Source organism: Staphylococcus sp. GDY8P198P, from assembly GCF_017891615.1.
GTDB lineage: Bacteria > Bacillota > Bacilli > Staphylococcales > Staphylococcaceae > Staphylococcus > Staphylococcus cohnii.
On the sequence record NZ_JAESJQ010000016.1, the window covers coordinates 115,343 to 173,013 of the forward strand.

The 57,671-nt window shown below is 31.0% G+C and carries 56 protein-coding genes, 8 tRNA genes and 2 riboswitches (1 of these 66 cut by a window edge); of the genes, 20 read left to right on the forward strand and 44 right to left on the reverse strand.

Annotated elements, in window-relative coordinates; genetic code table 11:
- Both KA824_RS10840 and KA824_RS10845 read right to left on the reverse strand, forming a co-directional pair.
- Positions 1-382 carry the 5' portion of a pseudouridine synthase gene (locus KA824_RS10840; RefSeq protein ID WP_181187719.1) on the reverse strand. Its footprint begins 317 nt before the window's first position, so only the first 382 of its 699 coding nucleotides appear in the window; its start codon is at positions 380-382; the stop codon falls past the left edge of the window.
- Complete coding sequence (locus tag KA824_RS10845; protein WP_181187718.1) at positions 379-2,016, reverse strand: putative polysaccharide biosynthesis protein; 1,638 nt, start codon at positions 2,014-2,016, stop codon at positions 379-381. Before KA824_RS10845 ends, KA824_RS10840 begins: the two co-directional genes overlap by 4 nt.
- Before the next feature lie 129 nt (positions 2,017-2,145).
- Here KA824_RS10845 and KA824_RS10850 point away from each other — a divergent pair, with 129 nt between their 5' ends.
- Together KA824_RS10850 and KA824_RS10855 are read left to right on the forward strand one after the other, a co-directional pair.
- Positions 2,146-3,405, forward strand: a complete 1,260-nt coding sequence (locus tag KA824_RS10850) for a BaiN/RdsA family NAD(P)/FAD-dependent oxidoreductase (RefSeq protein WP_181187717.1) — start codon at positions 2,146-2,148, stop codon at positions 3,403-3,405.
- A gap of 175 nt (positions 3,406-3,580) precedes the next feature.
- Positions 3,581-3,676, forward strand: a complete 96-nt coding sequence (locus tag KA824_RS10855; RefSeq protein ID WP_107385129.1) for a type I toxin-antitoxin system Fst family toxin — start codon at positions 3,581-3,583, stop codon at positions 3,674-3,676.
- Between the two features lie 156 nt (positions 3,677-3,832).
- On the opposite strand, the gene KA824_RS10860 is transcribed toward KA824_RS10855, so the two are convergent.
- From KA824_RS10860 to KA824_RS10870, 3 genes are all read right to left on the reverse strand, one after another.
- Positions 3,833-4,144 carry a rhodanese-like domain-containing protein gene (locus KA824_RS10860; protein WP_019467829.1) on the reverse strand — a complete coding sequence of 104 codons (312 nt, stop codon included), beginning with the start codon at positions 4,142-4,144 and terminating at the stop codon, positions 3,833-3,835.
- A 21-nt stretch (positions 4,145-4,165) separates the two neighbouring features.
- Complete coding sequence (gene leuS / locus KA824_RS10865) at positions 4,166-6,580, reverse strand: leucine--tRNA ligase (protein WP_181187716.1); 2,415 nt, start codon at positions 6,578-6,580, stop codon at positions 4,166-4,168.
- Positions 6,581-7,042: 462 nt separating this feature from the next.
- Positions 7,043-8,212, reverse strand: coding sequence for an MDR family MFS transporter (locus tag KA824_RS10870; protein WP_107505196.1), 1,170 nt, complete (start codon positions 8,210-8,212; stop codon positions 7,043-7,045).
- 109 nt (positions 8,213-8,321) lie between these two features.
- On the opposite strand from KA824_RS10870, the gene mnmL reads away from it, so the two are divergent.
- Positions 8,322-9,275 (forward strand): tRNA modification radical SAM protein MnmL/YtqA, encoded by a 954-nt coding sequence (gene mnmL, locus KA824_RS10875; protein WP_181187715.1) that lies wholly within the window; start codon positions 8,322-8,324, stop codon positions 9,273-9,275.
- Complete coding sequence (gene mnmM / locus KA824_RS10880; protein WP_181187714.1) at positions 9,272-9,832, forward strand: tRNA 5-(aminomethyl)-2-thiouridylate-methyltransferase MnmM; 561 nt, start codon at positions 9,272-9,274, stop codon at positions 9,830-9,832. Before mnmL ends, mnmM begins: the two co-directional genes overlap by 4 nt.
- A 118-nt stretch (positions 9,833-9,950) precedes the next feature.
- Here mnmM and KA824_RS10885 read toward each other — a convergent pair whose 3' ends face one another.
- The 3 genes from KA824_RS10885 to KA824_RS10895 form a co-directional block, all read right to left on the reverse strand.
- Complete coding sequence (locus tag KA824_RS10885) at positions 9,951-10,352, reverse strand: transcriptional regulator, SarA/Rot family (RefSeq protein WP_019467834.1); 402 nt, start codon at positions 10,350-10,352, stop codon at positions 9,951-9,953.
- A gap of 148 nt (positions 10,353-10,500) precedes the next feature.
- Positions 10,501-11,457 (reverse strand): L-lactate dehydrogenase, encoded by a 957-nt coding sequence (locus tag KA824_RS10890; RefSeq protein ID WP_107384743.1) that lies wholly within the window; start codon positions 11,455-11,457, stop codon positions 10,501-10,503.
- A gap of 276 nt (positions 11,458-11,733) precedes the next feature.
- A complete protein-coding gene (locus KA824_RS10895; protein ID WP_181187713.1) occupies positions 11,734-12,558 on the reverse strand; it encodes an alpha/beta fold hydrolase in 825 nt (274 codons plus the stop codon).
- Between the two features lie 267 nt (positions 12,559-12,825).
- On the opposite strand from KA824_RS10895, the gene KA824_RS10900 reads away from it, so the two are divergent.
- Positions 12,826-13,827, forward strand: a complete 1,002-nt coding sequence (locus KA824_RS10900; protein WP_181187712.1) for a proline dehydrogenase family protein — start codon at positions 12,826-12,828, stop codon at positions 13,825-13,827.
- Positions 13,828-14,103: 276 nt separating this feature from the next.
- Here the strand turns inward: KA824_RS10900 and ribH are convergent, their stop codons facing one another.
- From ribH to KA824_RS10925, 5 genes are all read right to left on the reverse strand, one after another.
- Entirely contained in the window at positions 14,104-14,562 is a 459-nt protein-coding gene (gene ribH / locus KA824_RS10905; protein WP_107384746.1) for a 6,7-dimethyl-8-ribityllumazine synthase, read from the reverse strand.
- A gap of 11 nt (positions 14,563-14,573) precedes the next feature.
- Positions 14,574-15,752, reverse strand: coding sequence for a 3,4-dihydroxy-2-butanone-4-phosphate synthase (gene ribB, locus KA824_RS10910; RefSeq protein ID WP_181187711.1), 1,179 nt, complete (start codon positions 15,750-15,752; stop codon positions 14,574-14,576).
- 10 nt (positions 15,753-15,762) lie between these two features.
- A complete protein-coding gene (ribE, locus tag KA824_RS10915) occupies positions 15,763-16,395 on the reverse strand; it encodes a riboflavin synthase (protein WP_107384748.1) in 633 nt (210 codons plus the stop codon).
- Between the two features lie 6 nt (positions 16,396-16,401).
- Entirely contained in the window at positions 16,402-17,445 is a 1,044-nt protein-coding gene (gene ribD, locus KA824_RS10920) for a bifunctional diaminohydroxyphosphoribosylaminopyrimidine deaminase/5-amino-6-(5-phosphoribosylamino)uracil reductase RibD (RefSeq protein WP_107505256.1), read from the reverse strand.
- A 158-nt stretch (positions 17,446-17,603) separates the two neighbouring features.
- Positions 17,604-17,738, reverse strand: a riboswitch (FMN riboswitch).
- Positions 17,739-18,136: 398 nt separating this feature from the next.
- Complete coding sequence (locus KA824_RS10925; RefSeq protein ID WP_107384750.1) at positions 18,137-19,612, reverse strand: FAD/NAD(P)-binding protein; 1,476 nt, start codon at positions 19,610-19,612, stop codon at positions 18,137-18,139.
- Between the two features lie 161 nt (positions 19,613-19,773).
- Here KA824_RS10925 and KA824_RS10930 point away from each other — a divergent pair, with 161 nt between their 5' ends.
- Positions 19,774-20,703 (forward strand): osmoprotectant ABC transporter substrate-binding protein, encoded by a 930-nt coding sequence (locus KA824_RS10930; protein ID WP_181187710.1) that lies wholly within the window; start codon positions 19,774-19,776, stop codon positions 20,701-20,703.
- A 346-nt stretch (positions 20,704-21,049) separates the two neighbouring features.
- Here KA824_RS10930 and sagB read toward each other — a convergent pair whose 3' ends face one another.
- Both sagB and KA824_RS10940 read right to left on the reverse strand, forming a co-directional pair.
- Positions 21,050-21,904 carry a peptidoglycan release complex glucosaminidase SagB gene (gene sagB, locus KA824_RS10935; RefSeq protein ID WP_181187709.1) on the reverse strand — a complete coding sequence of 285 codons (855 nt, stop codon included), beginning with the start codon at positions 21,902-21,904 and terminating at the stop codon, positions 21,050-21,052.
- A 164-nt stretch (positions 21,905-22,068) separates the two neighbouring features.
- Positions 22,069-22,293, reverse strand: a complete 225-nt coding sequence (locus tag KA824_RS10940; protein WP_019468074.1) for a hypothetical protein — start codon at positions 22,291-22,293, stop codon at positions 22,069-22,071.
- A 221-nt stretch (positions 22,294-22,514) separates the two neighbouring features.
- Between KA824_RS10940 and KA824_RS10945 the strand changes: the two genes are divergently transcribed.
- Entirely contained in the window at positions 22,515-22,994 is a 480-nt protein-coding gene (locus KA824_RS10945; protein ID WP_107521422.1) for a sigma-70 RNA polymerase sigma factor region 4 domain-containing protein, read from the forward strand.
- 10 nt (positions 22,995-23,004) lie between these two features.
- Positions 23,005-23,427 (forward strand): competence protein ComK, encoded by a 423-nt coding sequence (locus KA824_RS10950; protein ID WP_107505405.1) that lies wholly within the window; start codon positions 23,005-23,007, stop codon positions 23,425-23,427.
- 4 nt (positions 23,428-23,431) lie between these two features.
- On the opposite strand, the gene KA824_RS10955 is transcribed toward KA824_RS10950, so the two are convergent.
- Entirely contained in the window at positions 23,432-23,881 is a 450-nt protein-coding gene (locus KA824_RS10955) for a hypothetical protein (RefSeq protein WP_107384754.1), read from the reverse strand.
- Positions 23,882-24,263: 382 nt separating this feature from the next.
- Positions 24,264-24,977 carry a transaldolase gene (locus tag KA824_RS10960; protein ID WP_107384755.1) on the reverse strand — a complete coding sequence of 238 codons (714 nt, stop codon included), beginning with the start codon at positions 24,975-24,977 and terminating at the stop codon, positions 24,264-24,266.
- 285 nt (positions 24,978-25,262) lie between these two features.
- On the opposite strand from KA824_RS10960, the gene KA824_RS10965 reads away from it, so the two are divergent.
- Genes KA824_RS10965 through KA824_RS10975 form a run of 3 tightly spaced genes read left to right on the forward strand, consistent with a single transcriptional unit; the run spans position 25,263 to position 26,347 of the window.
- The gene (locus KA824_RS10965) at positions 25,263-25,568 is read left to right on the forward strand and encodes a hypothetical protein (RefSeq protein WP_107521381.1); all 306 of its coding nucleotides are present in this window, start codon (positions 25,263-25,265) and stop codon (positions 25,566-25,568) included.
- 60 nt (positions 25,569-25,628) lie between these two features.
- Positions 25,629-25,994, forward strand: coding sequence for a fluoride efflux transporter CrcB (gene crcB / locus KA824_RS10970; protein WP_181187708.1), 366 nt, complete (start codon positions 25,629-25,631; stop codon positions 25,992-25,994).
- The gene (locus KA824_RS10975; RefSeq protein ID WP_107385360.1) at positions 25,991-26,347 is read left to right on the forward strand and encodes a fluoride efflux transporter FluC; all 357 of its coding nucleotides are present in this window, start codon (positions 25,991-25,993) and stop codon (positions 26,345-26,347) included. Before crcB ends, KA824_RS10975 begins: the two co-directional genes overlap by 4 nt.
- Positions 26,348-26,431: 84 nt before the next feature.
- Here KA824_RS10975 and KA824_RS10980 read toward each other — a convergent pair whose 3' ends face one another.
- The 3 genes from KA824_RS10980 to metK all read right to left on the reverse strand — a co-directional run bounded on the left by KA824_RS10980 (position 26,432) and on the right by metK (position 29,924).
- Positions 26,432-27,268, reverse strand: coding sequence for an aldo/keto reductase (locus tag KA824_RS10980; RefSeq protein ID WP_107385361.1), 837 nt, complete (start codon positions 27,266-27,268; stop codon positions 26,432-26,434).
- A 457-nt stretch (positions 27,269-27,725) separates the two neighbouring features.
- On the reverse strand, positions 27,726-28,634 hold the full coding sequence (locus KA824_RS10985; protein WP_019468065.1) for a nuclease-related domain-containing protein: 909 nt from the start codon (positions 28,632-28,634) through the stop codon (positions 27,726-27,728).
- Between the two features lie 93 nt (positions 28,635-28,727).
- Positions 28,728-29,924, reverse strand: coding sequence for a methionine adenosyltransferase (metK, locus tag KA824_RS10990; protein WP_119535898.1), 1,197 nt, complete (start codon positions 29,922-29,924; stop codon positions 28,728-28,730).
- A 111-nt stretch (positions 29,925-30,035) separates the two neighbouring features.
- Positions 30,036-30,148: riboswitch (SAM riboswitch) on the reverse strand.
- Positions 30,149-30,304: 156 nt separating this feature from the next.
- Between metK and pckA the strand changes: the two genes are divergently transcribed.
- Positions 30,305-31,891, forward strand: a complete 1,587-nt coding sequence (pckA, locus tag KA824_RS10995; RefSeq protein WP_181187707.1) for a phosphoenolpyruvate carboxykinase (ATP) — start codon at positions 30,305-30,307, stop codon at positions 31,889-31,891.
- Positions 31,892-31,922: 31 nt separating this feature from the next.
- Here pckA and KA824_RS11000 read toward each other — a convergent pair whose 3' ends face one another.
- Complete coding sequence (locus tag KA824_RS11000) at positions 31,923-32,726, reverse strand: alpha/beta hydrolase family protein (RefSeq protein WP_181187706.1); 804 nt, start codon at positions 32,724-32,726, stop codon at positions 31,923-31,925.
- Complete coding sequence (gene ytkD, locus KA824_RS11005; RefSeq protein WP_107384996.1) at positions 32,710-33,192, reverse strand: RNA deprotection pyrophosphohydrolase; 483 nt, start codon at positions 33,190-33,192, stop codon at positions 32,710-32,712. Before ytkD ends, KA824_RS11000 begins: the two co-directional genes overlap by 17 nt.
- Before the next feature lie 61 nt (positions 33,193-33,253).
- Between ytkD and yidD the strand changes: the two genes are divergently transcribed.
- Positions 33,254-33,490: a membrane protein insertion efficiency factor YidD gene (gene yidD, locus KA824_RS11010; RefSeq protein WP_206748476.1), complete on the forward strand. Its 237-nt coding sequence runs from the start codon at positions 33,254-33,256 to the stop codon at positions 33,488-33,490.
- Here yidD and menC read toward each other — a convergent pair.
- Both menC and menE read right to left on the reverse strand, forming a co-directional pair.
- A complete protein-coding gene (menC, locus tag KA824_RS11015) occupies positions 33,487-34,491 on the reverse strand; it encodes an o-succinylbenzoate synthase (protein ID WP_107384994.1) in 1,005 nt (334 codons plus the stop codon). The two genes, yidD and menC, sit on opposite strands and share 4 nt — an antisense overlap.
- Positions 34,492-34,503: 12 nt before the next feature.
- On the reverse strand, positions 34,504-35,892 hold the full coding sequence (menE, locus tag KA824_RS11020) for an o-succinylbenzoate--CoA ligase (RefSeq protein ID WP_107384993.1): 1,389 nt from the start codon (positions 35,890-35,892) through the stop codon (positions 34,504-34,506).
- Positions 35,893-36,494: 602 nt separating this feature from the next.
- Between menE and KA824_RS11025 the strand changes: the two genes are divergently transcribed.
- Positions 36,495-36,665, forward strand: a complete 171-nt coding sequence (locus KA824_RS11025; RefSeq protein WP_181187705.1) for a hypothetical protein — start codon at positions 36,495-36,497, stop codon at positions 36,663-36,665.
- 300 nt (positions 36,666-36,965) lie between these two features.
- Here KA824_RS11025 and KA824_RS11030 read toward each other — a convergent pair.
- From KA824_RS11030 to hemE, 12 genes are all read right to left on the reverse strand, one after another.
- Positions 36,966-37,054, reverse strand: a tRNA-Ser gene (locus KA824_RS11030).
- Between the two features lie 46 nt (positions 37,055-37,100).
- Positions 37,101-37,172 (reverse strand) — tRNA-Glu (locus KA824_RS11035).
- 1 nt (position 37,173) lies between these two features.
- Positions 37,174-37,248 (reverse strand) — tRNA-Asn (locus tag KA824_RS11040).
- A 10-nt stretch (positions 37,249-37,258) separates the two neighbouring features.
- Positions 37,259-37,332, reverse strand: a tRNA-Gly gene (locus KA824_RS11045).
- A 13-nt stretch (positions 37,333-37,345) separates the two neighbouring features.
- Positions 37,346-37,421 (reverse strand) — tRNA-His (locus KA824_RS11050).
- Positions 37,422-37,432: 11 nt separating this feature from the next.
- Positions 37,433-37,505 (reverse strand) — tRNA-Phe (locus tag KA824_RS11055).
- 18 nt (positions 37,506-37,523) lie between these two features.
- Positions 37,524-37,599 (reverse strand) — tRNA-Asp (locus KA824_RS11060).
- Positions 37,600-37,610: 11 nt separating this feature from the next.
- Positions 37,611-37,684, reverse strand: a tRNA-Met gene (locus KA824_RS11065).
- A gap of 393 nt (positions 37,685-38,077) precedes the next feature.
- Positions 38,078-38,635 carry an alpha/beta hydrolase gene (locus tag KA824_RS11070; protein ID WP_210133268.1) on the reverse strand — a complete coding sequence of 186 codons (558 nt, stop codon included), beginning with the start codon at positions 38,633-38,635 and terminating at the stop codon, positions 38,078-38,080.
- A 141-nt stretch (positions 38,636-38,776) separates the two neighbouring features.
- Positions 38,777-40,171 (reverse strand): protoporphyrinogen oxidase, encoded by a 1,395-nt coding sequence (gene hemY / locus KA824_RS11075; RefSeq protein WP_107385219.1) that lies wholly within the window; start codon positions 40,169-40,171, stop codon positions 38,777-38,779.
- 17 nt (positions 40,172-40,188) lie between these two features.
- Positions 40,189-41,112, reverse strand: a complete 924-nt coding sequence (hemH, locus tag KA824_RS11080) for a ferrochelatase (RefSeq protein ID WP_181187703.1) — start codon at positions 41,110-41,112, stop codon at positions 40,189-40,191.
- Between the two features lie 83 nt (positions 41,113-41,195).
- Positions 41,196-42,230, reverse strand: coding sequence for a uroporphyrinogen decarboxylase (gene hemE / locus KA824_RS11085; protein WP_181187702.1), 1,035 nt, complete (start codon positions 42,228-42,230; stop codon positions 41,196-41,198).
- Between the two features lie 259 nt (positions 42,231-42,489).
- Here hemE and KA824_RS11090 point away from each other — a divergent pair, with 259 nt between their 5' ends.
- Positions 42,490-42,993, forward strand: coding sequence for a signal transduction protein TRAP (locus KA824_RS11090; protein ID WP_107385222.1), 504 nt, complete (start codon positions 42,490-42,492; stop codon positions 42,991-42,993).
- A gap of 53 nt (positions 42,994-43,046) precedes the next feature.
- Here KA824_RS11090 and ecsB read toward each other — a convergent pair whose 3' ends face one another.
- Both ecsB and ecsA read right to left on the reverse strand, forming a co-directional pair.
- Positions 43,047-44,270: an ABC transporter permease EcsB gene (gene ecsB, locus KA824_RS11095; RefSeq protein WP_181187701.1), complete on the reverse strand. Its 1,224-nt coding sequence runs from the start codon at positions 44,268-44,270 to the stop codon at positions 43,047-43,049.
- Entirely contained in the window at positions 44,267-45,004 is a 738-nt protein-coding gene (ecsA, locus tag KA824_RS11100) for an ABC transporter ATP-binding protein EcsA (RefSeq protein ID WP_107505312.1), read from the reverse strand. The genes ecsB and ecsA overlap by 4 nt, the downstream gene beginning before the upstream one ends.
- A 127-nt stretch (positions 45,005-45,131) precedes the next feature.
- Here ecsA and KA824_RS11105 point away from each other — a divergent pair, with 127 nt between their 5' ends.
- From KA824_RS11105 to prsA, 4 genes are all read left to right on the forward strand, one after another.
- Complete coding sequence (locus tag KA824_RS11105) at positions 45,132-45,557, forward strand: HIT family protein (protein WP_107385242.1); 426 nt, start codon at positions 45,132-45,134, stop codon at positions 45,555-45,557.
- Between the two features lie 77 nt (positions 45,558-45,634).
- On the forward strand, positions 45,635-46,006 hold the full coding sequence (locus KA824_RS11110) for a YtxH domain-containing protein (protein ID WP_107505310.1): 372 nt from the start codon (positions 45,635-45,637) through the stop codon (positions 46,004-46,006).
- A gap of 280 nt (positions 46,007-46,286) precedes the next feature.
- Positions 46,287-46,853: a DUF3267 domain-containing protein gene (locus KA824_RS11115; protein WP_107385244.1), complete on the forward strand. Its 567-nt coding sequence runs from the start codon at positions 46,287-46,289 to the stop codon at positions 46,851-46,853.
- A gap of 183 nt (positions 46,854-47,036) precedes the next feature.
- Positions 47,037-48,029, forward strand: a complete 993-nt coding sequence (gene prsA / locus KA824_RS11120) for a peptidylprolyl isomerase PrsA (protein ID WP_019468046.1) — start codon at positions 47,037-47,039, stop codon at positions 48,027-48,029.
- A gap of 366 nt (positions 48,030-48,395) precedes the next feature.
- Here the strand turns inward: prsA and yhaM are convergent, their stop codons facing one another.
- From yhaM to xdrA, 6 genes are all read right to left on the reverse strand, one after another.
- Positions 48,396-49,337 (reverse strand): 3'-5' exoribonuclease YhaM, encoded by a 942-nt coding sequence (yhaM, locus tag KA824_RS11125; RefSeq protein WP_107385246.1) that lies wholly within the window; start codon positions 49,335-49,337, stop codon positions 48,396-48,398.
- Positions 49,337-52,270: an ATP-binding protein gene (locus tag KA824_RS11130; RefSeq protein WP_181187700.1), complete on the reverse strand. Its 2,934-nt coding sequence runs from the start codon at positions 52,268-52,270 to the stop codon at positions 49,337-49,339. The genes yhaM and KA824_RS11130 overlap by 1 nt, the downstream gene beginning before the upstream one ends.
- Before the next feature lies 1 nt (position 52,271).
- Positions 52,272-53,456 (reverse strand): metallophosphoesterase family protein, encoded by a 1,185-nt coding sequence (locus tag KA824_RS11135; RefSeq protein WP_107385247.1) that lies wholly within the window; start codon positions 53,454-53,456, stop codon positions 52,272-52,274.
- Positions 53,457-53,921: 465 nt separating this feature from the next.
- On the reverse strand, positions 53,922-54,266 hold the full coding sequence (locus KA824_RS11140; protein ID WP_019468127.1) for a YlbF/YmcA family competence regulator: 345 nt from the start codon (positions 54,264-54,266) through the stop codon (positions 53,922-53,924).
- Between the two features lie 69 nt (positions 54,267-54,335).
- Positions 54,336-55,466 (reverse strand): DUF445 domain-containing protein, encoded by a 1,131-nt coding sequence (locus KA824_RS11145; protein WP_181187699.1) that lies wholly within the window; start codon positions 55,464-55,466, stop codon positions 54,336-54,338.
- Between the two features lie 412 nt (positions 55,467-55,878).
- A complete protein-coding gene (xdrA, locus tag KA824_RS11150; RefSeq protein ID WP_019468125.1) occupies positions 55,879-56,343 on the reverse strand; it encodes an XRE family transcriptional regulator XdrA in 465 nt (154 codons plus the stop codon).
- Positions 56,344-56,756: 413 nt separating this feature from the next.
- Here xdrA and purU point away from each other — a divergent pair, with 413 nt between their 5' ends.
- Complete coding sequence (gene purU, locus KA824_RS11155; protein ID WP_119536081.1) at positions 56,757-57,608, forward strand: formyltetrahydrofolate deformylase; 852 nt, start codon at positions 56,757-56,759, stop codon at positions 57,606-57,608.
- Positions 57,609-57,671 lie beyond the last annotated feature (63 nt).

Below are 57,671 nucleotides of genomic sequence, written 5' to 3' on the forward strand. Positions count from 1 at the left end.
CATGCTTAGCAGGGCTCATTAGTTCATGATTAAAAGTTCCATCATTCGTAATTAATAACAAACCCTCAGTGTCTTTATCTAATCGCCCCACTGGAAAAACTTCTAAAAACTGATATGGTTCAACCAAGTATACAACTGTTTGATGTTGGTCATCCTCTGTTGCAGATACATAGCCTTTAGGCTTATTTAACATTAGATAGACTTTATCTATATAATGAATCGTTTCATTGTTTTTTTGAACTACATCATTTTCTGGGTCTATTTGCTTTTTAGGAGATTTTTCTATTTTATTATTAACTGTAATCGTACCTTTTTTCAATAACTGTTTAACTTCTGTACGCGTTCCGACACCCATATTAGCTAAAAATTTATCTAATCTCATTTTATAAGACCTAATTTACGTCTAAGTTTATTTGGAATATCTCCTAAAAATTGATCGGCCAGTTTTGTCTTCATCGTAATTCCACCGTAAACAATCATACCTATAATGACACTAATAATTAAAATTGCTAAAGCGCCAAATTTAGTTTGTGGTGAAATAACCATTTGTAATAAAAATGATGATAATTCAACTACGACCATCATTAAGAAACCGTATAAGAAAATTTTACCAAAATGTAGCCATGTTTCTGAGAAATCAAAATTAGCATATTTTTTAAGTATATAAAAATTACAGATAACAGCAAATAGCAATGCTATTGCCGTACTTAAAATTGCTCCGGCAGTATGGAAAGCCATAATCAATGGCGTGTTTAGTATTACTTTTAATACTACTGCCGCTAAAATTACAAACACTGTTAATTTTTGTTTATCAATGCCTTGTAGCATAGATGCTGTCACACTCAATAATCCTATTAAAATTGCCACAGGTGCATAATAAAATAACAATTGACTACCATCGACATTGTAACTATAAAAGACAGTATATAATGGTAAAGCTAAGGCCATAATACCCAGACTTGCTGGGACTGTAATATACATTAGAACCCCTAAAGATGTTCTGATTTGTCTGTGCATTTCTTTTAATTCACCCGATTCATACGTCTTAGTGATAAATGGGATTAAACTCACTGCAAAACCAGCAGATAAAGACGTTGGAATCATCACTATTTTATTTGTCGTCATGTTTAAAATGGTAAAGAAATAGTCATGTAAACGGCTTGGTACACCAGCCAAACCTAAGGCACCGTTATGTGTAAACTGATCTACTAGATTAAACAGTGGGAAATTCAAACTAACAATTACAAATGGGATACTATAAGAAATAATTTCTTTATACATTTTTCCATAGGAAACTGTGATATCTGAAGTATCCGTTGCTACCATTTTTTCAATGTTAGGTTTTCTCTTTCTCCAGTAATACCATAATGTAAATATCCCTGCTATCGCACCTATTGCAGCAGCAAATGTTGCTATACCGTTGGCTTGTAGCACACTTCCACCAAAGACATTAAGTACTAAATAACTTCCTACTAAAATAAATAATATACGTGCGATTTGTTCTATGACTTCTGAGACCGCAGTTGGCCCCATTGATTTATAACCTTGGAACACACCACGCCACGTAGCAAGTAATGGTATGAATATGACCACCATACTGATTATTCTAATAATCCATGTAATATCAGCTACTGACCAACCACCTTTAGTACCAGATTCATGTGCTAAAGTAATTGTGGCGATACTTGGTGCTAATAAATATAAAATGAAAAATCCAATAAATCCTGTTATAGTCATAACTATAAAGCTAGATTTATATAACTTTTCACTTACTTTATAAGCGCCTAAAGCATTATATTTAGACACATATTTAGACGCCGCTAATGGCACACCAGCAGTTGCGACTGCAATGGCAATATTATACGGCGTATATGCATAGTTAAAAGGTGCCAATTTTTCTTCTCCACCAATAATGGAGTAAAAAGGAATAATATATATAACACCCAAGACTTTAGTAATCAATATACTAAGGGTGATTAAAAAGGTACCCCTAACTAATTCTTTACTTTCACTCATTCAGATCTTCCTATCTCAAATTAAATTTTTACAATCATAACTTTAATCATAACGTTATAAACACTTTTTTTCAAAACTATATTACTATAAACTATAAAATAACACTATTTAGTAAAGTGAGGCAATCAAATGTACCAAACAATTATTATTGGCGGTGGCCCTAGCGGTTTAATGGCGGCTGCTGCCGCAAGTCAACATAGCGATAAAGTCCTTCTCATAGAAAAGAAAAAAGGACTCGGTCGCAAATTAAAAATCTCTGGTGGCGGACGTTGCAACGTCACAAACCGTTTACCATATGAAGAGATAATTAAAAATATACCAGGAAATGGAAAATTTTTATATAGTCCTTTTTCCGTATTTGATAATGAATCTATTATTCGCTTTTTTGAATCACGTGGTGTTGCACTTAAAGAAGAAGACCATGGACGTATGTTTCCTGTTTCTAATAAAGCACAGGATGTTGTAGATGCATTAATTCGTACAATTGATAAGAATAATGTAACTGTAAAACAAGAAACTTCAGTGCATGCTATTGAACATACACCACAACAGACTTTCAAAGTATTTTTAGATAATCAACAAACTGTTGAAGGTCATAGTTTGATTATCGCTACAGGTGGTACGAGTGTGCCAAAGACTGGATCAACTGGTGATGGTTACAAATTTGCTGAACACTTGGGACATACAATTACAGAACTTTTCCCGACTGAAGTACCAATTACGTCATCCGAACCTTTTATAAATAATAAAAGGTTAAAAGGATTGAGCTTAAAAAATGTTGCACTATCTGTATTAAAGAAAAATGGTAAAAAACGTGTTACACATCAAATGGATATGATATTCACTCATTTCGGAATCAGTGGCCCTGCCGCTTTAAGATGTAGCCAATTTGTATATAAGGAACAAAAAAATCAAAAACGCCAAGATATTGATATGCAATTAGACGCTTTTCCAGAACTAAGCTTTGCACAATTAGAAGATAAAGTAAGTGAATTATTAAAGAATACACCAGATAAATATGTAAAAAATAGCTTACATGCTTTAATCGAAGAACGTTATTTATTATATATGTTAGAATTAGCAAATATTTCAGAAACATTAACAGCACATCATATGTCTAATGAACAATTTAATAAATTGATTACTTTATTTAAAGGCTTTACGTTTACAGTTAATGGAACTTTATCAATTGAAAAAGCTTTCGTAACTGGAGGAGGCGTTTCTCTTAAAGAAATCGAACCCAAAACGATGATGTCAAAATTAACTCCGGGATTATTTATGTGTGGCGAACTGCTAGATATCCATGGTTATACTGGTGGCTATAATATTACCAGTGCTTTAGTTACAGGTCATATATCAGGAACAAATGCAAGTAAATTTCAACATTAAACATATCAATTTATATAATTTGTCACCTATTAGATCCACTACTTACGTTTAAAACAAATTCACTATTTATCAATTTTAATGATTGATACTTTCTATGCGAGTGACACACGTAATGTTATAATATTTAAGTCGCCTACTCTCAGGCGTCAATAGACGTAGGGAGGAGGTGTATTTTGTGATTGATATCTTTGTTCATATTATGACTACTGTCATCAGTGGTTGTATCGTTACGTTATTTGCGTACTGGCTGCGCAATCGTAATGACAAGTAAAATAGGCGACACTTAGCTAACACCAAAAAACCCCCTCACTACTCGCAATAGTGAGGGGGTTTGGTGTATCTGTATTGATATCTTTGTTAAACGTATTATAACACTATATTTGCATAAAATGCAAAATCATCGGCTTATTTTCACTCTGTCTAAAGATTAAATACTTTTAATTTCTAAACCTTCATCTCCCCATGCATCCATGCCACCTTCAACATTGACTGCATGAACGCCATTACGTTCTAAATACTGAACGACTTGTGCACTTCTGCCACCAACTTTACAAATAATATAATACGTATCTTCTGAGTTGAAGTGATTTAAATTATCAGGAATTTTATCCATAGGTATCGTTTCCGCTTCTGGTATCACGCCCATTGCTGTTTCTTCATCGGTTCTCACATCTACGATATGAATAGGATTAGAATTTAAAATTTTTGATTTCAATTCATCTATAGTAATAGTTTCCATAATATAAACGCCCCTTTTGTGTTATTTGGCAACGATATTAACAAGTTTTTGAGGTACCGCAATCACTTTTTTAATATCTTTGCCTTCTATTTCAGCTTTAATATTTTCATTACCTAATGCTGCTGTTTCCATTTCTTCTTTTGAAATATCTTTAGAAACATTGATTTTGGCACGCACTTTGCCATTTACTTGAACGACAATTTCCACTTCATCATCGACTAATAATGTTTCATCATATGATGGCCAAGGTTGATAAGTAATTGTCTCTTCATGTCCTAAGCGCGCCCATAATTCTTCACCTAAATGTGGTGCAATTGGCGCTAACATTTTAATAAACCCTTCAATATATGGTTTATAAATCTCATCAACTTTATAACAATCATTAATGAAGACCATCAATTGACTAATTGCCGTATTGAAGTTTAATGTTTCAAAGTCTTCCGAAACTTTTTTCACAGTTTGGTGGTAACTTTTATCTAAAGCTTTATTATTAGTATTGACTACTTTATCTGTGATTAAACCGTCTTCTGTAATTAAAAGTCTCCAAATTCTATCTAAGAAACGTCTTGAACCATCTAATCCTTTATCACTCCAAGCAATTGCAGCATCTAGAGGACCCATGAACATTTCATATAGTCTTAAAGTGTCAGCACCATGCGATTTGATAATATCATCTGGATTGATAACATTACCTTTAGATTTACTCATTTTTTCATTACCTTCACCTAAAATCATACCTTGGTTAAATAATTTTTGGAATGGTTCTTTGGTAGGTACTACACCTAAATCATACAAGACTTTGTGCCAAAATCTAGCGTATAACAAGTGTAACACTGCATGTTCAACGCCACCAATATATAAATCTACAGGCAACCAATGTTTTAACTTTTCTGGGTCAGCTAACATCTGTTCATTATCTGGATCAATAAAGCGTAAATAATACCAACAACTGCCTGCCCATTGTGGCATTGTATTTGTTTCACGACGACCTTTCATTCCAGTTTCTTTATCCACGACATTAACAAATGCATCTATATTAGCTAATGGTGATTCACCTGTACCTGAAGGCTTAATTTCGTCAGTTTCCGGTAGGAGTAATGGTAATTCATCTTCGGGAACAGTCGTCATAGTCCCATCTTCCCAATGAATTACAGGAATAGGTTCACCCCAATAACGTTGACGACTAAATAACCAATCTCTCAGTTTATAATTAACTTTTCTAGTTCCAGCATTGTTTTGTTCTAATAATGTAATTGCTTTTTCAATCGCTTCATTATTATATAGACCATTTAACTCTCCTGAATTAATATGAGGTCCATCGCCGTCATAAGCTGCTTCAGATATGTCTCCACCTTCAATGATTTCTATAATTGGTAAATCAAAAGTTTTTGCAAATTCATAGTCTCTTTGGTCTCCACTAGGGACAGCCATAACTGCTCCTGTACCATAAGAAGATAAGACATAATCTGCTATCCAAATTGGCGTTTTCTCACCAGATAAAGGATTAATTGCATACGCTCCAGTAAAAACTCCAGATTTTTCTTTAGCTAGTCCAGTACGTTCTAAATCTGATTTCATCGCCGCTTCTTGTTGGTATTTCTCAATACTTTCTTGATGTTCTGATGTAGTGATTTTGTTAACGAGTTCATGTTCAGGGCTCAACACTAGGAATGTAGTACCATAAATAGTATCAGGACGTGTTGTAAACACTTCTATTTGATCATTAATATCTTCTACATTAAATGTTATAGATGCACCTTCTGAACGTCCAATCCAATTTCGTTGCATATCTTTTAAAGATTCAGGCCAATCTAAGTCATCTAAATCTTCAAGTAATCTGTCAGCATATTCAGTAATTCTAAGTACCCATTGTTTCATCGGTCTTCTATAAACAGGGTGTCCGCCACGTTCAGAAACACCGTCGACAACTTCTTCATTTGACAATACAGTGCCTAAGGCAGGACACCAGTTCACTGCTACTTCATCTATATAAGCAAGCCCTTTATTATATAATTGGATAAATATCCATTGTGTCCATTTATAATATTCTGGGTCTGTTGTATTAACTTCTCGATCCCAATCATAACTAAATCCTAACTCTTTAATTTGACGTTTAAACGTTTGGATATTTTGTTTAGTGAATTCACGAGGATCATTCCCTGTATCTAGCGCATATTGTTCAGCTGGTAAACCAAATGCGTCCCAACCCATAGGATGTAATACATTATATCCTTGCATACGTTTGTATCTTGAAATAATATCAGTAGCTGTGTAACCCTCAGGGTGTCCTACATGTAATCCTGCTCCAGATGGATAAGGGAACATATCAAGTGCATAAAATTTTTTTTGGCCTAAATTATCTTCAGTTTTAAATGTTTTATAGTCTTCCCAATAATCCTGCCATTTTTTTTCAACTTCATTATGATTGTAATTCACTTCATTTCCTCCTGTTCAATAATAAAAAGACACCTCAAACTATTATATAATAGGGACGATTTTTCACCGCGGTACCACCCTGTTTCACTTAATGTGCACTCATTTTAATTAATAGTAAGAGATGTCATTCATTCATTTTAAGTCCTGGTAAGTTCACTAGATGCTTCACGCTAAGTTCCACCAACCTTAGCTCTCTGTGGAAAAGCTTTCAAGTTACTACTCCTATACTCTTCTTATGATATTTGAAAAAGCCCTTTATTTCAAGTATAAAGTTGATTTTCAAGCTTCATCTTAATGCATATATAAATTTATTAAAATAATATGTAAAAATATTGTTAATTCAATAAGCATCACTTGCTGAATTAACAATACTTGTCCTTTTTATCATATAACAACAATTATCTGGGTTTAAAAGTTAACTAAATCTACTATTGTTGACTACAATATTGCCACAATTTTATGCTAAATATCTTTTGGTAATTTGTGATCATAGAATGTTAAAAATACGAGTGATAAAACTAACAATGAAATCATGCTTAAAAACATAATTTGCATGTTAAACATATCAACAACTACGCCACCAATAAGTGGTCCGAATGCTTTTCCTACTGTCGCTGCAGAATTTACATAACCTTGAAATGAACCTTCTTTCCCATTAGGCGCAAGTTGATTTGCGATAGTTGGAACAGCTGGCCAAACAAACATTTCTCCCAATGTTAATATAATCATACCTACCATAAATACAGAAAATTGTTCAGCAAAACTTGTGACAAAAAAAGATATGATAAAAATACCTATTCCAACATACATTTGATGTTTCAGATTACCTTTTAATAATCTGATTATCGGAATGATTAATGGTTGTGCTACTAATATCATGATACCATTGACAGTCCATAATAAACTGTATTGGCTCATAGAGATATTTAGCTCTTGTGTAAATGAAGCTATTGTACTTTCCCATTGAATATAAGCAATCCAGCAAATACTAAACATCACGCATAACAATGTTAATGCAATGAATTGAGGTCTATATGCTTTATCTAATAAACTCATGGCATCATTTGATTTTACTTTAACGTCCAATTTAATATTAAATTGACTAATTGCAACTATGCCAAATGCAATATACATGAGCAAATTAGCAATAAATATATAATTAAAACTTAATTCCGCCACAAAACCGCCAGAAGCTGCGCCAATCGCCACCCCTAGATTTTGAGCTAAATATATCGCATTAAAAGTTTGTCTACCACCTTGCGGCCAAATTGCACCGGCTAGTGCGTAAATTGCTGGTACAATCATGCCACCACCAAAGCCAAGACAAACTAACCAAACTGCATACCATGGCCATCCGTGAAAAAAATTTAACAATGTAGTACTACTTAAGCAGATCACTGTACCAATCATAATTGTTCGATAGCCACCCAATTTATCAAATAGATTACCACCTAGTAAATTCCCTATGACCATGCCAAATGAATTAATCATCAAAACTAACCCGGCCATAGTTAAACTTTTATCTAATTCTTCATTCATATATATTGTATTTAATGGCCATAAAAAACTTGAGCCTGTGATATTTAATGCCATACCAATAACCAACCACCACACTGATTTTGGCATATTCATAACCATAAGCTCCCTTCTTTTTTTAAATTTCTGTTTTTACTCTAAACACTATATCATTAAAATATGTTAAAATCTTTAACTAGAATGAATTTAGAAAGGAAAATGTTATATGGGACAATTCTTCCCTTACGCATTCGAGAATAAACGATATCATACTTGGAATTATCATTTAAAAAATAAATTTGGACAAAAAATCTTTAAAGTTGCAATTGACGGAGGATTTGATTGTCCAAATAGAGATGGCACGGTTGCACATGGTGGCTGTACATTTTGTTCTGCAGCAGGAAGTGGAGATTTTGCAGGAAATCGTGTAGATCCGATAGATGTTCAATTTCAACAAATCAAAGATAGAATGCATGAAAAATGGCATGAAGGTCAGTATATTGCTTATTTCCAAGCATTTACTAATACACATGCACCAGTAGAAGTATTAAGAGAAAAATACGAAACTGCATTAAAAGAACCCGGCGTTGTCGGATTATCTATTGGAACGCGGCCTGATTGCTTACCGAATGATGTTGTAGAATATTTAGCTGAATTAAATGAACGTACTTATTTATGGGTTGAATTAGGTCTACAGACAGTACACCAAAAAACTTCAGATTTAATCAATCGTGCACATGACATGAAAACGTATTATGAAGGAGTGGCCAAGCTACGCAAACATAATATAAATGTATGTACACATATTATTAATGGGCTTCCTGAAGAAGATTATGACATGATGATGGAAACAGCTAAAGAAGTAGCACAAATGGACGTCCAAGGTATTAAAATACACTTGTTGCATCTCCTTAAAGGCACACCAATGGTAAAACAATACGAAAAAGGTATGCTAGAATTCATGTCACAAGATGATTATACAAATTTAGTTTGTGATCAGCTAGAAATTTTACCAAAAGAAATGATCGTTCATCGAATTACTGGTGATGGTCCGATTGACTTGATGGTTGGACCAATGTGGAGTGTCAACAAATGGGAAGTGCTTAACGAAATTGATGAGGAATTAGCACGAAGAAATTCTTATCAAGGAAAATACTATGAAACGACGATTAAATCATGAAGCTAGAACGTATTTTACCATTTTCCAAAACGCTGCTACAACAACATATCAACAAGGATAGTATTGTTATTGATGCCACGTGTGGTAATGGCAATGATACCGAATTTCTAGCACAACAAGTACCAAATGGTAAAGTCTACGCTTTTGATATTCAAGAAATTGCAATTCAAAATACGAGTAAAAAGACAGACGCATTTAAAAATGTACACTTAATTCAAGATAGTCATGCTAAAGTAAAGCAATATATACAAAGCAACGAGATTGGACAGATTGATGCAGCCATTTTTAATTTAGGATATTTGCCTAAAGGCGACAAATCAATTGTAACAAACTCTAGTAGTACATTAGCAGCGATAGACGAAATATTTGATATATTAGCGACAGAAGGTATTATAGTACTAGTTATATATCATGGGCATGATGAAGGTAAAATCGAACGTGATGCATTATTAAATTATCTACAACATTTTGACCAAAACAAAGCACACATATTACAATATCAATTTATTAACCAAAAAAACAATGCACCATTTATCTGTGCAATTGAAAAAAGATAATATATATAATAAAAATGCATCTCCTTTTAAGCGGAGATGCATTTTTATTTTAGTATAGATATTAACTATCTATTACTATTTTGAGTCTAACTTGTCATTTTGTAACTATAATTATTCCCTATAATTTTAAGATAGATTTAAGACTAGATTGTATAGTAGATGATTTTTCGTTTATTTCCGCTTTAAAACAATTTAAAAGTTCTTCCCTTTGATCTTTTAAATCCTCATTGAAATGTATAATTACTGTACGTTCGTCATTAACGGGTCTTTCTTTAATAATCCATGCTTTCTCAACTAAATCGTTATATGTTCTTGTACGTTTATATGATTTAATTTTCACATAATTATCCATTTCTTTAAGCGTCATTGATCCTTCTTCCCAAAGTGTTAAAAGAATTAATATTTCTTCTTTTGACATTTTATATTGTTTCTGTACTTTTCCAAAGATATCTTCAATATCTTTAAGTACATGTTCCAATCTAAGGACACTATCTACCATATCAGCAATTGTCTTCCCCATAGAAATATCCCCCAATCATAATATAAAGTTAAACATGTAAAATTAATTTACCAAAAAATCATTCAAAGCAAAATTTATTCATATCAGAATAAATTTTGATATTTTCAATAAAATTAATCTTATATACAGTTTAAAATTAAATTATGAATTATGCAATTAGTTGTTTGATTTTATTTTGCATATCTTTCAAAATTATGGCAGAATTTTCAAACTTTTCACTTTCTTCACTATTTAATTGCGTTTCATATACTTTAATTGCGCCATTTCTATTAATTAATGTTGGAACTCCAATATAAATATCATTTTGATTATACTCACCTTCTAAGTAACTTGAAACAGGTAATACTACATTTTGGTTTTTTAAAATAGCTTGTGTTATACGAACTAAGCCCATTGCTATACCATAATACGTTGCACCTTTTGATTGGATAATATCATATGCAGCATCTCTTGTGTTAGTAAATATTTCATCTATTCTATGTTGTTTATCAGGGTTATCTTTCAATGCATGGTATATTGGTTGACCAGCAATATTAGCTTGTGACCATACTGCTAATTCAGAATCGCCATGTTCACCAATAATTTGTGCGTCCACACTCCAAGGTGACACACCAAATTCTTGTGCTAGTTCAAATTTAAATCGTGCAGTATCTAGTATCGTACCAGATCCAATAACTTGTGATTTCGGTAAGCCTGAAACTTTTTGTGTTACATATGATAATACATCTACTGGATTAGTTGCTATAAGAAAAATACCATTAAATCCTGTGTTCATAATTTTTGTGACAATGTCTTTAAATATTTTTGTGTTTTTTTCTACTAAATCTAATCTAGTTTCACCTGGCTTTTGCGCAGCTCCTGCAGTAATAACAATTAAATCAGCATTACCACAATCTTCATAATTACCAGCTTTTACTTTAACAGGTGAATCACCATATGGTGCACTATGATTTAAATCTGCAACATCGCCTTTAACTTTCGCTTCATCTAAATCAATAATTACTAATTCATCAGCTAAGCCTTGTGCAACTAATGCAAATGCATAACTTGATCCAACTGCTCCATCACCTATTAAAACTACTTTATTCCCTTTTTCAAATTTCATGTTAAATCGCTCCTTTTATTTCAAAGTAAATATTTCTAAAATTAAATGTGATTTTTTTCACAATATAAATATAACAATTATTATTTTAAAAATCAATATTTATTGTGATTTTTTTCACATTATTTCTTAATAATAAAAAGAGTGTGAATAAAATCAACGTTAGATCACATTTATACACTCTTTTTATAAGCAATTATTTAGTCATAATTGGAATGAATTGGATTTAAGTTAACTTACTTGTTTCCATAAAATGATATTCATCATTTATTAAACGAATTATGACGGTTCATTTTCATCATGTACAATAAAACCAATGTTACTGGCACTATTATTAAGAAATGCTAGAATATAGCGCATTACTTCATCTCTTTCAGGTTCATTATGTATTTCATGATTTAATCCTTTCCAGGCTTTAAAATACAGTTCTTCTGTTGCAATTTTTTCTTTAATTAAATACATCGTAGAAATATCTGAAACTTTATCTTCAAGTCCATACATTAATAATAAAGGAAGTGGTTTAATATCTTTTAAATGTGTAACGGTCTCTTTCATGATTTCTATGACTTGTTTATACCAATGATAAGTAACTTTCTGCAGCATCAGTTGATCCTCTTTTGCTTCTTCAATAACTTCTTCATTTCGTGTTAAATCTTCAATCGTAATACCTATTTTAAACCTTGTATCTTTTGTTAATTTCCCGACATTCGATACAATTTTATCTTTTCTAGTTTTATTACTTTTCTTAAATTCTAACAATGGAGAAATCAACATTATTCCTTCAATAGGCACATCCACTTTTTCAAGTAAATTTAAAATGATAAGCCCACCAAGGCCCACACCTAAAACATAAGTCGGCAGTTTATACTCATTAGCTATTCTAATCCACTCAAGGACATGCTCATGATATACTTCAAAGTTTGATATTTGTCCTTTATTCGCACGCGTCGTTTGACCTTGACCAGGCAAATCACCCATGATTACATGATAACCATTTCTACGTAGCATTGTTATAACATATGCATACCTACCTGTATGTTCGAGCATGTTATGGGCAATTACAATGACGCCCTTTGCTTCATTTTCTGTTTCCCATTTCCACATATTCCATACTTCCCCTTCTACAATAATTTCAATAACTACATTGTATCAAAATATGATGTACTTTTTCCATTTTTAACGTATAAATCTTACCGTTATATGTTACTTCAACTTTATCATTAAATGTCGTATCTAAAGCGTGAGTCAATGTTATCGTGTAGTATATAATATTTAGTGTAATAAATTTTATTGTAAACGGTTTCATTACTATTCGATTCATGCTACACTATTATTGAAAGAACAGCTATTAGCAGAATGGGAGGAATTAATATGCCAATTGTGAAAAATTTTTTTATAGGATTATCTAACAATCCTTTTTTAAATAAAACAGCTAAGGAAATAGGACCTATGTTCGGCGCTAGAAAAGTAGTCGCAGGGAATACTATTCCAGAATTAGTTGACACAATTGAACGTTTAAATAACAAAGGAATTACTGTCACAGTAGATTGTCTCGGTGAATTTGTTTTAAATGAAGGTGAAGCAATACAATCAAAAGATCAAATATTAGAAGTGATGTATGCTATCTACAATCATAATTTAGATGGTCACATGTCTATTAAAATCAGCCAATTAGGTTCTGAATTTGACCTTGATCTTGCTTATCGCAATTTACGTGAAATATTACTTAAAGCTAACGAATTTGGTAATATGCATATTAATATAGACACTGAAAAATATGATAGCTTATTTGATATTACTCAAGTTTTAGACCGATTAAAAGGCGAATTTAAAAATGTGGGAACTGTTATACAAGGATATTTATATAAAGCAGATGCACTCGTTGATAAATATCCAGAATTACGATTACGTATGGTTAAAGGTGCATACAAAGAAAATGAAAACATCGCTTATCAAACTAAAGAAGAAATTGACGATAATTACATACGCTTAATTAAAAAGCGACTGTTAAATGCGAAAAATGTCACTTCTATTGCTACACATGATGATGCTATCATCACACATATTAAACAATTCATTAAAGACAACAATATTGAAAAGGATAGCTATGAATTTCAAATGTTATATGGTTTCCGCTCAGAATTAGCAGAATCATTAGCGCGAGAAGGCAATCATTTCTGTATCTATGTGCCATACGGTGATGATTGGTTTAGTTATTTTATGAGAAGATTAGCAGAGCGTCCTCAAAATTTAAATCTGATGTTTTTAGAACTTATGAAACCTGAAGTGTTGAAAAAAGCTGGGATAGTAGTTGGAGCATTATCAACTATTGGAGCAATTAGTGCATTGTTATACAAAAAATTAAAAAATTAGCAAACTTTCAAATTAAAAAGTATGTAATTAAAATCGTTTTAAACATTATTTTAGATTAATGAAATGTAACTCCAAGACTGTGAATGAAAGATTACAAACACGTACTAAGTAAATCATATCCACAGGCATGCAAGAACAAAAACATGAAATATTAAGCTAAAAGAGAGCTCACCCGTAGAGGTAAGCTCTCTTATTTTGAGCATAAATAATTATATTTCATACTACGTCATATTTTTAAAATTTTAAATTGTACTATTTCTATAACTACTGCAAACATTAAATTTCTTTCAATAAATTCGCCATTTCTATAGCACTTACCGCTGCTTCAGAACCTTTGTTGCCTGCTTTTGTACCTGCACGTTCTACAGCTTGCTCGATATTCTCAGTAGTTAAAATTCCAAAAATAACTGGTGTATCCGAAACATCATTCGCTTTTGAAACACCCTTTGCAACTTCATTACATACATAATCATAATGTGACGTTGAACCTCTTATCACACATCCTAAAGTAATTACTGCATCATAATCACTTTTTTGAGCTAATTTTTTAGCTACTAATGGAATTTCAAAAGCACCAGGAACATATGCAACATCAATATTTTCTGCTGGTACTTCATGTCTAACTAAGGTATCTTTAGCACCGTCTAACAAACGATTCGTAATGAAATCGTTAAATCTACTTACTACAATCGCTACTTTTAAATCTGATCCTATTAATTTACCTTCAAAATTCATGTTTTTTCCTCCTATATTAAATGACCCATTTTCTCTTTTTTTGTTTGCATATACGCTTGGTTATATTGATTTGTAGGTATCACTAATTCAATTCTTTTAGCGATATCAATACCGTAATTTTCTAAACTTCCAAATTTTTTAGGATTATTACTTAATAAATTTACACGTTTGATACCTAAATATTTTAAAATTTCTGCAGCATATCGATACTCTCTTAAGTCTTCATCAAAACCGAGCGCAATATTTGCTGTAACAGTATCATAACCTTGTTCTATCAATTCATAGGCTCTTAATTTATTAATTAAGCCGATTCCTCTACCTTCTTGTGGCAAATAAAGGATAACGCCTCCATGTTCATTAATATATTCCATAGATGCAGCAAGCTGTTCACCGCAATCACATCTTTGACTATGGAATATATCTCCAGTTAAACAAGCAGAATGTATGCGTACATTCTCTGTTTCATTAATTTCACCATTCGCGATTGCTACAATTTCCTCGTTATCATTCGTTCTAAAACCATACATGTCAAAATCGCCAAATTCAGTAGGCATCTTTATTTTCGCTTTAGCTTCAATAGACGAAACAGATTGCTTTCTATATTTTTCTAAATCTTCGATAGATATCATTACCAAATTATGTTTACTTTTAAATGCTTCTAAATCGTCACCTTTTGCCATTGTGCCATCATCATTCATTATTTCACAAATGAGTGCTGCAGGTTTTGCGCCAGTTAGATTAGCTAAGTCGACAGAGGCTTCAGTATGACCACGTCTAGCCAACACACCATCATCTTGAGCTATTAATGGAAATAGATGGCCTGGCTTATTAAAATCTTCTGCTGTTGTACTATTATCGATTAACGCCTTCGCAGTGAGCATTCTTTCATCAGCACTGATACCTGTTGTTGTTTTAACATGATCGATACTTACAGTAAATTGAGTACCATAAACATCTGAATTATGATTAACCATTGAATGAAGTTCTAAATCTTCAGCTATTTTTTTACTAATAGGCGCACAAATTAACCCTCTACCATATTTAGCCATAAAATTAACTGTATTATCATACATCCATTCTGTAACTGCTACTAAATCGCCTTCATTTTCTCTATTTTCATCATCTACTACAATGATACTTTTACCTTCTTTAAGTGATTCAAGTGCTAATTCTATACTGTCTAATTGCATTTTACCCCTCCTAGAATCCAAAAGCGCTTAGTTTTTCTAAACTTAAACCTTTTTCGCTATTGCCAACTATTTTTTCCACATATTTAAACAACATGTCTGTCTCAATATGTACAGGATCACCCACACGTTTTTGATTTAAAATAGTTGATCTTCTTGTTTCTGGTATAAGATGAATATCAAATTCTGTATCTCTTAATTGAAACACTGTCAAACTTACACCATCTACAGTAATTGAACCTTGTTGTACCATTTGATTTATAATAGAAGTAGATGGTTTAATAGTTACAATTTTAGAATTATCTGAGTTTTGTATTTTAGTGATTCTAGCTACTTCATCTGTGTGGCCGAGTACAAAATGGCCACCAAATCTTCCCGTACCACTCATTGCTCGTTCTAAATTTACCTCAGTAGCTTGATTTAATTGATTCAGATAGGTTTTATTCTCAGTGCCTTTAATTACTTGGACTGAAAATGACTGATTATCAAATTGTATTACAGTTAAACATACACCGTTTACACTAATAGAATCACCAATATGCATGTCAGATAAAATTGTCTTACAATCAATTGTTAAATTAACAACGGATTGTTGTGTTGCAACTTTTTTTATAGTGCCTATTTCTTCGACAATACCAGTAAACATAGTTATTCACTTCTTTCGCAATTCTAATTTAATATTTTGCTCAAGCATTTTGGAATTTACAATTTCAAATTGAGGTACGTCTGATAAATTAAAGACATTTTCTGTTTTGAAAAATTGATAATCACCAGAACCACCTATTATTTTCGGGGCATAATATAAGATGAGTTCATTCGTATAGTTAGATTGAAGAAATTCTGAAGTAATCGTAGGGCCTGCTTCAACCAAAGCACTTCCAATCCCATATTGATATAACTGTTTTAAAATATTTTCAATCGTGCAATTCGAACAATATATAATTTCTATATTTGTATCTTCACTTTTTAAATTTTTATTTTCTGTAAAAATCCATATTGGTGTCACCGGTTGTTTAAATATGTCTAAGGTAAAATCTACCTGGCCAGATTTTGAAAGTATCACACGTATCGGTTGCTTACCTTCTTCAATCCTTGTAGTATATTGCGGATTGTCTGCATTTAAAGTACCAGTACCAGTGATAACTGCATCATGTTTATGTCTGAGCATAAATACATCTTGTTTAACAGTTTTGTTAGTAATCCATTTACTTTCACCATGATCAGTAGCTTGTTTACCATCTAAACTACAAGAAACTTTTACAGTAACTTCAGGGACGCCTTGTCGTTTAGTAATAAAAAAGTCTTTATACAATGCTTCAGCCTCTGGCTTATGATGAAACTCAACTTTTATTCCAGCATTGTGCAAAATATCGTCACCTTTAGTCGATAATGTCGTATCTTTAACAGCATAAACAACTTTTGAAATACCAAATTCAATAATTTTGTTTACACATGGTGGTGTTGAACCGTAATGTGAGCAAGGTTCTAAAGATATATAAATTGTTGCTCCATTTGCAGCTTCTTTAGCCATATCTAAAGCTTGCACTTCAGCATGTTTATCACCTTTTCGTAAATGTGCACCGATGCCAACGATTCTACCTTGATTTACTACAACTGCACCTACTGGCGGATTTACACCTGTCTGGCCATCAACCATTTGTGCCAATTGGATTGCATAGTTTAAATATTGACTCATATAATCACCTCTTAATAATAAAAAAACACCTGAAATTGATTTCAGGTGTGGGATGTATTTAGATATAACATAAATTACTTAAATTTGAATACACTTCTCCAATTTTCAGAAAAATGTATGTTAAATAAACACTAAAAAAGTGCTTTTTTTGTTATACTTCATTCTTTCTCCCATCCAGACTATACTGTCGGCTCTAGAATTTCACTAGATCAGCCACACTTGTCAAAAACAAATGCAGGTCGCAGGCTTAATTTACTGCCGGTTGGGAATTTCACCCTGCCCCGAAAGAATATTTATGAAATTGTAATTGATGATTGAGTCAAAGTAACTTTATGAAAGTTACATCGTTATCGTACTATATATTTATACAAAAAACAATTCATATTATCTAAGTCGGCTTTATTTATAAACAACCACTTTCTTATATCCTTTGATTAGCAATGCTTATAAGCAATTTTTACAAAACCATTTTTAAAATATATTTTTCCAAATGATTTCCTAAATAATTAACCGTTAAAACAATTTAAATGATTTCGTTTTTAGTTTGAATTATAAAAATAACCGCTTATCCAGCTATATAAAATCGATAGTCTTACTTCATAATGTATGCATATTTATATTCACTTAAAAACATATTTCACTTACGGCTTAATTATGTAAGCAATGTTCGTTTGAATGCTACACTACAAAATTAATCATGCTTAGTGTTTAATAATTTTTCTACTACACTAACGGCTTGTTTTACTATCATCATAACGCCGTTACGTGATTGGTTAATCCCATTTGTAACTTGGCCTAAAGCAAACATGTTCTGTAAAGTACCGTAACGCGGACTTATAATTTGATTTGTTTCTGGAATGATTTGAATACCACCAAGTGGGTGTGCTTGGACAACTTGTCTATTTTCTAAATTTAGAATTAGTTGATCATCTTGATCTAAATCTGATAAATGTGATTTTGAACCAGTAGCATTAATAACAATATCAAATTTATCGATCGCTTTAAAATCATCCTCATATTTAAAACAAAACTGCTGTCCGTCATGTTTTACATCTTCCAACCCTTTTTTGATTTCAATTTGCCCATTTTCAATATGGTCGATAATTAGTTTTGCTGTACGTGGGGGCATTGGATTTGAATTTTCTTTTAATATAGATTGGTATTTTTCTAAAAATATCTTCTGATCCTGTCTACTGAAACTATTCCAAATCCAATTAAGATTTTCTTTTGTTAATTCTAAAATACTTTGAAATTTCCCTAGCTCATCGGCATGTTGTAAATCATATGTTAAATCTAAAATTGGATCACCTTGTCTTCTGTGGACTAATTTCTCTACTGGAATATCATAATATTCACAGTCCTTTTTAAATAATGCTAATGCTTCCTCCAAAGGTACATTCCCAAAATATTCTTTTTTGATTTCATTAAAATTTTCTGGTGTAAGATATTTAAATTGAATTTCTGGCATATCTCCCCTAACACTAGGTAAATGACCTTTACGACTCGTCACAGTAATAGGTAAATTTGGATGATGTGCCGTTACAAATCGAATTACATCTAAACTTGCTAGTCCTGTTCCAATGATAGCAATTCTATCAGTACTATCAACCTCATTTAATGTGTCATATGTTGGGTAAGGTGTTTTTATGTAACCTGGTGTTCCTTTTAAATGATATGGGTCATGATAAGACATCGTACCAATCGTTAAAAATACGATATCATAACGTCGGCGTTTCTCTAGATTTTCAGAAGTACAAACAACATATTTAACATGCGTATCACCAATATTAGATTCTATAAACACTTCCAAAACCTCTTCTTTGATCATATGAATATTATTATAGCGATTATGATAAGTTTCCAAATAGTCTTTCATATAATGTCCAAAAATAAATCTAGGTAGATACTCTGGGTTAGAAAATTTAAATATGGATTGTTCTTGATACCATTCATAAAATTCCCGTTCATTATTCAAATTTAAGGACATTTGACTTGCGGGCAAATTGATTAATAATTGGTCGCTGTCATTTTGAAACGGCACGCCTTGTCCCATATTTTTAGGATTATCATAAACGTCTACTTCCATTTGTTTGAATTCCTTATATTTTACCAATTCTTTCAACAAACTAACACCTGCAGTGCCCATACCAATGATAGCTAAACGCATTTCACTCATCCTTACTTTAATTAATTTATACTTAGTATATCAAGTATCGAATTAATATTACATATTAATGGATTATGTCACCATTATACAAAATTAATAAATATGTTAATATAAAAATGTTGTATCAAAAAATATTTCTAAAACATATAAGGGGTTAAAATATGAAATTTTTTAAAAGAATAATCTATTTATTGATTGCAAGTTCACTTTTATTAGCAAGTTGTGATTTACCTGGTTTAGGTGGCGGTCAATCTAAAAACTCAGTTAAAATTTCTGCTTTAGCTACGAGTGAATCTCAAATCATGGCTTATATGCTCAAAGATTTAATTGAACATGATACAAAAGGGAAAACTACTGGCTCCATTATTAACAATTTAGGTTCAGCTACAATTCAGCATAATGCATTGCTCCGTGGAGATGCTGATATATCAAGCACTCGCTATACTGGCACTGATTTGGTTGGAGCTTTAGAACAACAACCCATTACAGATACTAAAAAAGCAATGTCTGTTACTCAAAAATTATTTAACCAAAAATTTAACCAAACGTTTTTCGACTCTTATGGATTTGAAAATACTTTTGCTTTTATGGTTACTAAAGAAACCGCAAAAAAATATGATTTACATACTGTTTCAGATTTAAAAAAAGTAAAAGACAAAGTTAGAGTTGGTACGGATACTACATGGATTAAGCGAGGCGGCGATGGTTATGCACCATTCCGTGAACATTATGGGTTTGGATTTAATGATTTAAAACCTATGCAAATTGGACTTGTTTATGACGCATTAAAAAATAACAAACTTGATGTTGCACTTGGTTACACAACAGATGGAAGAATTGCAGCATATGATTTAGTTGTACTTAAAGATGATAAAAACTTTTTCCCACCATATGATGCTAGCGCCGTTGCACCAAATGAATTACTACAAAAAAATCCACAAATTAAAAAAACCATTGCTAAGTTAAATGGTAAAATTAGTACTGAACAAATGCAAAAGCTCAACTATGAAGCAGATGGAGAGGGTAAAGAACCAGCAATTGTAGCCAAAAGATTTTTAGAAAAACATAATTATTTCGAAGATGAAGACTAAATTTAAACATTGCTTTTTATGTGATATTAATCAATTAATGTTATTATAGTTACATAGTTAAGGAAGTGATTAAATGAAATTCATTTTAAAAGTCATATTATCGACGATCTTACTTTTTATATTATTTGGACAGAAAAACAAAGCAAAATAATGTTAAGCACTCTAGTGGTCTATGTCCTCAATGAATAATGCATTCACATTGTGCGTAAGTATACTTATATATTTTTAAAATATACTACGCTATTAATCCAATATCTAAATCAATAATTAAAGCATTCAAAAAGGACTAATCCATTTTTCAACGGATTAGTCCTTCATTTGTTTGAATAACAAAATTAATCTTTAATTATTCATTTTTATGTTTATTGTCATCTTTATATACAAAATATTTATAATATTTACCTTCTGTTTTCATATCTTTATAAAAGTTTGACATTAGACTTGCGTTACTTTCAGCCCATTTAATATCTGTAGCATATTGATGTTCACCAGGATTTTTAGGATTCCAGCGCATGCTATACAATGTGTTCTGATCTTTATTTGATAAAAAATGTTCATGTATAAAATTAGCGCCACCAGTAATTGCTTTTTCTGGCGTATCCCAACCGTGTTTTTTAGCATATTCGGCACCGGTTTTCACTGGATCTTCATCTAGTGCGCCAACTCCAAAAAAGTTATAATATTTCTTACCATCAATTTCAACACCACTAGATAACTCACTTTTAGCTGAGCCTGTTTCAAGTAATGCATGTGATATTAAGTATACTTCGTTTACATGCTTTTCTTTCGCTGCTTTTATGAAATCATCTGAATGTTCTAATAATATTGGATTATCAATTAACATCCTTTTTATTCTATTTTCATCAATACCTTGATATTTATCTAATTCTAAAAATTGGTATTTTTGCGTATCACTTTCGATAAATTCTTTACTATCCATCGCTGCTTTAATCTCTGTTGAAGATGCATCTCTCCACGAATCATTATTTTTATTTGAAATTTGTTGGCTAGTATAATTATCGATTTGTTTTTTTGATGCTTTATTTAAAGAAATATTGAGCTGTTCTACTTTTTCTTGTTGATTAACTTTTTTAAAAAAGATTTGATCTGAAATCATTGAAAATACAACGATAACAGCTATCACTAACACTACCAATAAGCCAATAATCGATAGTATTGAGCCTTTCTTATGCTTCGTCATGTCCACACCTCATAGGTAATAATAAGAATATTAAGTTCTCTATTTATACAAATATATTATAAGAGACTATCTAAATTTAAATTCTAACACTAAATAGTTTAACGTACAATTTAATATGTTTGTTGTTACATATTCATAAAAAAAGTAATGAAATTTTAATTTCATTACTCTTGACTTTTATTATATTCCATCATTACAAAGCTTACTGCTTGAGATCTGTTTTTATAATAATAACGATTTAAATCAATTGTTCCTTCAATTTCACCATCACGGTACATCATTTCTTTTGTTAGATTATTTATCATAACAAAATCTGATTTATCTTTAATCATATCTAAATCATCATGTCTTGCAAAAAAATGTTCTAAATTTAAATGTGCGTAATCCATATAAACCTCCTGATTTGTTGTCCGAAGATAATACTAAAACTCTAAAGTGTTATATCTTTAAGTTGAATACGCGTTGATGTTATAAAACTTAAATTTTATCTATCTTATTAACTCTATTTAACACCTATTATCATTATTTAGCAAATGAAAATTACTATAATTTAAAATAAAATGATTTCATCCGGAAATCAAAGTTATATATATAACATTGGAGCTACAGCATGTCTTTCGAACAAACTTATTTTCAATTCAAACATATTATTTTTGTGTTATTAAAAAAATACCGTATTGAATATAATCGAGAAGAATATACTCAATTACTCACTATCAAAATGTGGGAATTAACACAGAAATATTCACCACATCATTCTACAACGCTACAACAATTTCTATTCTTTCGTTTAAATTTCTATTTGATTGATTTGTTTCGCAGTCAAAAACAAACAGAAATCACAATACATTCTCAATATTTAATAGAACAGCAAATTAATGTGATTGATCATAGTAACTATCAACTCATGTATGAACAGTTTTTACAACTATTAACTACTAACGAAAAAAACTGGCTTAGATTAAAATTGCTTGGTTATAAACAATTTGAGATTGCTTCGATGTTAAACTGCTCTATTTCTACAATAAAAAATTATCGAAAAAAGGTTCAAGTAAAATACATTAAATATTATGGACTAAATCAAAAATAGGAGTTGGAAAATGACACAGTTTACAAAATTATTATACTTAAAATCAGTTGCTGGAAATGAAATCATAACAATAGGACAATATACCACACATCAATTTCACTATCCTACTTCAATAATGCCTACAATTACTTATCTACTTGAAACCTATGGCTTATCTCTTTCTTATCAAACAAAACAGGCTAAACAAATTTTAAAAATAAGAAAGATGGTCCCCATATTTATTACTCCACAAATCACTTTATTTCCTCTTAAAGCGAGGCGTGCGCCCTTGCAATACTACATTAATGCAAATGCGATTGTTGGCATTAAATCAAATAATGATCAAACAACGATTTATTTTGAAAATGCTACATTCATCATCGTTGATGCTCCCTACACTTTTGTATATAAAAAATGGCAAGAAAGTATTACACTTTCTCACCTTTTAATTTAACGCATCATAATGCCCTATTGTGTTTATATTCTAATAGTTTTTTCGTAAAATAACCTGTTACTACCTTAATTAAATACAGACTAATTATCAATAATAATACTGCACCAATAAGTGTCAATATAACTATAACACTAGATAAATCAACTTCTGGTTTAATAAAAAATTGGACTGATGACAAACTTGTCAATAAAGCAAATAAGAATAATCCTAATAAAATAATATATGTAAATAAAATACTAATTAATAACATGAAGAAATACGTTGATGACACTACTTTTTCTTCAAAGATATAATTTTTCAAAAATTGATTGGAAAACGCAATCGGTCGATTGAGTTCTTCTTCATGGTGTTTATCCAAGACATTTGTTAATACTTGGTCTAGTTGATGTTTTTCTTTTTTATTTAAAAACCATAAATGCTTTTTAACTTTCTGTTTAAAAATATTTGCCTTCATTAAAGTTTCTCCTTAAATGTATAACACTTATACTATCATTATAAAGGATAAGTTATTTATCTCATGGTTTCAATGAAATTATAAAATTTTTTTAATCAAATTACATTTTCTTAATCTAAGTGGACTATCCAATAATTTTTGTTTCCATTGTGACCAGAAAACTCAATTAACTCAAATCAACTCAACAATGTATTATTTAATACAACTTTTCTGTGCACTCATCGTCATTATTTCAACAACCGGACTTTAAATTTTACAGTGTGTCAGCAATGTTGATAAAAATTAAAACACTTCCGTATCAATTCATTAAGCGATGAATTCTACGAAAGTGTTTTTCTCTTAGATTAGCATTAACCCAGAAATGAACTTACTGAGCTTACGATTATAAAATAGAAAGTCCAGAACTTTGGATGTCTTTCGCAAAGCCTTTGACTGTATCTACTGATAATTCGTTAACGTCACGTCCTAAATTATTATTCACTTTTTTAACTACATCTGCAGGACATGTAATAATATCAGCACCAATTTCATCAGCTTGGATAACGTTGATGACTTCACGACAACTTGCCCATAATAATTTCACACCTTTTTTACTGTGTGTAACCTCAACCGCTTCTTTCATCAATGGAATTGGGTCTACACCTGTATCTGCAATACGTCCAGCAAATACAGAAACATAAGTTGGCACACCTTCAGTTACAGCGTCAGTAATTTCTTTAACTTGATCTAATGTATAAACAGCAGTAATGTTTAAACGAACATTGTTTGCTGATAATTTTTTAATTAGAGAAATAGTTGATTCGCCTTTAGTGTTTACAATTGGAATTTTAACAAAAACATTATCTCCATATTGTTTTAAAATTTCTGCTTCTTTTTCCATTGTTTCTAAATCATCTGCAAATACTTCAAATGAAATTGAAGCATCAGGAATTTCACGCACAGCTTCTTCAGCAAATGCTTTATAATCTGTTACACCTGCTTTTGCCATTAAACTTGGGTTTGTAGTAAACCCATCTACTTGTTTATTTTTATAAGCAGCTTTCATTTCTTCAATATCTGCACCATCTGCAAACACTTCAACATTTAAATTTGCCATTACTAATTCCTCCTGACTAAAATAAATAATTCTATAAAGAATTATTTTTATAACGGTTTAAACCATACACTTTATTTATACCACCTTTATTTCATAAATTCTATTTTTCTGCTTATAGATGATGGCTTATTAAAAATACAATAATTGATAATTTCTCTAGATTCACTATAGACAGGCCTTATAAGCTATATTATTATTCATTAAATTTTTTTCTTATTGTAAATTTAGTTAAATTTAAGTTAATTTATGGTATTATTACATAATGAATTGCATTAGGAGGTTATTATGGCACGTTCAAAACTTTATTTTTATTTATCATGCATTTTAATTATTATTAGCTTTTATTTTAATACTAGAAACCCTCTATTAAATATGCACTTTAATTCAATGATTAAACTTATTTTTGTTTGTAGTATTATCAATGCTATTATTTTAATAATTGCTATTATCTTTTCTGATAAATCTATTAAGCATTTACATGAAGATTCAGGCTGGATTCGACCAGTTAGTAAAATTTTACCTTATATCATATTAATTGTGATCGCAATTCATATTATAGCTTCTCTTTCAACATTTGGTATTATTTTCTAATTTTTACTACAAAAGTTATACTACTTTTGTAGTTTATTTTTTTGAAAGGAAGAAATCATCGTGCAATATTTATATATTTTTATTGGCGGTGCCCTTGGTGCATTCATTCGTTATCTATTATCTTTTTTAAATACTACTGATGGATTTCCATCTGGCACGTTTATTGCAAATATTATAGGTGCATTTTTAATGGGCTTGTTAGGTTCCTTAGCGATACAGTATTTTAGAAACAGTCCACTACTTAAAAAAGGAATGACTTCTGGGTTTCTTGGTGCGCTTACCACTTTTTCAACGTTTCAATTCGAGCTTGTCGGCATATTACAACAACAAGCATATGTAATGTTCATAACCTATGCTTTACTCAGTTACATCATAGGTATATGGGTTTGTTATATCGGAGTTAAAATGGGGGAACGTTTATCATGAGTCAAATATTTTTAGTTATGTTAGGTGGCGGAATAGGCGCAGTTATTCGTGCTGTTGTTACTAACTTCTTTAACAATAAAATTGATAGTACATTACCTATTGCAACACCTGTCGTAAATATTTTAGGTAGTTTTTTGATTGGTTTGCTCATGGGACTTACTTTAAATATTTCTTGGATTAACGCATTTTTAATTGTTGGCGTTCTAGGTGGACTAACAACTTTTTCAACTTTGTCATCAGAGTTAGTTCAAATGTTAACAGTAAACAAGCACGTATTTCACTTTATTGTTTATTCAATTTTACAATATGTAGTGTCCTTCGTCGCATGTTTATTAGGATATTTAATGATTTAACTCACATACTTACATAACAAAAGACCGTAGATATAGTTATAAACCACTATACTTACGGTCTTTTTCAATATTTTATTTCTGATTTTAATGGCCACTATATTCTGAAGGATTTGGGCCTATTCTTTTATCTTCGTTTAAACTATCTAATCGCTCTATGTGTGCTTTAGTTAACTCAAAATCAAATACATTTAAATTTTCTTCAATTCTAGTTGGTGTGACAGATTTAGGTATCACCACTACATCATGTTCAATATTCCATCTAATTATAACTTGTGCAGGTGTTTTATTAATTTCTGATGCTATCGCCTTAACTGTATCATCTTCTAAAATCTGTGCATTCATTAATGGTGACCATGATTCTGCATGTATATTCTGAACTTCTAAATATCTTCTCAATTCTGACTGAGTGAGATAAGGATGAAATTCAACTTGATTAATTACAGGCTTAATCGAAACTTGAGCTAATAATGCTTCTAAATGTTCTGCATTGAAATTACTAACACCAATATTTTTAACTTTATCATTTTTATACAAATCTTCCATACCTTGCCAAGTATCTATCATTAATGCTTCATCTAGACCTGGCCAATGCATTAAATATAAATCTAAATAATCTAATCCAAGTTTACTTAAACTAGTCTCATAAGCTTCAGCTACATTATTACGACCGTAATCATCGAGCCATAATTTAGATGTAATAAAAAGATCGCTTCTATCTAAACCTGTAGAAGCTAATCCTTCTGCAATACCCTGTCCAACCATTTCTTCATTTTCGTATATCATTGCAGTATCAATATGTCTATATCCATTTTCAATTGCATGTTTAACTGCCTTCTTACATTCATCATTATTTTCAACTCGGAAAGTACCTAAACCTATGATAGGCATTTCATTACCATTATAAAAAGTTACAAATTCCAAATTTGAGCTCCCCTTTACTATTAAACTAACTATAATAATAATCAAAATTGGCAAACTATTAAATTAAAATGCCTAAATTTTAAATAATTTGTTTAAAATAGTTATTTATGTCATTAATTTTCGACTAAAACTTAAAAAATATAGACTTAAAAGACTAAAATATCTTTAATCACTTTACTTAAACAAAAACACCTTAAAAATTTAGTTTAAGCACATTTATTCTAAGATTCTTGCCTCAATGGTGTTGTACATAATTAGAATAACATTAATAAATAGTGTATTGGATACACTACTACTGTTACGCAAGTAAAACTGAAACACGATAAATTGAAGCTTGTGTTAAAGAAATACAAGCTAATACGTATGAAATTTTGATATAAAAAAAAGCCCATAAATAAATTTTCAAAAAATTCATTTATGAGCCTATTGTATCTAGATTTATATTCTTGATACTTTATTAGTTAAATGTTTCAATTTCATCCATCACACGTTGTAAATCTTCAACATTGTACTGGATACGACCATGAAAAACAAACTTATTAAAGTATTCATCAAGTTGTTCTGGTCCAACTAACACTTTAGAATTGGTACTTTGTGCATAATTTGAAATAGTCACAGCACCTTCATCTTTAGGGTTGAAATATAGGATTGATGTCGGTGTGAACTTCAAGTTTAACTCTGTTTGTAATTCACCAGCTAGTTTTTCAATTTCATTTAAATAATTTGTATAATTCACAAATGATAAAGAATCTTTATCATCATTTTGATCCATTACTAATGTTTGTGCCGTTTGTTTATCAAGGTTTAACGTGTCAAACACTTGTTCCATCATCGGTTGTTCTTTGAATTGGTTAGCATTAATGCCATTAAACACATGACCTTTTAACAACTGAGAATCAATGAGATATAGTCCTGTACGCGTAAGTACTAAATGACTTATACGACGTATATCACTGAAGTTATTTTTAGGTAAGAAAATATTTGCCATGATATGCATATCTTCTGGTCGAATGCGTTTCTCATTAACTAGACGCTCACGAATACCAATTAATCTCATATCCGTTACGTACTCACTTTTATTTTTAGAGAAAAGTTTCAATGCATCTATTTCTTGATCTTTCGCATTTACTGTAGCTTCGTAGTCCTCTTTTTGTTTAGTAACTTGCTTTTTATTTTCAATTCTTTCTTTTTCTAACTCTTCATCATGTTCATCGCTAAGTTTTTGTTCTCTTGATTTATATTGCTCCTCGATGGTTTGCTGTGCTTTTTTCTTACTTTTCAAAGCAACTAAAAATAGGATTAAACAAATAACTGCTACGACTATTGCCACGATTAAACCTATTTCTATCGGGCCAAATGAATTCATAACAACAACGCTCCTTTATGTGTTCAGTAACTTAATTATAATAGATATGAGCTCATCATTCGATAGTAAAGTTAAAAAATAAATACTTCGCGCTTATATTTCTACGCTATCTTTTAATAAATTAACTTTATCTAATTTTTCCCATGGTAACAGTATATCTGTTCGTCCAAAGTGGCCATACGCAGCCGTTTGTTTATAAATTGGATGTTTTAAATCTAACATTTTAATAATGCCTGCTGGTCTTAAATCAAAGTGTTCTCTAACAGCCTCTACTAGTTCTGTTTCACTTACCTTTCCTGTTCCAAAAGTATCTATCGCAATCGAAACTGGTTCCGCTACACCAATTGCATAAGCGAGTTGAACTTCACATTTATCAGCTAAATCAGCAGCAACAATATTTTTGGCTACGTAACGAGCAGCATAAGTAGCTGAGCGATCTACTTTTGTAGGATCTTTCCCGCTAAAACAACCTCCTCCATGACGTGCATAGCCACCGTATGTATCTACGATAATCTTACGACCTGTTAAACCAACATCACCTTGAGGTCCACCGATTACAAATCGTCCAGTCGGATTAATATAAAATCTTGTATTATCATCGATTAATCCTTCAGGTACTGTTGGATATATAACATGTTCTTTGATATCAGCTTGAATTTGTTCTAAAGTAGTATCTTCTGCATGTTGAGCTGAAACGACAATTGTATCTATACGATGTGGTTTATCTTGCTCATCATATTCCACTGTTACTTGAACTTTTCCATCTGGGCGCAAATATTTTAAAATATTATCTTTTCGCACATCTGATAATCGTTTTGCTAATTGATGCGATAAAAATATTGGTAACGGCATATATGTATCCGTTTCATTCGTCGCATAACCAAACATTAAACCTTGGTCACCAGCACCAGTTGCTTCAATTTCCTCTTCTGATAAATTGTCACGATATTCTAAAGCATTATCGACACCTTGTGCAATATCAGGTGATTGCTCATCAATTGCTGTTAATATAGCCATCGTTTGGCTATCATATCCATATTTCGCACGTGTATACCCGATATTTTTAATTGTTTCTCTTACAACTTTAGGTATATCTACATAAGTAGCAGTAGAAATCTCTCCGGAAATTAATGCCATACCTGTAGTTACCGTTGTTTCACAAGCAACCCGCGCATTAGGATCGTCTTTCAAAATTTCATCTAAAATTGCATCAGACACTTGGTCAGCGATTTTATCTGGGTGCCCTTCTGTAACCGATTCTGAAGTAAATAATCTTCTATTATAAGTCATAAATTAACTTGCTCCTTTGTCTTTGATTACGAAAATTCTCTTTGATTGAGCTCATTAAAAAAAGCCTTCTTCACTATATGAATAGAGAGAAGGCCCTTATACGTCCATTCGCTCTTATCGTTCAGACGCTATTTGTCCGCAAACGGTTTGGCACCTTTCTTCATTGTAAGAAGAGGTTGCTGGGCTTCATTGGGTCCATGTCCCTCCGCCACTCAGGATAAGAGAATCCGTTAATCACTATAGTACCGAAACTAAGTAGTAATGTCAATTTGATATTTATTTAATTTCCTTTAAAAATGGTGTGGACTAATCAATCATATGTGTTATACTCTGTAATTGTAAAGGCTTACATTAATTTAATAGCGTTGGAGGGATTTAGTATGGCGGTAGATACATACACTTACACAAAAAAAGTCCAAAATATTTTGGACAAGAAGTCTTCATTATTTCAACAATCCACAACACAGTTGTATAAGAAAATTCTTAATAACAATGAAGGAGAATTAACCGAACTAGGTGCAATTAACGCTAAAACAGGTAAATACACTGGTCGTTCACCGAAAGATAAGTTTATTGTTAATGAACCATCATACAGAGATGACATTGATTGGGGAAATATCAATCAACCTATTGAAGAGGACACATTTTTAAAGTTATATGATAAGGTATTAAATTATCTAAATGAAAAAGATGAATTATATGTATTTAAAGGATATGCCGGTAGTGATCAAGATTCACAACTTAAACTAACAGTTGTAAATGAATTGGCTTGGCATAATCTATTCGCACAAAATATGTTTATTCGTCCTGAAACAAAAGAAGAAGCAGAAGAAATCAAATCTGACTTTACTATTGTATCGGCACCATATTTTAAAGCTGATCCAAGTAAAGATGGTACAAATTCAGAAACATTTATTATTACTTCATTTAAACACAAGGTCATTTTAATCGGTGGAACAGAATACGCTGGTGAAATGAAAAAAGGTATCTTCTCCGTAATGAACTACTTACTACCTAAAGATAATATTATGAGTATGCACTGCTCCGCAAACGTTGGTGAAAAAGGTGACGTAGCTCTATTCTTTGGACTTTCTGGAACAGGTAAAACCACGCTTTCAGCAGATTCAACTCGAAAGTTAATTGGTGATGATGAACACGGATGGAATGAAAATGGTATTTTTAATATCGAAGGTGGCTGTTACGCAAAAGCAATCAACCTTTCTTACAAAAAGGAACCTCAAATTTATGAAGCAATTAAATACGGTACGATTTTAGAAAATGTTGTTGTAGATGAAGAAGGCGATGTCGACTTTGATGATAACTATTATACTGAAAATACGAGAGCCGCTTATCCAATCAATCATATAGATAATATCGTTACACCTTCCAAAGCAGCACATCCAAATACGATTATTTTCTTAACTGCTGACGCTTTTGGTGTGTTACCACCTATCTCAAAACTCAGCAAAGATCAAGCAATGTATCACTTTTTAAGTGGATTCACAGCTAAACTTGCAGGAACAGAAAGAGGTATAACTGAACCTGAACCATCTTTCTCAACATGTTTCGGTTCACCTTTCTTACCATTACACGCAAAAGTTTATGCAGACTTGCTAGGCAACTTAATAGATAAACACGATGTAGATGTATACTTAGTAAATACCGGTTGGACTGGTGGTAAATATGGCACAGGACGCCGTATTAGCTTAAATTATACGAGACAAATGGTTAATCTGGCAATTACTGGTCAGTTAAGAGATACAGAGTATATTCAAGATGACATGTTTGGATTAAATATACCAGTGGAAGTTGATGATGTACCTCAAACATTACTAAATCCTATAAATGCTTGGAGTAAGCCAGAGGCATATAGAGAACAAGCGCAAGATTTAAAAGACAGATTTAAACATAATTTCGAAAAATTTGGCGATGAAGTTTCTGATTTAGCACAAAACGGCGGATTTTAAATAAAATACTAAATAAAGCACATGGACCACATTACAATTGTGGTCCATGTGCTTTATTAGTGACTGTTTTATTTTTTTCCACTTTTACCATCCATTGTTTAACTGTAGATAATGCTTTTTTCATCGCAAATGGCCTTGGTACATGGCCTTCATCCATTTGATAAAATGTTTGATAAGTTGTGCCAATATGTTTCAATTGTGTTTCCAAATAATAGGCTTGGTGAATCCCAACTTGTTTATCTTTCCCTCCATGTACTATAAGTATTGGAGGACTATCGGCATGTATATTAATTAACGCATCTCTTTGCTTATATGCTTTTTCTTTTTTCTTTGGATGTCCAACCATCCTTCTCAACATACCTCTTAAATCTATTCTTTCCTCGTACATGAGACGAATATCGGACACACCACCCCAAATAATATAACTAGCTATAGGCAAATCCTGAAATGTAAGTAACCCCTGTAATCCACCTCTAGAAAAGCCTATCATATGAATATAAGCTTCTGGATAAAGTGTATTTAATATTCGAATAGCAACCGTAACATCATTTAAATCTCTACCATAAAATTCATCTTTGCCTTCACTACCATTGTTACCTCTATAATACGGCCCAAATACAAGTGTTTGCGCATCTGAAAATTGCATTAGTCGCCCTGCTCTTACTTTACCGACTTGCCCTTTACCACCTCGCAAATATACAACAATTCGCTTTACACTTTTATGTGGTTGCATTAATAAACCTCTAACATTAATGCCATCTACTTTATAAGTGACTTCTTCAAAAATATGGTCAGGTACTTCTATAGGCATTCTTTTTTTATGCATAAAATCCAAGCTCGATCACTCTCTCTAAACATTGTAAGATTGCAGTATCCTTCAATAAATAACTTTTACGTTCTTCTGCAATGTCTGAAATACTATTGAAAATTAATGGTCCGTCAGTTTCTAAATAATCATTTTTTGTTTGTAATCGATCTACTTTAACCATAAAAACATCTTTTGTGAACGGTATACCATTTTGACGATTAACACAATATTGAGCAATATAATGTTTGTCTTTAATATTTATAAGCGCCCCTGTTTCTTCAAACAATTCCCTTTCACACGCTTGTTCACTCGATTCTCCTTCTTCTCTTTTGCCTCCTGGAAATTCTATGCCCCTTAATTTATGTTTGGTGAAAAGCAATTGTCCTTGATATATAGGAATAACCAAGACATGATCACCATCTGGGATGTCATTTTCATCCTTAAATGATAAATAGACATCATCATTTTCTTTATCTTTAAACTTCACAAACATCAAACTCCCTTTATATATGTTAAACTATCATTGCTATGTAAATTGTTGGAGGCAAAATTTTATGAAAAAAATCTTTCTAGGACTTATCTATATATATCAACATTTCATTTCTCCTATGACCCCGGCTACTTGTCGTTTTTACCCCACTTGTTCTGAATATACTAGAGAAGCCATAGAAGTTTTCGGACCCATCAAAGGTACTTGGTTAGGTGTTAAACGTATTTCAAAATGTCATCCACTCCATAAAGGTGGATTTGATCCAGTACCTTTAAAAAAAGATAAAAAGCATAAACATTAATTAATCTGAGTTAAATTAAACTTGTTTACAAAAGGAGGTTCAAAATAAATTGAGCCTCTTTTTAATATGCCCGAATGCGCTACAATATCATTTTCAAAATAAAATCCGTGTGGTGTAATATCGCTTGGATAAGTAGCATACCGTGCTAATAAAGCTGTAAAATAACGACTTAATCCATATTCATACATACCACCAATGACAAATTTCACATGTTTTTGTTCTAATATTTCAATTATTTCCAAGACTTTATCAATGCCACCTAGTCTGAATGGTTTTAATACCACAACATCAATTTTATAATTTTCAACATAATATAAAATTGCTTTCAATGATACTGCCTTCTCATCAATAGCTATAGGAGGTAATTCAGAATCTTTAAAATCATTTACTTTTTCTATATCTTTAAAAGGTTCTTCTAAATAAAGTATATCGCTGCTTGAAAGGAGCATAACTTTCTCAACTTCACTATTTTTAACCGATTCATTAGCGTCAATGACGATCTGAGGTTTAAATGGCAATCTCTTCAATTGTTTTACATCTTCTAAAATATTTTCAGACCATTTTATTTTTATGCGATGTGGTTGTGTGACTTTTAAGTTGAAAATATGCTTATATGTTAGACCACTAACTGTTGCACCATAGGGTACATTAAACGTTTCTAATTCGTAAAAAGCCTGATAACAGGCCATCACAATCATACTTCGTGTAGCAGGATATATCTCCAAACATTGAAGTGCATTTTGTACATCCGAAAAGCGTTCAAACTCATGGTTTTTAAATGTTTCAAACCACTTTATTGCTTGGTCATAAACTACTTCTATCGTTTCATCTGCATACCAATCTGTTTCAAAAGCGTTACACTCTCCAAAATAATGTATATGTTTATCAGTTATAAACTCAACAAAAAGTGCTTTACGCTTGTCCATTTTTACTTTAGGAGTAACGATTGCATGCTTAAAATAATTATTACAAATATAAAGTTTCATTTCGCTCAATTTCATAATTGCTCACGCCTAATTTCTTAAATGTTTTCGTTGCAATTTACCTGTTGATGTATAAGGTAATTCTGTTACATGTTTAAAATATTTGGGGATTTTATACTTCGCTATATGCGTTTTAAAATGTGCCAATAATTCTTCATTTGATAATTCTGTTTTTGAAACATAATATAAATAAGGTACTTCTCCCCATGTACTGTCATGTTCCCCAATACACATTGCATCAATAATTGATGCATGAAGTTTTGCCACAGATTCTATTTGATATGGATATATATTTTCGCCACCGCTAATGATTAAATCTTTTCGTCTGTCATAAATCATTACATAACCATCTTCATCAATTTCTGCAATATCTCCCGTTTTAAAATAGCCGTTTTCAAAAGTATCCATTAAATTCTCAGGATATAGATACCCATTCATAACATTTTCACCCTTGATAAGCAGTTCTCCATGTCCTTGATCGTTAGGGTCTTTTATTTTAACAAAAACATTTTCACTTGGTTTTCCGACAGTATCATATCGCTTAGCTAACATATTTGGTGATGCTGTTAAAAATTGAGAGCATGTTTCAGTCATTCCGAATGAATTATAAATCGGCAATTCTGATTTCAAAGCATTTTCAATTAATGTACTAGAAAGTTTAGACCCACCCAACAATATCTTTTGTATATTAAATGGTTGATCCAAACCTTCATCAATTAACCATTTTAAAGTTTGCGGAACCAATGACACATGTGTCGGTAATTCTTTTTGGATTATTTCAAGAATTACTTGTGAATTGAACTTCGCTGCAATACGTACTGTAAAACCTTCCATAAGCGCTCTTAGTATGACACTTAAACCAGATATATGATAAATAGGTAACACAGATAACCATTTTGTGTCTTGATCAAATCCTAAACTTTCTTTACAGCCAACTGCACTTGCATAATGATTGCTAAATGTTTGAGGAACTGCTTTTTGTGGTCCAGTTGTTCCAGATGTAAACATAATTGAAGCAATTCGATCCAAATTGAATATAGCCTCATACGTGTTGTCAGAAACCTCTTTTTTTAATTCATTAAAGTCAATTATGGCTATATCTTGTAACATTAAATTGTTAGTAGTAATAACTGTATCGGTTTCAATAGAGTATAACTGATTTTGCATTTCTTCTTTGGTTAAACGCGTGTTTAGCATCACTATTTCTACACCTGCTAGCCACAACGCATTAATCAAAGTAATAGATTCAATTTGATTTTCTATATATATACCTATACGTTTTTTTTTCAATTGTTTTATTTGATAAGCTAATCGACTTGCCTCGTAATACATTGAAGCAAAGGTGATTTTATTGGTACCATCATCAATAAATATTTTATCTCCATTTTGTTTTGCTTGTGTTTTCAACCAAAATTCCAATCTGTCATTCCTCCATCTCATTGACTATTATAACGTTTTTACTCTGTTTTAACAGTGTTGATGCATCTTCTTGTGTGTTTAACCTAAATTGTAGTGAACGAATTATAAGCTATTAAAATTTATAAATTCAAATAAATACTTAGTAGTGTACTTAAAGCATAAACAAAAGTTAACGAAAAAGTAACTTATTTTATCGTATAAGCAAAAAAATAACAAAACATAAAATTGAGCTATATACAAAAAAGCAAAATCTTAAAAATTGAATAAGTGCATGACTATGAGAAGCCAAAAATTCGTGTTTTGTAACCTACTGATAATACAAAACTAATATTCACACTAATTGATATCAAATCATGTATAAAATTGTGATAATTTATATTGTATACCACAAATTATGATGATATGATAATGAAAACGAATTCATTTTCAGATAATAACAAATGCTTAAACATAACTTTCTCTACGAAAGCACTTTTCAATATCTTATTGCAATCATCCATTGTGGGTTCGAATCCCTCACTCTTCGTTTACTTAAATCTTGTTAAATGAAAAGGAAAAGTAAGCGTTTTTAATTTTATATATGATGAAGGAGTTAAAATAAAATGAAATTTATTAAATACGAAATTGAGCAAGGCTTATATTATGACTTAATAACAATATATGCAAAAACAAACAAAAATACCCCGTTTCATTTCACTTTTTCAGAGAGCCATACTCTAAAAGAAGTAAAAGATAAATTAGAAGACATTGCAATTAAAATTGATAAACCATAATACTTGGTATCATTAATCATCTAATAAAGAAACGGCACTCCCCTTTTTGAAAAAAGAACGTGGCTAAACAACGATTTATAATCTATCAATAACAAAATAATAATACTAGAAGGCCTTGCGCCACATGTAATACAGCATTTATTGGTCAACGCTTTGGTTAGTGGCGTAGTATTGTATTTTTTGTGGTCATCTTGACCATGAAATGGCCAAAATATTAGTAGCCTATGCAAAATAAAAACACCGTAACCCTAATATATCAAAGGTTACGGTGTTTTAGAAAAACTCAAATTATGTAATTAACGGAGAGTGAGGGATTCGAACCCTCGAGACGCTTGTGGCGCCTACACACTTTCCAGGCGTGCTCCTTCGGCCAACTCGGACAACTCTCCAATATAGAATTAAAAAAACAGAAGCGATATTTCACTTCTGTTTGTATGACCCCGACGGGACTCGAACCCGTGTTACCGCCGTGAAAGGGCGGTGTCTTAACCGCTTGACCACGGGGCCATGGCTCCACAGGTAGGACTCGAACCTACGACCGATCGGTTAACAGCCGATAGCTCTACCACTGAGCTACTGTGGATTAATTTGAATGGAGCGGGTGATGGGAATCGAACCCACAACATCAGCTTGGAAGGCTGAGGTTTTGCCATTAAACTACACCCGCTTGTTAACGATTATGGGGCGGTTGATGGGAATCGAACCCACGAATGTCGGAACCACAATCCGATGCGTTAACCACTTCGCCACAACCGCCAAAAATAAAATGGTTCAGGACAGAGTCGAACTGCCGACACATGGAGCTTCAATCCATTGCTCTACCAACTGAGCTACTGAACCCTAATGATAAAATCATAATGGCGGTCTCGACGGGAATCGAACCCGCGATCTCCTGCGTGACAGGCAGGCGTGTTAACCGCTACACTACGAGACCAAATTATGTAATTGCGGGAGGCGGATTCGAACCACCGACCTTCGGGTTATGAGCCCGACGAGCTACCGAACTGCTCCATCCCGCGTTAATATTATTAATGACGCCTACCTAACAAATATACCATAATGTCATTACAAAATCAACATTATTTTAAAATTAATTTACAAATAATTAATTGTTAATTAAAAATTAAATGTCATAATTGGTGGTTAAGCCCACCTCATTTCTGAATACTTATTTAGTATATAAACTTTTATTACTTTCGTCAATGCTTTCACTAAAGTATTTTGTGTAAAAACGGAATATAACTATAATATTATAATTTTAGTTGAGAAATGACACAAATTTATTTATTTTTATAGCTTGCCGAAGTTTATTCACCAGAATTGTTGGCAAGCTATAAAGAGTTATTCACTTTATAATTAAAATATGGAAATTATTTTTCTTGCTCTATGCGCGATGTTTATCACTATCCAATCTATTTACTCATAATACCCATCATTTTACTTTGCAAGTTTGTAAATGTAGTGAAACCGTCATCTTCCATGAAGTGTCCTCCAAAATCAGTGACTTTACACTTGCCATCTAACGCGTCCATTAAACGCTTTGTTTCTTTGTAAGAAACATGTTTATCATCTTTTGCACACAAACCATAAAATTCATTCACTTTTTCTTTAACTTTATCATAGTCGATTATTTTATCATCTAATTTTAACGACTCATCAATCTCTTGTGCATCCTCTTTAAACCCTGAAATACTAAATAAGCCTTCTATATTGCTTAAGTTTTTACTTTGGATAAATTCAAGTGATGCAATTGTACCAAAACCATGAGTTACAAAATAAGTATCTTGTTTACGGATATGAATTTGTTCATTCATAACATTAATCCATTTACGTATATCACTATTTTGTTCTTCAGGAATATTAAAAAGTGTAACTATATAACCTTCCAAGGTAAGATTATTTGATAACCATTCATACCAGTGATTCGTTGAATCACCTAACTTTGAGTGTACTATTACTATATCTGTCATAAATCAGTCCCCCACTTTACAAATATTACTATTAAAGTATCTCATATATTTCACATGTATTGTAATTTTCATCTTAATAAAAAAAGCCATTTCTACAATAATTAAAAATTCTCAAGTAGAAAATGACTTTTTATTATTTATTTAAATTTCATTTAAAATCTCTTCCACTGCATCTTTACCTTGTTTTATGCAATCAGGTAACCCTACAGCTTCAAATGATGCACCGGTAATACGTAATTTAGGATAATTATTTCTAATATGTGATTGTATCGCTTTAATTTGTTCAATATGTCCTACTTGATATTGCGGCATACTTTTTGGCAAACGATTTACAATACTGAAATCAGGTGCACCTTTAAAGGTCATCATTTTACTCAAATCTTTTTTTACGATTTTCACGATTTCTTCGTCTGTGTGATCGTCAACTACAGTATCACCTGGTTTACCAACATAAGCTCTAATTAACACTTTACCTTCAGGTGTTGTAAATGGCCATTTCTTACTTGTCCATGTACAAGCTGTAATATTGGTATCACTTGTACGAGCAATAACGAATCCTGTGCCATCATAGTTATTGATAATATTTGTTTCGTCAAATGCAAGTACAACTGTTGCTACTGTAGTAGAATTCATGTTTTTAAAATAATCGAAAGCAGGATCATTACCAAACCATTGTAAGAATTTTTGATGTGGCGTTGTAACTAAAACACTATCATAAATATGCTTTTCGTTGTCTGTTTTTATTTCATATTTTTTCTGTGAAGCAGTAATATCGCGAACAGCGGTTTGATACTTAATATTAACACCTTTTGCTTCCAAATCGTCTTTTAAATGTTCTATAAATGAACTCAATCCATGTCTAAACTGTTTAAATTGTCCCTTAGGTGCACCTGGATAAAGTTCACGTTGTTTGATTCTTTGAGCTTTCTCATATCGCATTCCTTTAATAAGGCTTCCAAATTGTTCTTCTCTCTCTTTAAATTCAGGAAAAGTACTCATTAAACTGAGCTCATCGATATTTGTACCATAAATACCACCCATCAATGGTTCTATTAGATTTTCTAACACTTCGTCACCTAATCGTGTTCTAAAAAACTTACCTACCGACATATCGCTATTCATGTCTACTGTTTTTTTAAACAAATCCATTCCAGCTCTTAATTTACCCAACGGAGAAATTAATTTGGTTTTTAGAAATGGTTTGATGTCAGTCGGTATTCCTAATATGGAACCTCCAGGAATCGGATAGAGCTTGTTTTTGGCATATATATACGATTGCCCAGTTTTATTAGTAATGAGTTGATCTTCAAGCCCTATGTCTTTGGCTATATCTGTCATAATTTGTTTGCGTCCTAAATAGGATTCTGGACCTAATTCAATGGTATAACCTTCATTTCGGTATGTTTGAATTTTCCCGCCTACTCTATTAGAAGATTCATAAATTGTGACATCGATATCAGGTCGTTTAGATTTTATAAAATAAGCACTAGATAGACCAGTGATGCCTGCCCCAATAATTGCGATACGCTTAGTCAATGTAATTCACGCTTCCTTTAATAAACATTTTTTATTTCATCAACGATTGCACCAATAAATAGTGGATCTGTATTAGGCATTGCTGGACGGAAGTAATTAACTCCTAATTCATCACAAATTATTTTACATTCGTAATCATTATCGTATAGTACTTCCAAATGTTCACATACAAAGCCTACAGGTGTATAAATAAAGTTTTTATAATTATATTTTTCGTATAAATTTCTTGTTAAATCTTGAACATCAGGTCCTAACCAAGGTGTACCTGTATTACCTTCCGATTGCCATCCTTCAGCTACATGAGCGATGTTTGATTTAGCTTTTAATAATTCAGCAGTATCATGCAATTCGTTTGGATATGGGTCGTTATTTTTTTCTATAAGACCTTTGGGTAAACTGTGTGCTGATACAACTAAAACTGTCTCATCATGTTCCTCTTTTGGTATTTGCTCTAAAGTTTCATTTACCTTTTCAGTCCAATATTGGATAAATTTAGGTTGTTGGTAATAATGTTCAACATGTTTTAAAGTAATACCATATTTATCTGCTTCTTCTTGTGCACGTTTGTTATAAGAGCCCACTGAAAAACTAGAATAATGTGGTGCGAGTACTACAGTAACCGCTTCTTCTATGCCTTCTTTGTTCATAGCTTTTACAGCATCTTCGATAAATGGATGTATGTGTTTCAAGCCTATATATAACTTGAAATTAACATCTGTATACTGATTATTCAGCTCTGAACATAAAGCCTCAGCTTGTCGATTCGTAGTGCCTGCGAGCGGTGATAAACCACCAATAAATTTATATCTATCTTTTAAATCTTGTAATTCTGCTTCTGTAGGTTTTTTTCCATGTCTAATATCTGTGTAATAAGCTTCTATATCACTTTCTTTATAAGGTGTACCATAAGCCATTACTAATAAGCCTACTGTTTTTGCCATTTTAAAATCATCCTTTTATTTAAATTTTTTAGATGTAGATGACATAATTAATTGTAAATCTTGCTCACTATATTTATGTCTAACTATCTTTGTGTATATTCGTGAACAAATGTAGTAATTCTTTTTAAAGTTTCAGGTTTAACTTGTGGAAAAACACCATGACCTAAATTAAATATATGTTTACCATGAGCTAAACCTTGATCTAAAATAGGTTTTAATCTTGCTTCTATAACTTCCCAAGGTGCTAACAGTAAAGAAGGATCTAAATTTCCTTGTAAGGTTTTAGTTATATTTAAATCATTAGCTTCCTTAATAGATAGTCTCCAATCTAAACCTAATACATCTATTGGTAAATCATTCCATTCATGTACTAAATGACTTGCACCTACACCAAATAAAATAACTGGCACATCATGTTTCGCTTTAATTCCATTAATCAACTTTTTCATTGCTGGCTTTATATAATATCTATAATCATGTACGTTTAATGCACCAACCCAAGAATCAAATACTTGGATAATTTCTGCACCAGCTTCTATTTGGGCAGTCGTATAAATGATGGACATATCAACTAAATGATCCATAAGTGCGAACCATGTTGCTTCATCACTATACATCATCGCCTTTGTAAAATTATAATTCTTAGAAGGACCACCTTCAATCATATAGCTTGCTAATGTAAATGGAGCACCTGTAAAACCTATCAATGGCACATTTAATTTTTCTTCAGTTAACAATTTTATTGTATCTAATACATATGGAACGTCTCGTTTTGGATCAATTTCCCCTAATTTTTCAACATCTTGAATAGTTTTAATCGGATTATGAATTACTGGACCTATCCCAGACTTAATTTCAACATCAACGCCTATCGGTTGCAACGGTGTCATGATGTCTTTATATAAAACCGCGGCATCCGTATTATAGTTATCTACTGGTAAATGTGTTACATATGCACATAATTCTGGTTGATGTGTAATTTCAAATAAAGAGTATTGCTCTTTCAATTTTCTATATTCAGGCTGAGATCTACCAGCTTGACGCATAAACCACACAGGTGTGTGTTTAACTTCTTTGCCCTTAATCATATCTAGGATTGTATTATTTTTATTATGCACCTTGTAATCCTCCTACATTATAATCATTCTTATTAATATTACCATATCCATTAATTTACCGTATTCAATGTATAGAAATGTCATAAAAATGACAAAGTGTGTCACTTTATGATCTTAATTATTTGACTATTGTTTTCTATCAGAAATCAATTATAATACTGTTAAAGTCTATTTTACATTTATTTGAAATATTAGAAGTATATATAGTAAATTATAATAGTTATCCAATGTTTCTTAAACAATTCAAGGGGGAAAATTTATGAAAATATACGCATCTTACGGTACATTTGGTTATTTGAATCAAATTAAGCTAAATAATCCGACACATAATCTATTACAATTTTCAGCTTCTGACTCTTCAGTCATTATAGAAGAAACAGAAGGTGAAACTGTTTTAAAACATCCGTTAGCTTATGACATCATTAAATCTGAAGGGAATTTAGATGAAAATTACTTCTATTCTGTTATTTTCATACCAACATCAGAAGATCATGCTTATCAATTAGAAAAGAAATTAGAAAATGTAACAACTGATTTTAAACAATTTGCAGGTTACAGAAGTTATCGTTTTTTAAAACCAAATCAAGGGTTAACATACAAAATTTATTTTGGCTTTAATAGTCGTACAGACTATGAAGATTTCAAAGCCTCTACTGTCTTCCAAGACAACTTTGATAAACTTGCACTAAGTCAATTCTTTGGTTCTAGTGGTCAACATTCTAGTTATTTTGAAAGATATTTATTCCCAATTGATGACTATTAAATAAAAATCGCTACTCAAAATTAGCATTAAGCTAAAACTTGAGTAGCGATTTTTTAATCTGTTAGCAAACTTTCTTGATATTTTAGTTTTTTAGTTATATTTCTAATCGTCAACCACCCTACAAGAAAGAATATCAATCCAAAGAAACTATATTGTGGGAGAATAATAGCAAAAGTAACAATAAATACCACGCCTATAAAACACATTAATCTATTTAAAAATTGTTCATACCCTTTTATCACTTTACTATCAGATACCGGCCAAACTTGAGGCCATAAACCATATGCTTGTTGTGTATAAAATTGAGACATTTGTAACAAAATAATATACATAAACAGGCTACCAATTAATAAAATTACGATGACTTGATGTAACCATATCATCATAACTAAAGCTATAATAATCAAGCGTAATATAATATTAAATGCGTCTTTACCTCTAGCAAAACTTCTAATAAATAAATAAAGATACATATAGTTGTCATTAAATTTTTTAGGTTTCGGTTTCCACAATAACGGATCTAAATAACTTCTCCTTACTGCTTTCTCTTCTAGTTGTTTTACATCCGTAAACATATTTACAAATTTATAATAATTCATATGATGTTGTTGTTCTGTATTAATCATATGCTCCCATGGGAACAAATAGTCTTTGTTTAAATATCTTATTAACAGAGTAAGAGCAACAAGTATAATAACTGAAAAAATACTTAAGATATTTTTAGGATCTAAGGCTACATAATAACCAGATGTAAATATCACAAACAAAATACTAAATAATGACCAACGTTCAAGTCGAAATTTATACCACTGCCATTTTAATAATAAACCTAGGAGCGGGAATATAATTGCTAGTCCAGCAAAGATAATATAAAATCCAAACGTTTTGTTATTAAGCACATAAAATAATGGAAATAATATAATAATTAATAATATTTGTATAGGTAATCTAGTAACATAACTATACATCAAACTTTTTTTCATATATTCAAACATATGTTTTTCAAATGGCAAGAGAAATAATTTATCTGCATCTTTCAATAAAGTCCTAATTGGGAACATAGAAGTAATGGCTGTGATTATACTAGCAATTAATGGATAATTAATATGTTTAGGTATTGATTTCAACCAATCTCCATAGCCTAAAATAAATGCACCTAATAAAATCACAAGAAATACGGAAAAATGACCATTAAATATAAACTTATTATAATAACTTTTCTCCTTTGTAATTTCTTGTTTCCTTAAATCAAATAATTGTTTAGCTTCATGTCTCATGAGTTCTGGCCACCTTGAGTAACATGTATATAGATTTCATCTAAAGTTTTACCACTTAGCCCTGTTTGTTCTCTTAATTCATCTATATTACCGAATGCCACGATTTGACCTTTGTCCATTATTAAAAATCTGTCACAATATTTTTCAGCAGTTGCCAAAATATGTGTACTCATCAATACAGTTCTATTTTCTTCTTTTTTTTCAACCATTAAATCAAGCATAGATTGAATACCTAAAGGATCTAAACCTAAAAATGGTTCATCAATGATATATAGTTCTGGATCTACAATAAATGCACAAATAATCATTACTTTTTGTTTCATACCTTTAGAAAAATGACTTGGAAATATATCTAACTCATTTTCTAACCTAAATGTTTTTAATAATGGATTTGCTCTTTTCATAGCTTCTTCTTTATCAATATTATACGCCATTGCAGTCATGTTAATATGTTCTTGTAACGTTAATTCATCGTATATTACTGGTGCTTCTGGAATATATGATAATTTTCGTCTATAAGTTTCTACGTCTTTTTTGATATTAATATCTGAAATTGTTAACTGCCCTTCCATAGGCGTTAATAAACCTAACATATGTTTAATAGTAGTACTCTTCCCAGCACCATTCAAACCTATCAAACCAACAATTTCTCCTTTTCTCAATTCAAAATTTATATCTTTAATCACAGGTCTTTTGCCATATCCACCTGTTAAATGCTCTACTTTTACTGTCATAAGGCACCTCCACAAATAGTATTGTATCAAAAATCAAACATTGTTCATAAAGTTACTGCAAAAAATGACGGAAATTAATCAGTAATGCTATAATGGTTATTAAATATCTGACAAGGAGTGAAGATTTATGTCTGAAACAATCTTTAGTAAAATAATAAATGGTGAGATTCCTAGTTATAAAGTATATGAAGATGAATATGTTTATGCATTTTTAGACATCTCTCAAGTGACTAAAGGTCATACTTTATTAGTTCCTAAAAAAATCTCTGCAAATATCTTTGAAACAGATAGTGAAACAATGAAACATATAGGTGTTGCTTTACCTAAAGTAGCAAACGCAATTAAAAATGCATTTAACCCTGATGGTCTAAATATTATACAAAATAATGGTGAATTTGCCGATCAATCTGTCTTCCATTTACATTTCCACTTATTACCAAGATATGAAAATGAAGTAGATGGTTTTGGTTATAAATGGGAAACACATGAAGAAAGCATAGACGATGATCAGAAGGAAAAAATTGCACAAGAAATTGCAGCTCAATTTAATTAATTATGCTTAGCTGATATGATTTAGGGTATATTAAAATTATTAATGACTCAGAAATTTTAGAAATGAGGAGAATTTTTATGAAAACAGCTCAATTATTACTAGGTCTTGGTGCTGGTGTTGCAACTGGAATTGGTGTTGCATTAATGAATCGTGATAAGAAAAATTCAAACCAATACGTGACAGAAGCGCGTAAGCCTACAGGTGCTGAATCTGAATTTGATAGAGAAATCAATACAATAAAACAAAACGTCAATGATATTGTAAATTACATTGCTCAAATCAAGTCCGAAAGTACTGAAATTGGAAGCACTATCGGTGATGAAGTAAAAACGATGATTGGCGATTTCAAATCTGATATCGATCCTAATATTGAAAATTTGCAATCTCATATTGAGAATTTACAAAATCGTGGCGAAGAAATTTCAAAAGCCTTTGAAAAAGATAAATAATAAGTTTGGTTAAATAAGAGTTATGACTTAGTTTTCAAAAGAGTTATAACTCTTTTATTTTTTATAATAGATTCTTTAAGCATTTGAAATAATACTAATTCATAACTAATTTTTAATCTCATAAGTTTCTTTGCTCAAGAACTATAATGTTCAGCCAGTGTGTTTCTAAATAATCTTTCAAACTCTAAAACTAGCATAAAGTTAAACTTGACGATTGTAGTAATACGTTAGATAATACGAAAGTATATTCAATATATTTTAAAAGGAGTATGATTGCGTAATGTATTTATGTACACGTCAAATAGATATTAACGCTCGTTTTGGCATACCTAGAATTGCTTTCCTTAGTTTTGCTACTACAATTATTACATTTTTAATTGCATACGAACTATTATACTTCTTTTCAAATACCAAGTTAACAGATGATCACTTTTTGATATTTTTAATTTTAGTGGTACTTTTGTACCCATTGCATAAATTAATCCATTTATTATTTTTCTATCCCTATCGTAAATCATTTAAAAAATATAAATTAGTAAAACGTAAACCTGTGCCATTTTATAATGTGTATGTAAATACACCAGTTAATAAATATTACTTTTGTTTTGATTTAATCACGCCTGCTTTATTTATTACAATTATCTGTGGTTATATAAGTACTTTAATTCCGCAATATGGTCATTATTTGATGTTTTTAATTGCTTTAAATTTAGGCTATTCGGTCATGGATTTTCTTTATTTAAAAATTATATTATTTTCAAATGAAGGCGCTTATGTTGAAGAACATCAAACAGGTATTAATATTTTAAATAAAGTATCCCCACATTGGAATAATGAACTTGATTAAGCAAACAGCACTGTTTGATTTTCAGACTGTCGTCAAAGTCTCCGACTTTGTTGGCAGTTTTTTTATGCACGCTTTCCACATAAAAAGCTTACAACTATAGTCGTATATATGGGTTTCTAATTGGTGAAAACGACTTTATATGTTATATTTACGTTGTTATTCTTACAAAAGGAGTTCCCAAACATGAAAACATTTAAAAAAGTTATAATTCCTGTTACTGCCAGTGCATTACTATTAGGTGCTTGTGGTAATAGTGCTACAGATTCTAAAGAAGATACAATCATTTCATCAAAAGCTGGCGATGTTAAAGTTGAAGATGTAATGAATAAAATGGGCGATGAGCAAGTTGCAAATACGTCTTTTTCAATTTTATTAAATAAATTGTTAGCAGATAAGTATAAAGATAAAATAGATACTAAAGATATTGATAAAGAGGTTGAGAAAGAACAGAAGCAATATGGTGGTAAAGATCAATTTGAAAGTATGTTGAAACAACAAAAAATGTCACTTAGTGACTATAAAGAGCAGAAAAAATTACAATCTTATCAAAAAGCACTACTAAATGATAAAGTGGATATTTCTGATAAAGAAATCAAAGAATCTACGAAAAAAGGTTCACATATCTTAATTAAAGTTAAAGAGAATAAAGATGACAAAGAAGGTTTATCAGATAAAGATGCGAAGGCAAAAGCAGAAAAAATCCAAAAACAAGTATCAGAAAATCCTGATAAGTTTGGAGAAATTGCCAAAAAAGAATCCATGGATAAATCTTCAGCTAAAAAAGATGGTAGCTTAGGCTATGTTATCAAAGGACAAATGGAAAAAGATTTTGAAAAAGCACTATTCAAACTTAAAGAAGGCGACGTTTCAAAAGTAGTTAAAACGGATTATGGTTATCATATTATTAAAGCAGATAAAGAAAATGACTTTGATAAAGAAAAAGGTAAGCTAAAATCACAATTAATCCAACAAAAAGTACAAAAAAGTCCTAAATTATTAACAGATGCTTATAAAGAATTGTTAGATGAATACAAAGTAGATTATAAAGATCGAGATATCAAAAAAGCTATCGAAGATTCCATTCTAGATCCAGATAAAATCAAACAACAACAACAGCAGCAACAACAACAGCAAGCGATGCAACAAGGTGGAGCTGGTATGACCTCTGGACAATAAAATCATATCTCAAAACATAGATAAGGCAAATGCTATTATAGATAGCATTTGCCTTATTTTTTCAATGAAACGTACTCATATTTCTTAATTAGGTACATAATTGATACGATAGTATTTTATTTTTTTGTATTAATATTCAACATATGATAAATACATGTTTAAACTACTCACCTAAGTCAAATTATCCCATGAATAAAAAACTGGCGACTCATCCCTACTACAATATATTACATGTAATTTTTCACGGTCTGAACCGAATGAGTTTACATGTAAAAAGGACTAGTCCATGCAAAATTGGATTAGTCCATGCAAAATTGGATTAGTCCTTTTTAAAAATTTATTTTTTTAACGTATATTATTTTTTGTTTAATCCAATGATGTTGGATTGTAAAATTGTCTACCCTCAAGTCCAAATATACGTTCAGTAAATTGACCTTTTGGTGTTTTTTTATATGCTTTTTCAAACATATTCATTTTTGCATCAATATTATCGATGAAATATAAAATTTCCGCTTCTTTCATATGTGGTAGTTTTGGAGAGCCAAATTCCATTTTTCCATGATGCGCTAATATCATATGACGTAGTAATAATACCTCTTCGCCTTCTATTTTTAATTCTCGAGCAGCATCTGCTACTTCATCACTTGCTATAGAAATGTGACCTAATAAATTGCCTTCAACTGTATATGTTGTTGCAACAGGACCACTTAATTCTTTAACTTTACCAAGGTCATGTAAAATAATAGAACTATATAACAAGCTACGGTTTAACAGTGGATATATATCACAAATAGATTTTGCGACACGTAACATTGTTAATACGTGATAACTTAACCCACTTGAAAAATTATGATGATGTGTACTTGCTGCAGGGAATGTAAAAAATTCCGTTTGATATTTGCGCAATAAATGTCTTGTAATACGTTGTAAATTTGCATTTTCAATTTCCAAAATATAATGAGAGACTTCTTCTTTGATTTCTTCTGGTGTCAGCGGGGCGCCATCTACGAAATCATGTATGTTTAAATCTGCTTCATCTGAAGCTAATTTAATTTTATTAATTTTCATCTGTTTACGCCCACGATAATTTATAACATCACCAATTACGTGTACAATTTTTTCTGGTTCTAGCACGCGCATATCTTCCTTAGTAGCAGTCCATAATTTGGCTTCTATATCTCCACTTTTATCTTGAAGATATATCGTCATATAGTCTTTCCCTTGAGCAGTCACACCTTGTGTCGCTTTATGAATCAAGAAATAGTGATCAACTGAATCTCCAGGATTTAATTTTTCTACATTTCTCATTATTTACCGCCTTCCTCAGGTTTATTCAAAGTAATAATTTGTTTTGAAGGCACACTTGTATCCTTGACACATGTAAAGTATAAAATTTGATAATCATTAGGCATTTGTCTTAGATAATTCATCATCGTTTCTTTTCTATGTTTATCAAAATGTACAAATGCATCATCAATAATTACAGGGAATGGATAGTAAGGTTTTAATGTTTTAATTAAACTTAAACGCAATGCGATATATAGTATTTCTTTAGTAGACTGGCTTAATTCAATTGGTTCGTACATTTGACCATTCACTTGTTTTACCATTAAATCTTCATTCGCATAAGTAACTTGTACATAATTTCCATTTGTCAAATGTGCAAAGATCTCTGTCGCTTCATTTATCACTTGTGGTAAACGCTTGTCTTTAATTTGTTTAATATGTCCTTCCACTAAAGATTGTAAGTAGCTGAGACTTGCCCAATCTTTCGCTTCATCGTTCACTCTATTTTTCAAAATATGGAACTTATGACGTAAATCCGCTAGTGTCTTATCTGTTTCCATATCCGTGATTTTAGCGTTTAAATCACTGACTTCTGATTGCATTTCTAAATACTGGTCATTATAATTATCTACTTGTCTTTCCAACACTTCATCTTCTTCAGATAATTGTGCATATGTTTTTTGGCTTAACATGGAACTAGCTTCGTAATTATAATTTTGGTTTTCCAGATATTTTGTTAAATCATTAAAACGATTTAATTGTTGGTGATAAGCTTGGTATTGTGCATGTTGATAATAATATGATTCTTCATCATTTACACTTACAAAGTTAAATAACTGTGAAATCACATTACTATTCTCATTTAAACGATGTTTAAGCTGTGATAATTCACTTTCTATTAAAGCGATTTGTTCTTGATTCCTATTCCATTTATCTAAATTCGTTGTTTCTTCTTTTAACCATTGATTTACATCATGAAATAAAGATAGCGTGTTAAAAGTCGTAAATTGATTTTGAGTTACTGCTTTGGCATGTTCATAAAATGTATTTAATGCTTGTTGTAACTCAATTTTTTGATCGTTCAATTCAACCGTATGATTGTCATAATCCTTAATTTTATTCATCGTCGCAATACTATCAATAATGAGTTCGTCTGAAATTTTATCAGATAAATGTAATTCATCTTTAATTTGGTTAATCTCATTATCTGATTTTGAATATTGGTGCTGAGCCGCTTCTAAATTAGAAGATAAATAATTTGCTTTTTTATCTAAAGCTTCTTTCGTTTTAATAGCATTATGAAATTGTTCGCGAATCCTATTTTGATCATCTAAATCAAAATCCAAATTATAATTAGCTTCTAAATCATTTATTTGGTGTTGCAAATCTTCAATTTCATTAGAAAATGTTTCACTATGTCCAATCTCTTTTGATTTAACTAAAAATATTCCTACGATAAATATAAGAGAAAGTATTGCAAATACAATACCAAAGACTAAATTAGCAGAAATAAATGAAAAGATTGTTAATCCAATACCAACAACCGCTAATATAATCAAAGCAAATCGGAAAATATTCTGCTTGCGTTCATTTTCTTGTTGTTCTTTATCAAACGCTTCTTTCATTTTTTGATATAAATTATTCTTCTCTTGAAGTTCAAACACACGATTGTTATATTGCTTTTTCTTTTCATAATTTTCATCAGACACAATATCTTTTTCTAATGCATCCATCTCAGTTTGATTTGTTTCTTTATCAATTTTATTTTCTTCAATATTGCGTTCTAATTGTTGAATAAAAGCAGTCTGTTCTTGTTTATTTTTAATTTGATTACTTACGTGACTCTTCATTGCCTCTGAACTGTCTACTTCATGGTATACATCTTGCCATCCAATATTAGACTTTAAGCCTGATTTTTCACGTTCTTTATCTTGAATTTCTTTTTCAACTGATTTTAATTCGTATTCTTTTTGTTTAATTTCATTTTCTTGTTGCTGTATATGGTTAAAAGCATCTAAATCAGATTGCTTAGGGACATTGATTTTTTCGTTTTCACTTTTCAAGTGTGCTAATCGCTCTTCTCTTAAACCAATATCTCTTTTTAAATTTTGCGTTTGAATTTTTGCAGATTCATAGCGATCAATACCTTGTTCAGGAAATGTGACAGGTTCGATATTTAATTGGGTTTCTAGCGTTTTCCACTCTTGTGTTTGTTCATGTAAAGCTAATTCTTTTTGTTTACGGTCATGCATTTTAGACAGTTGATTTAAATTTTGTTTCAAATTTTCTAATCGTCGATCAGCTTTATCTTTATCATCTACTAAGCGTTTATAAGAGGATAGCTTTTCTTCTTCTTCTCGAATTTGACGCTCTAATGACTTCAATTCTTCAAGTTGTTGATTAATCATTGGATTTCTACCATTTTTCTTATACAACATTTCTTTTTTATCATTCAAAATTTCACGCATACTAGTAAATTCTGTTGATCCTAATGCACCAGCCTGAAGTAAATAGTTTTGTAATTGCGTTTCATCCATATTTTTATGAATATTTTGTAGACCTAATACATCAAATGAAAATATACCTTGGTATGTACGTTTTGAGATAAAATTAAGTTCTTTTTTTAACCAGCTTTCATCTTTGATGGCGCCGTTTGGTAGATAAACTTTAACGTCTCCAGTTGCTGCACCTTTGATACGTTCAATTTCTATCAAAGAACCATCATCTTGAATCAATGTAAGTTTTCCGCCATATTGATTACCTAAACGTGGTTCTAGTCGTGGTTCATTTTCTTTCTTAGTTGGAAAACCGAATAGGATAGAATGTATAAATGCCTGTATCGTAGACTTTCCTGACTCATTTTCTCCATATATTTCTGTGAAATGTTCATCAAATTGAATGGTTCTTTGAATAAATCTACCATAACCATATATATCTAATGATTTAATCTTCATTTTATTCCCCCCTCATATCTGATTTTAATAATAATTCCGCTCGCTTAATTAATTCACGACGATCAAAATCATCATAATTTTCTAGGTATTTGGAAGCTTTTGGATTAAGATATAAATCATTCATAGCTTGCTCATAAACTGAATTATCTTCAATCAAATCTGGTGAAAATTCTTTAACAAGAGTCGTTTTATCATCATCTTTATTCTTTATTTTTAAATCTTCTATAAACACAAAATTATGCTCATTTTCTTCATATTCGCTAATCATTTCATGTACTTGCATTAAATCTTGATCAGAAATAATTTCGTCTGAATTGACATGTACTACTAATTGATAAATTGCTTTACCGTGAGCTCTAACTTGTGATTTAAAGTCTTGTATTGCGTCAAACAAACCTTGTTTTGAAGTCATGTCTGTATCTATTTCAGCTTTCTCAAAACGAATAAACTGGGTTGGCACAAATTTAGCATTTAGATGTAAATCATCTCCCTCTATTAATAGGCAGCCTTTTTCTCCAGTTTCTTTGAAATGACGACCTTGAATATTACCAGGATAATGAATTTGAGGCATATCACTTAGTTGTTGTCGCTCGTGTATATGACCAAGTGCCCAATAATGATAAAGTTTATTGTTTAAATCTTCCAATCTAAATTCCGTATAACGGTCTTTTGTGTTCGTTTTGCTATATGTACCATGTAAAATACCTATATGGATACCTTTTTGGCCTTGGCTTGATGGATAAGCATCAAGCTTATTTTCGTAACTCGCTTCATTTTGATAGCTGAAACCGTGTAAATATATTTCTTCGCCATTTTTGGTAATTGTTTGATATGTTTCTACATTTTCAGAAAAAACAGAAACGTTCTCTGGCCATTCAGTACCTATAGATGAAGAAAGCGGATCATGATTACCATGACAAAGATAAACAAATATTTGTTCTTTTGATAGTCGTTCAAATTGCTCTTTTAAGAACACTTCAGCACGGAGTGTTCTATTATGACTATCAAATAAATCCCCTGCTATAATCATAAAATCTACTTCTTCATTTAACGCTAAATCCACGATTTTTTTAAAACTTTCATATGCGCTTTTTTGCATATCTTCAAATATCGATTGACTTAAGTAGCTTCTAGACTTAAATGGACTATCTAAATGTAAATCTGCACAATGAATAAATTTAACCATATAGTTATAGTTCTCCTTTATTTAAAGGTTTTTATAAAAAGCATGAAAACTAGGCATTTATTTTGAGATTTAAAAAACTCTACTAATACCTATGTACATGCTAATACCTTGTATCTCTTTATTTTACCACACCGACTATTGTACAGTCGATAAAACAAAAAAGCTGAAACATAAATAAATGTCTCAGCTTGAAATTCAATATTAACCATGGTTCATTGAATAAAAAATGAACTATTATCCAGCAATTAAAGAACTCATTTATCGGAATCAATTCTTTTGTATATCACTTCTCAATATATTGAGTTTATCATACATATGCTTGAATAAAAGTTCATATATTTCTTTCAATTATGGTTGTGGCCATGTATTGATTTCAAAAATCAATTTTTACATAGCAACACATTAAATATTTTTAACTTTTTATAAAAACTTTAGATTATTTTTAAAAATAAACATTCTGATTAATTAGTCAGCGTAAATTTCATCTAAAGGTTTAACAATGATTTGATTAATTTCTTGGAATACTTGGCTCATGTTTTGCTCAGCAGCCATTAATTCTGAAATGTTAGAATCATTTTCGATTTTTTGTGCTTGTTCTTGAGCTTTTTGTAATTCCTCTTCACCAATTTCTTCACCTTGCATTTGTTTTTGTTGGAAGTTTAATTGTGTTTCACGGAATTCATCAAAAAGTGCTTTTGATTCATCATTTTCTTTTACTTTAGCATAAGCTTTTTGAATTGCTTGATATTCATCACTTTCTCTTAAAGCTTGTTCTAATTGATTTGCATGATCGTATAAATTTACTGCCACTGTGCTTCACTCCTTTATTTGTATATGTGTTATAACCACATCGATATTACAATAACATAATTTAATATGTTATACAAAAATTGCAATCACACCTTGTAATAAACCTATGATGCCGCCTAATAAAAAGCCTAAAAGCATAATTAATTTCAACTCTTTATTTGCGATATCTATGATTAAGCGTTCAATATATGCTAAATCAAATGAATTTATCTGTTCTTCAACCATTTGTCTTAGGTTGATTTTTTTCATGATTGGAGAAATATGTTTAGAACCTTTATCAATAATCAATTCTGTAAGTTGTTTTGAAATTTTTGTTTCTAAGAATGTTATAAATTCTGGCATTACTTCTTTCAGTGGTCGATTCGATATATTATCTATGTTTGCATAGTTCATAAGTAAATCAGCAACCGTTACCTTAAGCGAATCGAATTGATCTTCATTGATGATTTCTACTAACGTTTTTGATTTAAATGTTGCGTATTCATTTTCAATAATCTGCTTTGCAATTGCTTTAGCTTTAGGATGATTTGTTAATCTAATCAATTCATGTTGTATTCGATCTGCAATGCTTTCTCTAGTCATAAACATCTGTAGCAAACCTACGATTTTACCTTTCTCATTAAAGAAAGTATCTAACATTGATGCTATATCAGCAGTGCCTTTTTCTGATTTAAGATAGACGCGTGCACGTTCAAACAATAATTCAGGTACTCCATCTACCTTTGCATCAATATTTTTTTCAATATCTGAAGGAATCATTTGTTTTATAGGAGTTTCTTTATATTCAGCATAATATTGTTCTAATTTATTATTGATAACCGAATACATTTTATCATTAGTAACCTGTACAACATCAACATCGAAACTTTTCGTCAACGATTGAATCGTCACATGGTCTGTTTTTAATTTTTGAATCTGTTTTAAGATTAATGATTCGATTGCTTCTCTTGATTTAGGTGCATTTAATTTTGACTTAATTAATGTTTCAGTCAATAGGTGTTCTTCAATAACTTGTCCAATTTTATCTGCAATTTCTGCTCTTCTTTTAGGTATTAACCCAGGTGTAAAAGGAATACGTTTATTAAAAATATAGTAAGTTTTAAACGGATGAAATAACATTCTTACAGCAATTACATTTGTGACGCCACCTATTATTGCTCCAATAATCATCATCGCTATAATTATTAAAAAAGCGTGCATAGTTAATTCTCCTTCAAATAAAATTTGTTATAAACTGAAGGTACATTCATATCAGTCATTTTTACATTGTATAACATATATCAAAAAAATGTGTATACTATTTGTTATTTTTTAAAAACAAAATTGCTTGGCAGCAATAATTATGAGTATATTCAATTTGTATTAGTATAAATTCAAAAAAAAAGAGCGATTTAGAAATCAATCAACATTTGATTTCCCGTGTTCGCTCTTACAATGATGTATTCTTTTTTATCATAGGTCAAAAACTGTATCAACTTGCCTATTAAGTTCAGTTCATTTGTTCATGACCGATTTCAATTAAACTTTAGTGACTAAACCATTCAATATATAAGCTATAACTTTATTAGTTAATGTTATAAATAATGATTCTTCTATCACAAAATGCATTTATTTATACGTGCATTAATTCTTCTTTAGAAACTCTACCAAAATATGTTTCAGCTTCTCTTAATTTAGAAGTACCAAAAATAGGTTGTGTTTCCTGATTTAGTACACGGTAGATATCACTTACTTTATTGCTTTGTAGAATATAGCCGTTACGAGTATCAACTGTGTTCCAATATATATCACTAGTTGTAGAATGATTTGGATACGCACAATGGTTACGTGAAATTGTTTGTACCATTTCTAACGGATCGCAACCGAAAGTACTATTTAGAACATCAGAATCTCTAAATAATGCACAAATTGACACACATGTTGTCCAGTTGGGCAATACTCTCTCTTTTTCAATTTGTACTAGTGTCTTTTTTGAAAGACCAATCGTTTGTGCCATTGTATCTTGCGTGTAACCTGCTTCAATACGCACCATTTTAAATTTTGTTTGAATTAAATCTGTAAAACTCTGTCTATCCATTACTTTAATCTACCTTTCATAAAAGAATATTTTATCCGGACACAAGAAATTGCAATAATACACGTTTCTTGAAACACAAATTACATCTTAATACAATTTGCGATAAAATAAAAGAGCGAAATGATATTTTCGTTGTTTTTTGTTATTTGCGAAATTATCTAAATAATCAATCTTATATCCTATAATTAACTTAAACACTTATACCACTTTTATTGTAAGCGCATAACAAGCATGAAATGTGATTATATTTTTTACTTATTACTCTTTTGATATAAAAACACTATTCATTATTATATCTTAATTTTTACTTTTTGGCATATACTTTGCCTTAAACAATTGAAAATGATCATTTATTTACTTTTTTCAGAATTTTCATTATAATCAGGGTTACTTTAATAATTGAGGTGTAAAAGATGACAGAGAAATATATTTTACTTGCAACTTGTACAGATAAAGTCGGTATTACTTCATTAATTACTAATAAAATTGCTCAATATCATTCTAATATTCTACATTTAGATCATTTTACAGAATACGACCATTCACCAAATGCTACAGGTCAATTATATTTGAGATTAGAATTTGAAAATGTACCATCATTGAAAGAAGATTTAGAAACAACGTTGCAAACACATCAAATAGATTTTAAACTCTTTGACAATCAACAACATACAAAAATAGCACTTTTTGTTTCTAAGGAAGATCATGCTTTCAACGAAATTTTATTACGTGTTAACAGAAATGAATTGCCTGCCGAAATTGTGTGTATCGTTAGTAATCACGAAAACAATAGACAATTCGCAGAAACACTTCATATCCCTTTTTATTACATACCGAGCAACGAAGATAAAGAAATCGTAGAAAGAAAAATACTAGATGTTTGTTCTGAGCATCAAGTTGAACTCATCGTGTTAGCAAAATATATGCAAATACTATCCGATCATTTTGTCAGTCACTATCCAAATCAAATCATCAATATTCATCACTCATTCCTACCGTCATTTATAGGGGCAAATCCTTATAAACAAGCATGGGAACGCGGTGTCAAATTAGTTGGAGCAACAAGTCATTATGTTACTTCTGACCTGGATGAAGGTCCAATCATAGATCAAGACGTTATCCGAATTAATCATCGGTACAATGTACAAGATTTACGTAAAATTGGTCGGCATGTTGAATCAAGTGTGTTAGCTCAAGCTGTAGAATATCATGTGCTTCATAAGGTGATTGTGACTGCGAATAGTAAGACAATTGTTTTTAATTAATATTCATAAAAAACCTGAAATAGCTTTTTGCTCTGAACATAATTTGTGGGAATAAAATAAAAA

Bases quoted from the DNA above. Each gene is read 5' to 3' on its own strand.
- KA824_RS11025 (WP_181187705.1), top strand. From the start codon at position 36,495: ATGAAATTTATTAAATACGAAATTGAGCAAGGCTTATATTATGACTTA.
- KA824_RS10860 (WP_019467829.1), bottom strand. From the start codon at position 4,144: ATGGAAACTATTACTATAGATGAATTGAAATCAAAAATTTTAAATTCT.
- KA824_RS11135 (WP_107385247.1), bottom strand. From the start codon at position 53,456: ATGGTTAAATTTATTCATTGTGCAGATTTACATTTAGATAGTCCATTT.
- KA824_RS10890 (WP_107384743.1), bottom strand. From the start codon at position 11,457: ATGAAATTTGAAAAAGGGAATAAAGTAGTTTTAATAGGTGATGGAGCA.
- KA824_RS10975 (WP_107385360.1), top strand. From the start codon at position 25,991: ATGAGTCAAATATTTTTAGTTATGTTAGGTGGCGGAATAGGCGCAGTT.
- KA824_RS10925 (WP_107384750.1), bottom strand. From the start codon at position 19,612: ATGCGTTTAGCTATCATTGGTATGGGCACTGCAGGTGTTAGTTTGTTG.
- prsA (WP_019468046.1), top strand. From the start codon at position 47,037: ATGAAAACATTTAAAAAAGTTATAATTCCTGTTACTGCCAGTGCATTA.
- ytkD (WP_107384996.1), bottom strand. From the start codon at position 33,192: ATGTTTGTGAAGTTTAAAGATAAAGAAAATGATGATGTCTATTTATCA.
- menC (WP_107384994.1), bottom strand. From the start codon at position 34,491: ATGAAATTGAGCGAAATGAAACTTTATATTTGTAATAATTATTTTAAG.
- KA824_RS10955 (WP_107384754.1), bottom strand. From the start codon at position 23,881: ATGAAGGCAAATATTTTTAAACAGAAAGTTAAAAAGCATTTATGGTTT.
- ribE (WP_107384748.1), bottom strand. From the start codon at position 16,395: ATGTTTACTGGTATTGTCGAAGAAATAGGCACTATAAAAAAAGTTGCA.
- metK (WP_119535898.1), bottom strand. From the start codon at position 29,924: ATGACTTATAATAGAAGATTATTTACTTCAGAATCGGTTACAGAAGGG.
- xdrA (WP_019468125.1), bottom strand. From the start codon at position 56,343: ATGGATAGACAGAGTTTTACAGATTTAATTCAAACAAAATTTAAAATG.
- KA824_RS11090 (WP_107385222.1), top strand. From the start codon at position 42,490: ATGAAAATATACGCATCTTACGGTACATTTGGTTATTTGAATCAAATT.
- hemH (WP_181187703.1), bottom strand. From the start codon at position 41,112: ATGGCAAAAACAGTAGGCTTATTAGTAATGGCTTATGGTACACCTTAT.
- KA824_RS10850 (WP_181187717.1), top strand. From the start codon at position 2,146: ATGTACCAAACAATTATTATTGGCGGTGGCCCTAGCGGTTTAATGGCG.
- KA824_RS10965 (WP_107521381.1), top strand. From the start codon at position 25,263: ATGGCACGTTCAAAACTTTATTTTTATTTATCATGCATTTTAATTATT.
- yhaM (WP_107385246.1), bottom strand. From the start codon at position 49,337: ATGAGAAATGTAGAAAAATTAAATCCTGGAGATTCAGTTGATCACTAT.
- KA824_RS11145 (WP_181187699.1), bottom strand. From the start codon at position 55,466: ATGCACGCTTTTTTAATAATTATAGCGATGATGATTATTGGAGCAATA.
- KA824_RS10895 (WP_181187713.1), bottom strand. From the start codon at position 12,558: ATGTGGAAATGGGAAACAGAAAATGAAGCAAAGGGCGTCATTGTAATT.
- KA824_RS11130 (WP_181187700.1), bottom strand. From the start codon at position 52,270: ATGAAGATTAAATCATTAGATATATATGGTTATGGTAGATTTATTCAA.
- ribH (WP_107384746.1), bottom strand. From the start codon at position 14,562: ATGAATTTTGAAGGTAAATTAATAGGATCAGATTTAAAAGTAGCGATT.
- pckA (WP_181187707.1), top strand. From the start codon at position 30,305: ATGGCGGTAGATACATACACTTACACAAAAAAAGTCCAAAATATTTTG.
- purU (WP_119536081.1), top strand. From the start codon at position 56,757: ATGACAGAGAAATATATTTTACTTGCAACTTGTACAGATAAAGTCGGT.
- KA824_RS11110 (WP_107505310.1), top strand. From the start codon at position 45,635: ATGAAAACAGCTCAATTATTACTAGGTCTTGGTGCTGGTGTTGCAACT.
- KA824_RS11115 (WP_107385244.1), top strand. From the start codon at position 46,287: ATGTATTTATGTACACGTCAAATAGATATTAACGCTCGTTTTGGCATA.
- KA824_RS10900 (WP_181187712.1), top strand. From the start codon at position 12,826: ATGCCAATTGTGAAAAATTTTTTTATAGGATTATCTAACAATCCTTTT.
- ribB (WP_181187711.1), bottom strand. From the start codon at position 15,752: ATGCAATTAGACAGTATAGAATTAGCACTTGAATCACTTAAAGAAGGT.
- KA824_RS11070 (WP_210133268.1), bottom strand. From the start codon at position 38,635: ATGACAGATATAGTAATAGTACACTCAAAGTTAGGTGATTCAACGAAT.
- ribD (WP_107505256.1), bottom strand. From the start codon at position 17,445: ATGAGTCAATATTTAAACTATGCAATCCAATTGGCACAAATGGTTGAT.
- KA824_RS10960 (WP_107384755.1), bottom strand. From the start codon at position 24,977: ATGGCAAATTTAAATGTTGAAGTGTTTGCAGATGGTGCAGATATTGAA.
- KA824_RS10930 (WP_181187710.1), top strand. From the start codon at position 19,774: ATGAAATTTTTTAAAAGAATAATCTATTTATTGATTGCAAGTTCACTT.
- KA824_RS10885 (WP_019467834.1), bottom strand. From the start codon at position 10,352: ATGGGGAAGACAATTGCTGATATGGTAGATAGTGTCCTTAGATTGGAA.
- ecsA (WP_107505312.1), bottom strand. From the start codon at position 45,004: ATGACAGTAAAAGTAGAGCATTTAACAGGTGGATATGGCAAAAGACCT.
- mnmM (WP_181187714.1), top strand. From the start codon at position 9,272: ATGAAGCTAGAACGTATTTTACCATTTTCCAAAACGCTGCTACAACAA.
- KA824_RS10845 (WP_181187718.1), bottom strand. From the start codon at position 2,016: ATGAGTGAAAGTAAAGAATTAGTTAGGGGTACCTTTTTAATCACCCTT.
- sagB (WP_181187709.1), bottom strand. From the start codon at position 21,904: ATGACGAAGCATAAGAAAGGCTCAATACTATCGATTATTGGCTTATTG.
- mnmL (WP_181187715.1), top strand. From the start codon at position 8,322: ATGGGACAATTCTTCCCTTACGCATTCGAGAATAAACGATATCATACT.
- KA824_RS11105 (WP_107385242.1), top strand. From the start codon at position 45,132: ATGTCTGAAACAATCTTTAGTAAAATAATAAATGGTGAGATTCCTAGT.
- KA824_RS10985 (WP_019468065.1), bottom strand. From the start codon at position 28,634: ATGAATTCATTTGGCCCGATAGAAATAGGTTTAATCGTGGCAATAGTC.
- KA824_RS10945 (WP_107521422.1), top strand. From the start codon at position 22,515: ATGTCTTTCGAACAAACTTATTTTCAATTCAAACATATTATTTTTGTG.
- KA824_RS10950 (WP_107505405.1), top strand. From the start codon at position 23,005: ATGACACAGTTTACAAAATTATTATACTTAAAATCAGTTGCTGGAAAT.
- ecsB (WP_181187701.1), bottom strand. From the start codon at position 44,270: ATGAGACATGAAGCTAAACAATTATTTGATTTAAGGAAACAAGAAATT.
- KA824_RS10940 (WP_019468074.1), bottom strand. From the start codon at position 22,293: ATGGATTACGCACATTTAAATTTAGAACATTTTTTTGCAAGACATGAT.
- KA824_RS10870 (WP_107505196.1), bottom strand. From the start codon at position 8,212: ATGAATATGCCAAAATCAGTGTGGTGGTTGGTTATTGGTATGGCATTA.
- yidD (WP_206748476.1), top strand. From the start codon at position 33,254: ATGAAAAAAATCTTTCTAGGACTTATCTATATATATCAACATTTCATT.